The organism is Granulicella paludicola, assembly GCF_025685545.1.
Lineage (GTDB): Bacteria > Acidobacteriota > Terriglobia > Terriglobales > Acidobacteriaceae > Granulicella > Granulicella paludicola.
Map to the genome: position 1 here is coordinate 1 of NZ_JAGSYC010000016.1, position 57,458 is coordinate 57,458.

Consider the following 57,458-nt stretch of genomic DNA (forward strand, 5'->3'; position numbering starts at 1 on the left):
GGGGTGTGGGGAGGCGGGAATCGCTACGCTCATCCCGCCTCCCCACACCCCTAATGGCGGTTATCTGAACACAGAGATAGCTGCGCTACACTAACACGCAAGATGGTTCAAAAGCTCGGGCAGGCCAGGCCCAAAGCCTTGTCACTGTCAATCAACCTCTTTCCGGATCGATGCCGATGTGATTGACGGGATTCTACTCTCGTCAATTTTAGCTATAAGGCCTTGATTGTCGTCGTATAAAAGGGCTTTATTGTTGGCATCTGCGCGAGCGATAGCATTCATTTCATAAGCATCCAGGTATCCGATAATTTGGAAACTTGCGAACGATGGCTTCCGATGGCCGCAACGAATGGCCGCATGTCATTGACCGGTGTCCCGCCGTAGATGTCCATCGTGGTCTTGATGTCAGCGTGACGCATCATGTCCTTGAGTTGAGCCGGAGTTGCGGTGGTAGAGCCCTGCCATGACTTGTAGCTGTGGCGTAGGCTGTGCCAGCCGATCTTCGGCAGTCCTAGCAGAAGAGCCGTTGGCTTGATGTGCTTGTGGAGGATTGTGTCCCCGCGCATGGGTGTACCGGTTTTAGGTGAAGGGAAGCACCACTCGCTCGTGGAAGTCGTTTGATGAGCGAGAAGGGCTGTGACTACGGCACCTTCGATGGGTAGGATCGCACCGGAGGCGCTGGTCTTCACCTCTTTCAACTCACCGTGGGTATATGCTCGCGTGATCGTCAACGTGCGACCCTTAAAGTCGAAGTCCTCCCACTTCAATGGTAAGACCTCCTCGACACGAAGGCCAAGGCTTGCCGCTACCAGCACCATAAGAGAGTAAGGCTGCGGCAGTGCGGCGACCAGCTTATTGACCTGCGATATCGTAACGAGCACGATGGGCTTCTCCCGCTTCGTCACGCCCTTCACCCTGATCAGTTTCATAGGGTTTTCTCTCATGGGTAGCAGCCGCCAGAACATCGCCCGGTCGATGTTCTGCTTCATAAGCCTTCGAGCCCGTCCTTTGGACGCCGCAGCCAAAGGCTTGCCATCCTTACCCGATGCCCTCTTTATCTTGCGGATACTTCCACGTTGATACTGCTCACTCATGTTTGCTCTCCCTCTATGAATACGCCCTAAAAACAGTGATAAGCTGTTTCTGTGGGGTTTGCGGGGTTGAGCAAACCGCTAAGTTTTTGATTTCAAAGTTCTGCGGGAGTAGTTCAGTGGCAGAACGTCAGCTTCCCAAGCTGAATGTCGCCGGTTCGATCCCGGTCTCCCGCTCCAGACTTTGGCTGCAAAGCACAATGGCCGCTCTCGATGAGAGCGGCCATTGTGCTTTTGTAACTTGCAGAGACTATTTCTTGACCTCCGCGGTCTGTGTTTTCTGCTGTGATGGCAGCGTGTGGTTTTCAAGTGCCAAGGCTTCGGGCATGTACGTCAATGCCTTCTGCACCTGCGGATCCCACTCGGTGATGACCTGGTTGCCCAGCGTCTGGCCAAACTGCGACGTGAACATCTCTTTCTTGATCATCGCCTTCGTCCAGTCGAGGTTCTCGGCGAACTCCTTGTCCGTGAACTCGATTTTCTTATCCTTCAGGAAGGCTTTGAACTCCTGCTGCATCGCATCGTCCACCGGCATGTCCTTGGTGATCGTGTGCGAGGAGAGGTAGTGCTTGGAGAAATCGAAGAACGCGTAGTGCTGCAGTGTCACATCCTGGAAGTGATCGCTCTTCAGCTCAGGCAGCTTCTCATCGGGAGTGATGCCGCCGCCGCCGTATACTGTGCGACCGGAGTCGGTGGTCTTCACTTCCTTATTCGTAGCATTTGCTGGAGCCGCATCGTTGCGCACATAGTAGTAGTCATACAGCGAAACACCGTCGTAATTACGTTGTATGAGGCGGCCCGAGGGTGTGTAGTAGTGGAAGGTCGTCAGCGCGAGACCGCTGTTTTCGCTGATCGGAAAAACCGTCTGCACGAGTCCCTTGCCGAAGGTCGTCTCGCCGACGATCAGAGCGCGGTCATGGTCCTGCAGCGCACCGGAGATGATCTCCGCTGCCGAAGCGGTATTGCGGTTCACCATGATCACGATCGGATACTTCGCATCCGAACCGCTCGGTGCGCGGTAGACCTGGTCAGGGAAGGCGCGTCCATGCTGCGAGACGACGACCTGCCCCTTCTGCATGAACTTGTCGCAGACGTTGACAGCCTCGTTCAGCAGGCCGCCGGGATTACCGCGGAGATCGATGATCAACCCGGTCAGGCTCGGCCCGAACTTGTCGAGCGCCTCCTGTACCTCGTGCGAGGTCGTCTCCATCTCGTTCGTGATGTGTATGTAGCCGACGCCGGGCTTGATCATGAAGGCCACGTCAACCGAGTACTGCGGAATCTCATCGCGAACCAGGTCGAAGACCAGCGGCTTGGCGGAGCCTTCGCGGCCCATCGTCACGCTGACATGCGTTCCGCGGGGTCCCTTCAGCACGGTCGCGACTGCGAGCGAATCCATGCCCTTGGTGTCCTTGCCGTCGACGGAGAGAATGACGTCGCCCGGACGGATGCCTGCGCGGTAGGAGGGAGTTCCTTCCATCGGGGCCAGTACGACGATCTTGTCGCCCTGGGGCTGAATGCGCATGCCCACGCCAAAGTATTTGCCGCGCTGGTCTTCGCGCATCTGCGCATACGATTTCGGATCGTAGAAGTTCGAGTGAGGGTCCAGCACGTGCAACATGCCGGGGATCGCGCCGTCGTAGATGGCCTTGTCGACCTTGTCGCCGTCCAGTTTGTCCGCGTAGTTCTGCTCCACCAGCGCATACACGTCGGTGAACGACTTCATCGAATCACGCAGCGTCGACTCATCGGTCGCCGACTGGGCCGCCACCCGGCCGCCCAGCAGGGAGCCGGTCAGGCCGCAGGCTGCCAGGAAGAGCGTCGCTGAAAACAGCGCGCGGCGGGTGTTGGAGGAGGATTGCGTAGCCGGAGAGGAGGAGACAGGTGAGGCCATAGGATTCGGAGAACCTCTGAGCTTTCAACCGGGAGTAGGCAAGAATTTGCCCAAATCGCTCCCGTGAGCTGATTTGACGAAGTATACCATCGCAGGGTGAGCGACCGCTCCGGCCCAAACATCCGTGCTATCAGTCTCCAAACCCTGCTTCCCACACCCCACGATGATCCGTCTCACGGTTAGAATACTCATTAGTCAGCAAGTGGCTCCCTGAGCCGTGAGCCGGCGTACCTCTGCCCAGCAATCTCTGTAGCGCAAGGCCGTAAAGGCAGCAGAGCCATAAAGGATCGGATGACCGAGAAGCACACACGCACCAGCCTCACAGGCCCCCAGGCCTCGCAGACCCCGGCAGTCGCACTGCAAACACCCGGCCTCACCGCGCGTATGGTCGCTGTCACTGCGACGCTCGCTTCCATGGCGATTCTGCTGCTTGTTCCTGCCACGGCAGGAGCGCAGACCCCGGCCCAGCCGCGTTATCCGGTTCCGGGCGCAGGCTTTCCCTCGGCTCCCCAGCTGCAACTGCCGCAGATGCCGCAGCGCCCGGCCATCACAGCCAATGGCACGGTCATCGAAGACGTCATCGCCCGCATCAACGACCAGATCATCACGCGCAGCGAATATGAGCGCGCCCGCCTGCAGATGCTGCAGGACGCCGAGCAGCAGAAGGCCGATGAGTCCGCACTGCAGGACCACCTGAAGGATCTGCTGCGCGACATGATCGACTCCGACCTGCTCATCTCCAAGGGCAAAGAGCTCGGCATCAGCTGCGATGCGGAAACCGTCCGCCAGCTCGACGACATCCGCAAGCAGAACCACCTGCCGGATATGGAAGCTCTCGAAAAGGCCGCGGCCCAGCAGGGGGTTTCTTTTGAAGACTTCAAGCAGAACATCCGCAACCAGTGCATCCGCCAATCCGTTGTGCGTGAAGAGGTAGGTCGCCGTCTGCAGCCCACGCATGCTCAGGAAGAGGCTTACTACCAGGCGCACGCCAAGGAGTTCGAGGTTCCGGAGCAGATCCACCTCAGCGAAATTCTGATCCCCACGCCGGAGAACGCGACCGATGCACAGATCGCTCAGGCCCAAGCGAAGGCCGATGAGGTTGTCGCCAAGCTCAAGGCTGGCGCAAACTTCGCCGACCTCGCCAAGGTCTCTTCGGGTGGTCCCACGGCTTCGGCTGGTGGCGACCTCGGCGACTTCAAGCGCGGGGCTCTCGGCAGCCAGCTTCTTGAAGACGCGACCTTCCCGCTTGCAGTCGGAGCGAATACGGCCCCGATCCGTACCCGCCAGGGCTTTGTCGTCCTCAAGGTCGACGCGCACCAGGCCGCAGGCGTTCCGCCCATGGCTCAAGTCGAAGACCAGCTGCAGCAGGCCATCTATATGGACCAGCTTCAGCCTGCGTTACGCGCGTATCTGACTAAGGCCCGCGGTGAAGCCTACATGGAGATCGCTCCCGGCTTCGTCGATACGGGTTCGGCCACGAAGACCAACAATTCGAACTTCGCCTACACGGCTTACTCCGCACCCGCTGTGAAGAAGAAGATCCAGAATAAGCAGCGTGCGGAGCAGGAGCGCGCAGCGAAGGCGCAGGCAGCTCTGGCAGCGGCTCGCGCTCGCGTTGCTGAAAAGCAGCAGGCCAAGGCTGAAGCCGACAAGGAGAAACTCTCCGGCGGCAAGCGTGATGTCTCCGGCAAGCAGCCGAAGCGGAAGCGAATTCCTCGCGAGAAGATTCGCTACGGTCAAGCTCCTCGGAACTCACTGCCGACGGCAACCACCGTTACGGCGACCGAAGCAGGCGCTCCGCTGGCTGGTCAAGCAGCGGGCGTAGCGATGGCTCCTACGGAGTCCATCACCTCGATCACCACCGGAACGGGTGCAGAGCCCGAGTCCACCAGCGATAACGCTGATGCGTTGGCTCCGGTCGAGGGCCAGACGAAGAAGACACGCTTCTCCGGTACGCAGACCAAGGCCGAAGTCGATCGCGCCAATGCCAAGCTCTCCAAGGCAGAGACGAAGGCGACCATTCGTCCCGTCGCTGCAACGCACGAGGCCACGGCAGACGAGAAGGCCCGCTCTGGCCCGCTAGGTCTGAACGGCGATCAGGTCAAGAAGGTCAAGAAGAAGAAGGTCAAAGACGCTCCGAAGTCCCGTCTGCAGGCGCAGCCCGAGAAGCCAGTAGAAAAGGCTGCTCCGATCGCGCCGACCGTCAACCCGCTCGTCACCGGCGGATCGACGACCTCGGCACCGAAGAAGGATGCGCCGAGCTCGGACAACACGACGCTGCCCTCTGCTGCCCCCACGGCTCCTGGCGCCTCACCTGCCGGGCAGCCGATTCCGGCAGCCACCTCGGCCGAACCCAACCAGCCCGCAACGACGCCGGCTCCCCACTAGAGCACGGGAAGGAACAAAGCAGGCAAAGAGGATAGAGCGAACCATGCTCTATCCTCTTTGCTTTGCCGTGTTGTTTCCGAGAATCCCGTCCATCCTCTAGACTTTGCACTAATGAAAGATTTCTTCATCGCCGACGCCGCCAGCTTCGAAGGTCAAAGCATCACGACCTTCTTTCTTTTGTCCTCCATCAGTTCGCGCGAGGGCAAAACCGGCAAGCCCTATCTTGCGCTCACACTTACCGATAAATCCGGTCAGATCGATGGCCGCATGTGGGACGACTTCGCTAAATTGATCGAGACCTGCACCGCAGGCTGCTATATCAAAGTCCAGGGCAAGCTCGACAGGTACAACAGCAAGCACCAGTTCATCGTCACGCAGATGCGTCCCGCGCTTGCCAATGAGATTGACACCGCCGATTTCGTCCCCACCAGCATCTACGACATTCCTACGATGGCCGCCGAACTTCGCGGCTACGTCGCGGCCTTCAAGAACTTGCACTTGCAACGGCTGGTTCTCAGCTTTCTCGATGACCCGAAGCTGGGCCCAGCGTTTCTCGAAGCCCCAGCCGCTAAGCGGCTTCATCATGCCTGGATCGGTGGTTTGCTCGAGCACGTCCTCTGCCTGGTCCGTGTACTGCTTTCCGTGGCTCCGTTTTATCCCGAAGCCGACCCGGACCTCCTCGTGGCCGGCGCCATCTTGCATGACATGGGTAAGGTGCGCGAACTTAGCTGGGGCTCCAGCTTCGATTACACCCTCGAAGGGCAGCTGATCGGCCACATCTCCATCGGTCAGGGACTGCTTTACGAGAAGATTGCGCAGCTCGACGCCGAAGCAGCCGCGAAACTTGCAGCAGAAGTTCCTGCCGATTCACCTCTTTTCGCCAGCACTGGAGTCGTGCCCGCAGGTGCAGACACCGAACCTTTTCCGCCGCGCCTTCGCCTGCTGCTTGAGCATATGATCCTCTCGCACCACGGCAAGCTGGAGTTCGGCAGCCCCAAGCTCCCGATGACCCCTGAGGCCATGCTACTTTCCGCCATGGACGACCTCGAAGCCAAGTTCCAGACCCTGCGTAACGAGTTTGCTGCGTCAAAAGCCGCCAATCGCTCGTCCGCAGACGTTACTGAGTGGGTCCGCTCCATGGAGCGGCCTCTCTTCAACTCGCAGAACTGGCTCAAAGAAGAAGAGAAACCCTAGTCGGATCAGATCGGTTGCAAAGAAAATTGGCGCGACACCACGGTCCTTGCATCTAAGAACCGTAGTCAGTCATGCCTTCGTATAAACCCCAGCAGTTGCCGCCCACCGCTTCTCGCCCGCCGTCTTCGGAGGCAATCCCTGTTGGGTTCGATCCGCGCGATCGTGTTGCCGACTCGATTCCAGCGTATATCTCCTATATCGATGATCAGCTTCGCTACATCTATATCAATCGCCCCTACGAAGTAACCTTCAACCTCCCGCATGATCGCATCGTTGGTCGTCCCGTAGCCGAAGTCGTAGGACCAGAGGCCTTTCGTACGATCGGACCGAATCTTCTTGCCGCTCTAGCGGGTGAGACTCGTCGTCTCGAGCCACGCGTTGGCCCTCCTGAGGATGAGCGCATTCTCAGCGTCGACCATATTCCTGACCGCGACGCTTCGGGACGAGTTCGCGGCGTTATCGTCTACGGCCATGACATCACCGAAATTCGCCGTGCCGAACAAGCGCTCCTGAAGAGTGAAGAGCATCTGCGCCTTGCCCTTGAAGCAACCCGAAGCGTCGGATTCTGGGACTGGGACGTCGTCAACGACCTTGTCTACGCAGGCGAACCCTTTGCACGGTTCTACGGTGTTGCTCCGGAGGTCGCGGAGAAGGGTCTTAAGGTCGGCGAGTTCATCCGCATGATCCACCCGGATGACGTCGAGCGCGTCGGCAACGAGATTCAGCGCACTCTTGCCGGCCATGCTGAGTTCAGCTCCGAATACCGAATCATGCAGCACGACGGCTACTTTGTCTGGGTGCTCGCCGTCGGTCGCTGTACCTATGACGAGCTTGGAAAACCGATCCGCTTTCCGGGGGTGACTGTCGACATCACCGATCGCAAGCGCCGCGAAGAGGCTTTGCTTCAGAGTGAGAAGCTTGCTGCCGTCGGTCGACTCGCTAACTCCATCGCGCACGAGATCAACAATCCTCTCGAAGCCGTTACGAACCTGATTTATCTCGCACGAGAGCACGCCGCGGTGCCCGTGGTGCAGCAATATCTTGAAGCTGCAGACGCGGAGCTGCGTCGCGTCTCCGCCATCGCCAACCAAACGCTGCGCTTCCATAAACAGTCATCGCAGCCGCAGGCCATCACTGCGCGTGAGCTCTTCTCCACTGTGCTTGCGCTCTTCGAAGGCAGGCTTAGAAACTCCGGTATCGTTATCGAGACGAGCTACCGCGCCCAGCAGGCCATCGTCTGCTTTGAAGGAGACGTGAGACAGGTGCTGAACAACCTCATGGGCAATGCCATCGACGCGATGGACTTCGGTGGCCATCTCATCATCCGCAGCCATGACGCCGTTGACTGGGCCACCGACCGCAAGGGAATCGTGCTTACCATTGCAGACGATGGTTGCGGCATGTCGATGGAGGTCGTCCGAAATCTCTTCGAACCCTTCTTCACCACGAAAGGTATTGAAGGAACTGGCCTCGGTATGTGGGTCAGCAAAGAGGTCGTAGATCGCCACAAAGGAACTTTGCGCGTTCGCAGCAGCCAACGTCCTGACTACTGCGGCTCCGTCTTCCGACTCTTTCTGCCGCACCAGGAATAGGTCTATGTTTTGCACTCGTCCAGGCGGCGCGCCGCACTGATGAGCGCAATATGCGTAAGCGCCTGCGGGAAGTTTCCGAGCGCACGTTGGAGTTTTGGGTCATACTCTTCTGGCAGAAGACCCAAATCGTTCTGCAAACCTAGAAGCCGCTCGAATAGTTTCTCCGCATCTTCGCGTCGGCCTATTTCTACGAGGCACTCCACCAGCCAGAAGGAACACGCCAGGAAGCATGAGTCCTGCGTCTTTTCCGTCACCGTCGAAAAGCGCATCACTAGCCCATCATTCATCAGCATCTTTTCGATCATCTCGATCGTTCCCACGATACGCGGGTCCTTGAACGGCAGAAATCCAAACATCGGCATCAGCAGGCACGACGCATCGACTGTGTCGGCTCCATAGCTCTGCACAAAGCAGTTCAACGACTGATCGAAGGCCTCCTCGCACACCTCTTTGAAGATCGCATCACGCACCTCGCGCCATGGCTGCGGATCTCCCGGCAGCCCTTGCTCTTCAATCGCCTTCGCCGTGCGATCCATACCCACCCAGGCCATTACCTTGCTGTAGGTAAAGTCTTTCTCATCGTTGCGCTGCTCCCATATGTTGGAGCTCGGTTCCTGCCACACCTTAGCCAGGTGGCGCGCGAGCTCCAACCGCATGCGCTGCACATTCTCGTCGTCTTCGATGCCTGCACCCTTGATGCAATACAGTGCATCCGCGACCTCGCCAAACACATCCAGTTGGGCCTGCTCACTGGCCGCATTTCCTACGCGCACCGGCAGCGAATTCTCATAACCTGCAAGCCATGGCAGCTCGAACTCCGGCAGGTGCCGGTCTCCGCGGATGCCGTACATAATCTGTAGCTGTTCCGGATCGCTGCCCACCGAGCGCAGCAGCCACTGCTGCCAGTTCTGCGCCTCGAAGTTATGGCCCATGGAGACCAGCGATTCCAGCGTGAGTGCCCCATCGCGCAGCCAGCAATAACGGTAGTCCCAGTTGCGGCCTGCTCCAATCACCTCTGGCAAAGAGGTTGTCACCGCCGCAACGATTCCGCCGCTCGGGCGGTACGTCAGGGCCTTCAGGGTCATCAGCGACCGGTCCACGTCTTTCTTCCACTTGCCTTTATAGAGGCTCTTACTGTTCCACCACGTCCAGAATTTCTCCGTCTCGTCGAACGCCCTGCGAATATCGATACGTTTCGGTTCCTCTTCTTCTACCGCGCAGTGCGTCAGTCCGAAACAATATTGTTGTCCTGCGCTCACCGTGAACTTCGCAAAGGCGCTTTCATCGCGGCGCTCGATCGGCAACTCGACTCCGTCCGGCTGCTCGGTTCGCAAGTACATCTTTGCGGGTCCTGCGTAGGCGTACCAAGCTCCGCTTTCCGTCAGGCCCGTCCACGGCATCGTGCGTCCATAGTCGAATCGCGGTCGCAGCTCCATCTGCATCTCCACGCTGCCTTCAAGACCTTTCACCATCCGCACCAGGTCGGAGTACTTCCTTGGCTGCGGCATCTCCTCGCTGTGCAGCTTGCCGATGGGCATAAAGTCGACCACCAGCACTACCCCCGTCGAAGTCTCAAACTTCGTCTCCAGGATCATGGTGCTGCCGAGATAGCTTCGGCTCACCTTGGGCTCTTTCTCTACTGGAGAAATCTGCCAGTGTCCGTTCTTCTCTGTGCCCAGCAGAGAAGAGAAACATGCCGGGGAGGAGAAGTCTGGCCAGCATAACCAGTCAATCGATCCGTCGTTCCCCACCAGCGCTGCTGTCTGGCAGTCGCCAATCATTCCGTAGTCTTCGATCTTCAATGCCATGGTCCTTTGGATGCCATTTCGCCGTTCGCTGTTCCTTCTGAAGCGCTTCTCCCCCGTAAACCTCGATAGCCCCGCTCCCATGTTTGCTTAGGAAATGCGGCCCCAAGATACCTCGATATAATGGAAGTTCATGCTTCGTTTCTCTACAGCCGGCGAAAGCCACGGCGAATCTCTCGTAGCCCTCGTAAGCGGCCTGCCCGCAGGCGTCCCCGTCGATCAGACCTTCCTCGACCACGAACTCTGGCGTCGCCAGCAGGGCTATGGCCGAGGCGGCCGTATGCGCATCGAAAAGGACACCGCGCACATCCTCTCCGGCGTTCGCCACGGTAAGACCATCGGCTCGCCGATTGCGATGACGCTCGCCAACCGCGACTGGAAGAACTGGGAAGAGATCCTGCCCGTCGAGTCCGGCGACCCTGAAAAGCATAAGGCTGTTGCCTCGCCACGTCCCGGCCACGCCGATCTCGCGGGCGCGCTGAAATACAATTTCCCCGATGCCCGATACATTCTCGAGCGCGCTTCCGCGCGTGAGTCTGCCGCTCGCGTAGCCTGCGGAGCGATTGCCAAGATGCTGCTGCGTTCGCTGGGCATCGAGGTCGCCAGCCACGTCACCTGCGTCGGCACCGCCGAGCTCTCCCGCGAGGTCACCTTCGCGGAGATCGCGGCCCTCGCCCAGCGTGAAGAAGTTTTGCTCGCGTGCGTCGATCCTGAATCGGAAGCCCGCATGAAGGCCGAGGTCGACATCGCCCTCCGCACCGGTGACACCATCGGCGGCGTCTTCGAGGTCGTCGTCCATAGCCTGCCTCCCGGCGTGGGTACGCACGTCAACTGGGACGAGCGCCTCGATGGTCTCCTCGCACAGGCGGTCATGAGTCTCCAGGCCGTGAAGGCCGTCGAACTCGGCCGAGGTGTGACTGCGGCCCGCACTGCTGGCTCCAAGGTCCACGATGCGATTGCGTACGAAGGCACTGGTGAAGGCTTCACCAAATTCAGCCGCGAGGCCAACAATGCGGGCGGTCTCGAAGGCGGCATCTCGAATGGCGAAGACCTCGTCGTTCGTGGCTATTTGAAGCCCATCAGCACGCTGCGACGTCCGCTGGCTTCGGTTTCGTTTGAAACGCGAGAGGTCACCAAGGCAGCCTACGAGCGCTCCGATGTTTGCGTTGTACCGGCTGCGGGTGTGGCTGCGGAGGCAATGGTCGCCCTTACTGTGGCGCGGTGCGTCATCGAAAAATTTGGCGGCGACAGCCTCCACGAGCTTGAGCGCAATTACAAGGGGTATTGCGAGCAGATAAAATCTTTCTAGAACGATGCCGACCGAAACCAAACCCGATACCGTCGAACAGAAACGCGCCGCTCGTAAAAAGACCAGCGAGGCCGTCCGCAAGTCTGCGAAGAAGCTGCACGAGGTCGTGAAGTATCCCGACCCTGTCCTCGCCCGCGAAGGCGACACCGTTATGGAGTTCGGTCCTGAACTCGCTCAGTTCGTCGAAGAGATGTTCGACAGCATGTACGCCGCGCAGGGCATCGGTCTCGCCGCGCCGCAGATCGCGGTCTCCAAGCGCATCACCGTCATCGACACTTCCTTCAACGAGAACCCCGAAGATAAGATCGCCCTCATAAACCCCGTCATCATCGAGCGCAAGGGCACCCTCTACGAAGAAGAAGGCTGTCTCTCGCTGCCTGATATCAACGAGAAGGTGAAACGCTCCGCCTGGGTCAAGGTTCGCGCTCAGGACGTCCACGGCGAGTTCTTCGAGGTCGAAGGCGAGGAGCTTCTCTCCCGCGCTCTGCAGCATGAGATCGATCACCTGCACGGCGTTCTCTTCATCGACCACCTCAGCCGTCTGAAACGCGACCTCATCCTACGCCGCATCAAGAAGATGCAGAAGAACGGCGAGTGGTAGCTCTTCTTCGTCGCGAAACGCGGCCCGCTTTGCGTCTGCGGCATTTGCGGTCGCCCTTGCTCCTCACTAACCACTTCTCACTGTCTTTATGAAACTCGTCTTCTGCGGCACCCCGGACTTCGCCGTTCCATCCCTCCAGGCCGTCGTCGACGCTGGCCACGAGGTGGCGCTCGTGCTGACGCAGCCCGACCGACCCGCCGGCCGCAAGATGGAGCTCCAGGTTCCCGCAGTCAAACAGCTGGCGTTCTCACTGGGCATTCCCGTCGAGCAGCCCGCCAAGCTCAAGACTAACGCCGAACTCCGCGCCAAGCTGGAAGCGATCGCCCCTGACGCCATCATCGTCGTCGCCTATGGTCGCATCATCCCTGACTGGATGCTTGCTCTCCCGCGCTTCGGCAACATCAACGTCCACGGCTCGCTCCTGCCGAAGTATCGCGGAGCCGCCCCGATCCAATGGGCCGTCGCGAATGGCGAAACCGAAACCGGCATCACCACCATGCTGCTCAATGCCGGCCTCGACACCGGCGACACTCTGCTGATGCACAGCATTCCCGTAGGTCCGGACACAACATCCCCACAGCTTTATCCACAGCTTGCCCACATCGGTGCAAAGCTGTTGGTGGACACCCTTGCAGGCCTCAGCGCAGGCACCCTCCACCCTACTCCGCAGGACCATGCCAAAGCCACTCTCGCCCCCATCCTTACTCGCGACGACGGCCGCCTGAGCCCTGCGGCAAACGGCGCACAGCAGGCCTATAACCGCTGGCGAGGCTTCCATCCGTGGCCGGGCTGCTGGGCCAGCCTGCGCGGCAAGCGCTTTCTTATCCATGCTTTGCGTCCGATAGTGGAAGGCCCGTCTCTAGCCCCCGGCCAGCTCGACATTTCCACAGGTTCGCTCCTCGTGGGCATGCAAAACGGCACAATCCTCAGCCTCGACGAAGTTCAGCTCGAAGGCAAACCCCGACTCTCCGGCGCCCAGTTCGCCCGCGACTATCAACTGAAATCCGGAGAGCGCCTTGACTAACCCGCAGAATCCCGACGCCGCGAAGAAATCCACCATCACTATCTCGCCGGCCCGTGCCGCTGCCTTCGAGATTCTCGAACGCGTCGCGCTCACGGATGCACACTCCGACGACCTGCTTCACTCCTCGCGCCTCACCGACCTCTCGCAGGCCGACCGCAATCTGGCAACGACCCTCGTCCTCGGTGTCCTTCGCTGGCAGATCGCCCTAGACGCGCTCATCCAGCCGCTGCTCTCGCGCCCCGACATTGAGCTGCAGTCCGCCATCTCCACGGCGATCCGTCTCGGGGCCTTCCAACTCCGCTACCTTGATCGCATCCCTGCGCACGCTGCCCTCAGCGAATCCGTTGAGCTTGTCCGGCATGCCGGCGCTCCGCACGCGTCAGGCATGGTCAATGCCATCCTTCGCAAGCTCACCCGCAGCGAACCACCCCGCATCCCGCTCGTAGAAACAACCAACGCTCTCGCCGTGCGCCTCTCGCACCCCACCTGGCTCGTCACCCGCTGGCAGAAGAACTATGGCCGCAACGCGGCTGTCGCCATCTGCGAGTACGACCAGCAGCCGCCCGAGCAGGGAGCTCTTTTCCCTCAGACCGAAGGCGAGACAGAAAATCAGCTCCCGCGCATGGACGACGGTTCGCGCCTCGTAGCCGAACTCGCCGCCGCTTCCCACCCGGCCCCGCAGCGCATCTGGGACGCCTGCGCCGCTCCCGGTGGCAAGACGCTCATTCTCGCTCATCGTCATCCGCAGGCCGATCTGCTCGCCACCGACATCAGCCCCCGTCGCCTCCGAGCTCTCGAAGCTCGCCTCAAGCCGACGGCCCCGCAGGTTCGCACCGCCGTCGGCGACGCCGTGAACCTTCAGGCAGATGAAGCCGCCTTCGATCTGATCCTCTGCGACGTTCCCTGCAGCGGCACCGGCACCCTCGGCCGCAATCCCGAGCTAAAGCTGCGCCTGCAACCCGCCGATCTATCCCGACAGGCCGTTCGTCAGCGGGAGATCCTGCACACAGCTCTTTCGGGCCTCGCCCCTGGCGGACGGCTGCTGTATTCCACCTGTTCATTGGAGCCGGAAGAAAACGAACAGGTCATCGCCGCCGCTCTCGCCCGCGCGCCCAAGGGCATCCAGCAGGCTCCGCTTGACCCCATCCTCGCAAGCCTGAATCTCCCAGCGCAGAACCTTCTCCGAGACGGCTGCCTACGTACCCTGCCCGGTAATGGCTTTCGAGGCGACGGCTTCTTCGCCGCCCTCTTCATCCGCGAATAAATCTGAATATTGTCATCCTGAGCGGAGCGAAGGACCTGCTCTTCGCCCCCAGTTCAGAGGTGTCATCTCGACCGGAGGCGGTTTCATCGCCGAACCGGAGATACCTGCTTCTCGCACTGTCCCATGCTGCTTTAAGGAACCTGGAGACTAAGCGGCCCAGTTGGCACTACAGCCTTCTTCACTATCACCGCAGGTTTCACCGGCCCGGTCGTCCCGGTTTTCCCCGTGGCCCCGACAGCGCCACCCGGTTTGGCCACCACCGCAGGCGCCGACACTGTGGTTCCCCCCAGCGACACCCGCACCGAATCCCCCTTGCTCACCCGGAACCCTTCGCCGGGAGCCTGCGCCGTCACCACCGGTCCATCGCCCACGCCAGCTACCACCAGCCCCAACGCACTCGCAGCGCGAATCGCCCCAGCCGACGTCATCCCCAAAAACGAAGGCAGTACAAACCCACCAGCCGCCGGTGTCTCAGCCGAGCTGAGCAGTAGGTTCACTCGTGGCTGATCCATACCTCCATTGGGCGGCGGCGTCTGCGCGAGCACCATATCGTCCGAGCCCGGCGCTTCGATATGCGCCAGCGTCCCCAGATCCAGCTCGTCGCGCCGCACATCCACCGCGGCGTCGCGCATCGTCTCACCGACAACATCGGGAATCGTCACCTGCTGGGGCCCTAGGCTCTCCGTTACGCGCACCAGCCAGCCATGTCGCACCACGGTATCCGCCGCCGGAGCCTGTGACAGAATGCGTCCCGCCGGGATCGTCGTCGAGTAGTACTTGTTCTCGATCATCAGGTCGACGCCGCTTTCGAGCGCGCCCTGGCTTGCCTCCTGCACTGTCTTGCCCATCAGCTGCGGAACCGTCACCTCGCGCACATGCAGCGCAAAGCGCAGCGTGATGCCTGCGGCCACCAACATCACCGCCACCATCGCCAGCGCCGTCAGCAGCCACTCGCGATGCCGCCGAACCCACTGCACCGTGCGCAGTGGCAGCAACATCAATCCGAGCAGAAACTGCGCAAGCCTGTACATCATCGTCGGTTGTCCGTAGCCGGCTCCGGATGGATCAGCACCCGCGACACCTGCGGGTGGTCCAGCCTGAACTCGCTCTCAAAGTTGGTGATGATCTCGTGCACGGCCTCCATCGGAAGCTCGTCTGGAAGCGTGCAATGGCAGTTTACCTGCACGCTGTTCGCCGCGCCGCCATGCCCGCGCGTTACGGTGATCTCATGCACATCCATGATCTCTGGAAAGTGGCTGGCCGTCTGCTTCAGCTGCTGCTCAAGGTTCTTGCTCGCTTCCATCGAAGCTGCCGTAGCAATCGTTGCAGGCTCGCTTTCAATGTGCGTCAGCAGCGTCGCAATCCGAGGCACCTCCGCGCGAATCGCCGTCTCCAGCTGCGTCGCAATCTCATGCGCCTCACGCAGCGATAGCGTCTCCGGCACCTCAAGATGTTGTTCCACATGCAGTCCACCGTTGTACTCCTGCACGCTCACATCGTGGATCGCCAAATTCGAACGCGAGGCCACCGCCCGAATCCTGTCGAAGACGCTCTCGCCCAGCGTTGCCGTCGGCACCGTATGCACCACCACGTCAGCGCCTGGCAGCCGCTTCTGTACGGCTTCCGTCGCCGCAAACACAATCTGCTCTGACCGCTGAAACGTCAGGCTGCGCGGCAGCTGCAGCGTGAGGTCCACAAACGTGTCCGGACCTGAACGCCGCACACGCATCCGCTCTACGCCAAGCACACCTTCGGTCGCCGTTAGCTCCTGCTTTAGATCATTCTGGATCTGCGCACGCATCTCCGGCGGCGTCGCATCCAGCAGCGTATCCATCGTCCTTCGCCCCAGCTCCCAGGTCACGCGCAGAATGATAGCGGCCACCACCAGCGCCGCGACCGGATCGGCGTACTCCATCGCTGGAATATGGAACCTCTCTCCCACGAACGTCGCCAGCAATCCCACCAACACCGCAGCCGACGACCATATGTCCGTCCCGAAGTGCAGCGCGTCCGCTTCCAGCGCATCGCTGTTGTACTGCTTCGCTATCTTGTGCAAACCACGGGACCGCGAGAAGTCCACCGCAATCGACAGCAGCAGCACGAGAAAAGGCCATACCGACCACTTCAATTCGAGATGCTCATGATGCAGAATCCGCAGCACGGCCTCGCGCCCGATCCACACGCACGAACCGATCATCAATACCGCTTCAAATGCAGCCGAAAGGCTTTCCAGCTTGCCGTGGCCGTAATTATGCTCGCTATCCGGCGGCTTGTCGCTCACGCGGATCGCCATTAGCGTGACACCTGCCGCAATCAGATCGATGCCCGAGTGCGCCGCCTCGCTCAACATACCCAGCGAACCGGTCAGCACACCCGTCATCAGCTTTAGCAGCGTGATGCCGAACGCAGCTCCGAGCGAACTCATCGCCGCCGCCCGCTTCGCTGCTCCGCCGTGATCGGTTGTCATCAAGCCCGCCATCCGACTGAGCATATCAGCCGTGATCTTCTGTGGCTTTAGCCCACAGTTATATCTTTGTCGTTTCGAAGCGCACCGAAGGAATCTGTTTCCTGCAGTCCGTTGGGCCTACCGCTTCACTCCGCGATACAGTCCCGCCGCCTTCATAAAATACCCATCCCACCGGGGCTCCACAAATCCCGCATCGCTCATCATCGGAAGCATCTGCGCCGCTCGCGGAAACCTCGCAATCGAAGCTGGCAAGTAGCTATACGCCGCACGCTGTCCCGAGATCACGCCACCAATCAGTGGCAGACCGTGGTGCAGATAGAGGTTATAGAAAGCGCCGCTCAGCCCATCCGGTTGGTTGCACTCCAGGATGCCGATCTGCCCGGCCGGCTTCAGCACCCGCGCAATCTCCTTCAAGCCGTCCGCGTAATTCGTCAGATTTCTGAACCCGAACGCCGCCGTCACCAGGTCGAAGCTCGCATCGGGGTAGGGAAGTCGCATCGCATCCCCCTCGACCCATTGCGCATTCGCCTCTGCATACTTCACACGAGCGCGACCTAGCATCTCCGCTGAAAAATCCAGACCGGTCACAGCCTCGCCCTGCACGGGACGCAGCTTCATCAGTGCCGCCGTCATATCGCCCGTGCCACAGCATAGATCGAGTATCTTCGCCTCGGGCTTTGCAAGTACGTCCTTGAAGCTGCTAGCCGTGCGCGACCACCATCGACGGTCCAGCCCCATCGACAATAGATGATTCAGCAGGTCATAGCTCGGCGCTATCGCATTGAACATGCCGCGAACGTTGGCTGCCGCAGCCGCCTCGGAAACCTCGTCAGCGGTGCGTGCACCGGTGGTGATGGGAGGAGTTTTCAACATCAGGCTACGCCTTCTTTTGCAACCATCGCCATCATGCGTTGAGCTGTATACGTTAGTTCATCAACGGTCACATCTTTCACAACGACCGCGTCCCCAATACCTTTAGGCAGGATGAAGCTGCGCGCGCCGCTGCGGTTCTTCTTATCCTTGGCTGTCAGTGCGACGAGTTCCGCGGGGTCTGCCTCGAAACGTTTGAGCGGGCCGTACGTCTTGATGACGCGCTCCATGCGATCGTGCTCGGCTTCCGTCACCAGACCTCGGCGCTTGGCGATCGCCACGGCCGCGAGCATCCCCCAGGCAACAGCCTCACCATGCAGCAGAGTTTTGTATCCCGTCGCTGCTTCAATCGCGTGGCCCAGCGTGTGTCCCAGGTTCAGGATCATCCGCAGCCCGCCTTCGCGCTCATCTGCGTGCACGACATCGGCCTTCATCTGCACGCTGTCGGCAACAACCTTCGCCAGCGCAGCCTTCGCGCCTGCCAGCACTGCGTCACTCTGCGCATCCATCAAGTCGAACAGCGCACGGTCGCGAATGATGCCTGCCTTCACTGACTCCTGCAACCCTGCTCTCAGCTCCGCGGCAGGCAGTGTCTCCAACGTGTCGATGTCCGCAAATACAGCCAGCGGATGATAGAAAGCTCCAGCAAGGTTCTTCCCTGCGGCCAGGTTCACGCCGGTCTTGCCACCCACGCTGCTGTCCACCTGTGCCAGTAGCGTCGTCGGCACCTGCACGTAGCGAATCCCGCGCATATACGTCGCCGCAAGATACCCGGTCATGTCGCCGATCACTCCGCCGCCAAACGCAATCAGCACCGAGTCGCGATCTGCGCCGCCTTCTGCCAGCTCTTCAAGCAGTCGCTCGATAGTCGAGAGCCGCTTATGCTGCTCCCCTGCAGGAACACTCAACACGGTCGGAGCGACAGGCAGACCGCTCGTGAGCTGCTGTCCCCAGATCCTCCAGATCTCGGGCGACGTCACCACGAAGACCTTCTGCCTGCCAGCCTTAAGGCCGCCGCCCAGCAGCGCGTCTACGCGCGCGCCTACCTGCGCCACCAGGCCTGTGCCGATCTCGACGAAGTAGTTCGCCGTCGGCGTGGTTACTGCAATCTTTTTTGTCTCGCTCATCCTCTTCAGGATACCGCGCTATCGCCCCCCCGCGCTGCTACCAGTGACGCAACAATCGTCACCCCAAGCACGCCAGCAATCACCGCTAGCGATACCCCCGGGCCAATCTCAATCCAGTCCTGCGCCAGCATCTTCGCGGCCGCAAACAGCAGCACCACGCCCATGCCATAGTGCAGAAACTTCAGCTTTGATAGCGCCAGCGCCAGCAGCACGTACAAGCTGCGTAGGCTCATCACTGCCATGATGTTCGAGGTATACGCGAGGAACGGGACGCGGGTAATACTCAGCACCGCTGGTATCGAATCGAGTGCAAACACCACATCCGTCAGTTCCACAGCGATCAGCGCCAGCAGCAGCATGGTCGCCATCTTTTGACCCTCCTCGATCACAAAGAAGTGATCGGTGGTCATGCTGATAGGCCGCCACTTTGTTAGCCACCCAATCCACGCCGGCGTCTCCTCTTCGCTGTCATGCGAAGGGATCATCATCCGTATCGCCGCATAGCCTAGGATCGCGGCAAATACATACTCGATCCAGTGAAAGCGTGCCAGCAGACCTACGCCGGCAGCGATAAATAACCCTCGCATGACCATCGCGCCGGTCACGCCCCAGAACAGAACCTTCGGCTGCCGATTCTCCGGAACGCGAAACAGCCGGAACAACAGCAGAAACACAAACAGGTTGTCGATCGAGAGGGACTGCTCCAGCACATACGAAGCCAGGTATTGTGTGGCTCCATTTGAACCGTACGGCCTCACCAGCAACCCAGCGAGCCCCACCGCAACCAGCGCCCATAAGGAGACAGCCCAGATCGCCTTACGCCGCGTATCCCGCACCAGCCGCGACAATCCGAACTCCAGCGCGAGCAGAACCGCCAGCGCCACATGAAACCAGATCCAGTACGAGAGTGGAGTCACTCTATCGAGCTCCTCTCGTCCTCAGTGCGTGTTGACCAGCTTCACCAGATCCAGAAACAAATCTGCCGAGACCTGCAGGCTCTGCGCGCTCAGCTTGTCCATCGTGTCCTGCACGGTGTGGTGGTACGCCTCAGGATTGCTCGGCGTCCCATACTCGTAGTCGATGACATCGAGCACCGGCACGCCACGCTGCTTGAACGGCAGATGATCGTCCTCAATCGCCTGCCCCTGCGAGGAGATGTAGTTCGAGTGGCCAGTGTCCTTCGCGGCCTTCGTCAACAAATCTTCCAGCCACGGCGTCGAGTTGTTCTCGCGGTCGATTTTCATCTGCTTCCAGCCGATCATGTCCGCCAGAATGAACGCTTTGATCTTCGGGAGCGTGCCATCGCCGCTCCACTTCGCTGCCAGATGCCGTGTGCCGTATAGCGAATCCGAAGCGCTCCAGTTCGCAATCGCCTCTTCGCCGTCAGTAAACACCAGCCACACGGAGTACCCCGTCGGCGGATGTTCGCGATAATACTGTCCCAGCGCGATCAGCAGAGCGCTGGTGCACGCGCCATCGTTGGCGCCCACAAAGTTGATGTCTTTCAACGGAAAGTTCGTCTCGTAGTGGCTCGCGAGCACGATCACGCCGTCCTTCTTCGCCGGTCCTGCACTCGGAAACTTCACGATCAGGTTCCGCATGGTGAACGGCCCTGCCGGTGTGCTGCGCGCCACAAACTCGTCGACGACAAAGTTCCCCTTTGCCGCTTCTGGTTTGAAGTGGTCCTTGATGAACTTCTCCGCGGCCATGTGTCCTTCGGAGCCCACATATCGCTTCGGTGCTGCGTCCACATACTCCTGCGTCAGCTTCAACACCGCTTGCCCGGAGATGCCATTGCTCCTCGCCTGCGCCCCGCAAACTCCGGTCGTCGAAACCGCTGCCAGCACCCATGTCGCTACACCAAACGCACCAAACCTCATCAAGCCCCCTCAGTTGTTAAGCAGCCTTCGCTTTATTGCGGTTGCGTCGATCTGGATGCACAAAGAACGCCACGCCCACACCCACGAAGTACAGCACCAGCATCGGCGATGCGAAGACGCACATGCCGATCGGGCTCGGGTCCGGGCAAAGAATCGCGGCCAGCAGAAAGATCGCCAGCACTGCGTAGCGAAAATGCTTGAGCAAAAACTTTGCATCGACGATACCGAACAGCGCCAGGAAGAAGATCACCACCGGCAATTCGAACGTCACACCCAGCCCGAGAATTACCGCCAGAAAGAAGCCGGTGTAATCGTCGATCGTAATCATGTGCGTGAAGTTCTTGCCGATGTCCTGCACCAGAAACTTCATCGCTCCCGGCAGCACATACCTGTACCCAAACCAAGCGCCGCTTAGGAACAGCACCACCGTCGTGCCCATAAACGGGAACACATACTTCTTCTCGTGCGAGTACATGCCCGGCGAGATAAACAGCCACACCTGGTACAGAATGAAGGGGCTCGCAATGATCGCGCCGCATACTGCCGACGTTTTGATCAGGAAGTTCATCGCATCCGTCGGATGCGTCATCGTCATCTTCAGCCCGATGTCCACCAGTGGCTTCTGGATCGCGTACAGCAGTTTCACGTGGAACGCGTACGCCACGATCATGCCTGCAAACAGGTAGCCCACACTCCAGAACAGCCGCTTGCGCAGCTCCTCCAGGTGTTCCATCAAGCTCATGCCCGGCAGCTCTGCCCGGTCCTGCACCGCATTTCGAGTGCGTTCCGCCAGCTCAGTCGCCATGGGTCGTCTCCGCAGTCTCCGCCATCAGCGGCTCTTCTTTTTTCTCGGCCGCAGGAATCGAATCCAGCAGCCCGCCTAGCGCCCCGCCACCGGAAGCTCCACGGCTTCGTGCCGCAGGCAGGCCCGTTGACGGAGGCATAATTTTCAGCTCGCCAGCCTCGGCAATGGGTAGCGGAGCCACGTGTTCCACCGTCGTCTCCAGGACCTCCACCGGAGCAGGTTCTTCGGAAGCTACTCCCGTGCTCGTCGCGGCAGGCTCTTCTACCGTTGGCGGTATCTCCAAAGCAGGAGCCGCTGGGGCTGCCGCCTCCATCGCCTCGATCTTCTTCAGCCGGTCGGCCTGCTCGCTCTGTCGCAGCTCGTCTTCCATCTGCATTTTGAACTCGTTGGAGGCACGCCGAAACTCTCCCACCCACTTGCCCAGCTCGCGCGCCAGCACCGGCAGCTTCTTCGGGCCGAACAGCAGCAGCGCCAGAACGAACAAAAACACACTGTCTTGAAAACTGGGCATAGTTCCTGTCTATAGTTCCTTATCCAAGGTACGAGTCTCACTGGACTTCGGTTTTCTTCCGGTCTCTATCTAACACTAGATGATAAGGCCTCGCCCGCCGCGCCGCATCCTGTTCCAACGATTCAACTTTTGTCGGCTAACCCGTGCCCTCGTTCCTGCGTCTACCCAGCAAAGCAGCCTAGCAGGTATTCGAAGCTTCCCCCTTCGCCAACTCTGCGAAAATATTAGAGGACAGCACCAGCCGAAGGCCTTGACGCATCGGTATGGCCCTGGAGATATCGAAAGCTATGCCGTTCCACCTCATTCGCACCCGAGCCACCCTTACCTCCTGCGCTTCATGGCTGCTTGTCGCCGCCCTTGCCGCTGGTACCATCGCCATCTTCGCCACCACAGGCTGCGGAAACTTCTTTGTCCCGCCCACCACCAGCACGGGAACCACCGGCAGTACCGGTACAACGGGCACCACCGGTACGACTGGCACCACCACCAACGATTACGCCTTTTTCACCAATAGCTCGGGTGGAAGCACCCTTCTCAATGGCTATACGGTCTCCAGCGGAAGCCTGACCGCCACTACCAGCTCACCCTACTCGCTCGGCATCGTGCCGCAGGCCATGGCCATCAACCCGGCCAACACCTTCCTGTATATCGCCAGCGATCCCTCGCTTAGCACAGGCTCCATCTACGGCTTCTCTCTCAGCACCACCGGCACCCCCAGCATCCTCAACAGTGGAGCAGCGCTGGCCGTCGAGAACTCCGCCGCCATCACGATCTCGGCCGATGGCAAGTACCTCTTTTCGCTCAACTCGCTCAGCCAGACGCTTGAGCAGTACAGCATTAACACCTCCACAGGCTTCCTCACCTCCGTCGGCAACTACCCCATCTACCAAGCCTCCGATGGCGGCGCGATCGTACCGTCGACCCTGCGTTTTGCTCCCAGCGGAGACTTTCTAGTCGCTACGCTAGGCACCGGGGGAGCGAACTCCTATGGCTACAGCACCTCCACTGGGGCTCTGACCTTCGCCACGGTCATCAACCCTGGCAGCACCTCGGTAGGCATCTACGACGTCGCCATCGATACCAACAACTACGTCTACACCGCAGGATCCAACTCCACGGCTTCGCCCGGCCTCAAGGTTTTCTCCGGCAATGCTTCCGGCGTTCTCACTCTTGTCGGCTCCTACAACACCGGAACCAGCGGCAACGCGGCGCACTCTGTTGTGGTCAATTCAGCGGCCACCTACGTTTACACCGGCAACTTCACCGACGGCACCATCTCTGCCTACGCCATCGGCTCAGGAGGTGCGCTCACCGCAGTCAGTGGGTCGCCCTTTAATGCTCCCGCGGGAGTGATGGCACTTGCTCGCGACAACAGCGGCAGCTATATCCTGGCCGAAGGTTACAGCTCGAGCTCGGGTATCGAGGCCTACTCCATCGGTTCGGGGGGCGCCCTGACAACCACCGCTACAGCCGCCAGCGGCACCAGCAGCATTTACCCCGTGAACATAGTGGCTTCTCATTAGCCAGTTGCAGGCCCGTAACTCGCAAACTGCTATTCTGAGGCTGTGACTGCCAGAGCGGTCAAAGGAGTTTTGTATGTCAGAAGAACCGGTACGGATTACAGTGAAGCCGAATGGCCCGCTGCGCGTGGAAGGCCACATCGTGTTGAAGGACGCCGATGGCAACGAGTGGGACCTGACAGGGAAGCCGGCGATCAGCCTTTGCCGCTGCGGGCTCAGTGCGAAGCGTCCGTTCTGCGACGGAGCTCATGGACGCGAAGGCTGGCTCTGTAACACCAGCCCCGCGGGAAACCTCACCTAAAACTCAGTCACGCGAGAGAAACGCCTCCAAACCGTCGGTTTGGAGGCGTTTGTTTTTGTTGGATGGCTTGGCGAGGAAGCCCTGTCTCTGAAGGGAATACGATAAGTTGCATAGAAAGCAGTTATAGCTAGCAGCAGAAGGAGTGTGAATGCGCGGTTGGTCTTTGGCAGCGGGTTTGATTCTGGCGGTGGGGGCGGGTGGGCCAGTGGTGGCCCAGCAGGGGCGGATGGCGGATGCGCTAAAGGATTATCACGGGCCGGAGTATGAGCGGACCGAGGTGATGATTCCGGTGCGCGATGGCGTGACGCTGCACACGGTGATCCTGCGGCCGGTGGGGAGCGACAAGTCCGGACCGGCACTGCCCTTCCTGATGACGCGGACTCCGTATGGAGTGAACGGGGCGTCGCCGATCTCGGTGAAGCTGGGGAAGAAGGAGCTTGCGGAGAGCGGCTACATCTATGTGGAACAGGACATCCGCGGACGGTATACGTCGGGCGGGCAGTTTGTGATGAACCGGCCAATCGTGGACCACAAGACGAAGAACGATGTGGACGAGACGACGGACACGCGCGACACGATCGACTGGCTGCTGAAGAATGTGCCGAATAACAACGGTCGCGTCGGGGTGCTGGGCGTGAGCTATCCCGGGTTCCTGGCGATGATGGCGGGGATTGACGCGCATCCGGCGGTGAAGGCGATCAGCCCGCAGGCCCCGATGACGGACATCTGGCTGGGCGACGACTTCTTCCACAACGGAGCGTTCCGCGAGACGTACGGCTTTGACTATGTGCAGCAGCTGGAGGCGCAGAAGACAGATGTGCGTGCGGACTCGAAGGAGGACCAGTATGAGTTCTTCCTGAACCATGTGAACTTCGAGGGAGCGGCCACGGCGGCGGGCATGACGCAGCTGCCGACGGCGAAGGTGTTCCTGTCGCAGCCGAGCTATGTGAAGTTCTGGCAGGACATGGCGGTGGAGACGCACCTGCACAAGCCTGAGGTCCCGACGCTGGAGGTGGGCGGCTACTGGGACCAGGAGGATATGTGGGGAACGCAGGCGGAGTACGCCGCGCTGCGACCGAACGAGCCGAAGGCGGAAGAAGGCTCGGTGAAGGGCGCGCACAAGGTCTACATGGTGCTGGGACCGTGGAACCACGGTGGCTGGTCGCGTGGGCCTGGGGACGAACTGGGCGGGAAGTTCGGCACGGTACAGTTCGGCGGCGAGAAGACCGGCGACTATTATCGGTCGAGGATCGAGGCACCGTTCTTCGAGTTCTACCTGAAGGACAAGCCGGGTTTCGACCTGGCGGATACGGCGAGCTTCCGCACCGGCGAGAACAAGTGGCACCGGTATGCGGTATGGCCTCCGAAGGACGGGTTCAAGCACGAGAGCCTGTACCTGGATGCGAACGGCACGTTGAGCCTGGAGAAGCCGAAGACCGAAGCGGAGACGGCGACGTATGTGGCCGATCCGGCGAACCCGGTGCCGTATCGTCATCGGCCGGTGCAGTCGACGTATGGCGATGGATCGACGTGGCGGACGTGGCTGGTAGAGGACCAGAGTTTCGTAAGCGGTCGCAAGGACCTCGCAAACTTCTCGACGCCGGTGCTGGACAAGCCGATCACGGTGACGGGCGACGTGGTGGCGGACCTGATGGCTTCGACGACAGGCACCGACAGTGACTGGATTGTGAAGCTGGTGGATGTGTATCCGGCGGCGGACGGAAAGCCGAGCTATGAGCTGATGGTGGCAGAGGAGATCCTGCGCGGACGGTACCGCAAGAGCTTTACGAATCCTGAGCCGGTGAAGCCGGGTGAGGTGGCCGAGTACAAGTGGAGCCTGCATGGCGTGGACCACACGTTTCTGCCGGGACACAAGGTGATGGTGGAGGTGCAGTCGAGCTGGTTCCCGCTGTACGACCGGAATCCGCAGACGTATGTGGACAACATCATGAAGGCTCCGAAGGAGGCGTACAAGGCGGAGACGGTCACGATCTTTGGGGGAAGCCGGGTGGATTTGCCGGTGGAGGACAGGGAATAGGGAGTACAGGGAATAGGGAGTAGGGAAGAGAAAGGCGGTCTTTGTGGCTGGGAGGTTTCCGGTGGCGAGGGCCGCTTTTGTTTGTGGGGGATAGATTCCGCGAACCCACTTCCGAAAGTCCGGACTTGTGGCACCCGGTTCTCAGAGGTTCTGACATGGGGCACCCGGAGGCGGGATGGCGGCGTATGGATAAGGCCTTGATTTTCATCGCTTAGCGATGGATGCGATTTCATCAAGGAATTGGAGTTGCAATAGAAACTTTTGGTTGAGTTGTTCGTATTCTTGGTAGACCGCCCAGAGATTGTTGCCGAAGTTCGTGAGTCCTCCAACGGCGCACAGGGTGAATGGAAAGATACGAGAGAGTGTGAGAACGATGGGAACAGTGTGGATGCGGACGACGGCGATGGCAGTGGTGGCAGCAGTAGCGGTGGCGGCTCCGGTATACCTGGTTGCGCAGGCTGCTCCTCATGCATCGGGCACGGTGAAGGCTGCGACGGGCACGGGACTCACGCTGACGTCGGCTGCGGGTCAGGACTACACGGTCACGATCTCGGGCGATACGAAGGTGCTGGTGGTGGCTCCAGGAGCGGCTCCGAAGGATGCGACGCCAGGAACGGCTGCGGATGTGGCGATGGGCGATAAGGCGATCGTGATCGGCACGGCGGGCGATGCGGGTACGGACCTGAAGGCGACGAAGGTGTACCTGATGAAGTCGGCTGCGATTGCGCAGAGCCATGCGGCGAGTGAAGCGGCGTGGGCGCAGGGTTTGGGCGGCATTGTGAAGAGTGTGGATGTGGCCGGGAACAAGGTGGTGCTGTCGAGCGGCATGAAGACGATCACGGTGGTGACGACGCCGTCGACGATCGTGCGTCACTATGCGGGCGACTCGGTGAACTTTGCCGATGCGAAGACGGCGCAGCTTGCGGATGTGAAGCCGGGTGATCAGCTGCGCGTGCGTGGCACCAAGGCGATGGACGGGCTGACGATCACGGCGGACGAGATGGTGGCGGGAACGTTCCATAACTTCTCGGGGCTGATCACGGCGGTCGATGCGTCGGCGGGCACGGTCTCTTTGAAGGATCTGGCAACGAAAAAGATGGTGACGGTTTCGATTACGCCGAGCAGCAACGTGAAGCGGATCTCCACGCAGATGGCGACGATGATTGCTGCGCGGATGAAGGCTCCGGCTGGAGGTGGCGCTCCCGCAGGTGGCGGCGCTCCGGGTGCAGGTGGAGCAGAGGGTGGCCAGCGCGCTCGTGGCGGCGCGGCGGACCTGTCGCAGATGCTGGGACGGCTACCGGCGGAGACTGTGGCGGGTCTGAAGACGGGCGAGGCTGTGATGATCGTGGCGAGCGCGGGTACGGACGGTGCGAAGAACTCTGTGGTGACGCTAGTGGTCGGTGTCGAGCCGTTGCTGACGGCATCGCCTAGCGGCGAGATGACGCTGTCGCCGTGGAGCATTGGCGGCGGTATGGAAGGCGGCGAAGGTGGCGGCGGCCGGTAGGTCGCAGCGATCTTTCTGGCTTCAGGTTGATTTGAGATTGAGTTTGTAGAGTGTGAAGACCTCGCTGCACGTTCTGTGAAGAGCTACGTGAGAGGCCGAGGGGAAGTTCTGCACTGAACGAGATACGGATTTGTACGAGGAGATGGAATGCTTTTGCGCAAGCAGATGATGAGTGGATGGGTGTTCGCGACGGCGGCTTCGATGCTGTTGATGCAGCATGGGGCGTCGGCACAGACGGCAGCACCTGCGACGGTAGCAACGCAGGCACCGGCAGCTGCAGCGGCAGGAGTGACGCGGGTGCATGGCACCGTGGTCGATCCTGACGGCGAACTGATCCCGGGCGCGAAGGTGACGCTGACTCCGACGAAGGGCTCGGCGGCGAAGGAAGTGACCTCGGGCAGCGATGGCACGTACAGCATGCCGGTAGCTCCGGGTACGTACACGCTGGTGGTGACGATGCCGGGGTTTGCGACGTACTCGGCACTGAACGTGAAGGTGCTGGGCGTGGCGGCACAGACGTTCGATGTAAAGATGCAGGTGGGCACGGACGTGACGATCAACGTGGACGACACGGCTGCGCAGCTGAGTGTGGACCCGGATAACAATGCGAGTGCGACGGTGCTGACAGGCGCTGCGCTGGATGCGCTGTCGGATGATCCGGACGATCTGCAGAGCGAGCTGGAAGCGCTGGCGGGACCGGCGGCGGGACCGAACGGAGCGCAGTTTTATATCGATGGCTTTACGGGTGGGCAGCTGCCGCCGAAGCAGTCGATCCGCGAGATTCGTATCAACCAGAATCCGTTCTCGGCGCAGTATGACAAGCCGGGCTTTGGACGCGTGGAGATCTTTACGAAGCCGGGTTCGGACCAGTACCACGGCAGCGCGCAGTTCAATATCAACGATAAGGTGTTCAACACGGGCAGCCCGATCGTGCAGTCAAACGTGCCGCAACCGAACTATTACACGGTCCTGCTGAACGGACAGATAAGTGGGCCACTGACCAAGACGTCGTCGTTCACCTTCGGCGGCCAGTACCGCAACATTCACAACAACACGATCATCGATCCGCAGTCGTTGTATCAGCTGATCAGCAGCCCGGGCGTGGCGTGTGCGCCGGGTGGTTCGGCCGCGACCTGCCAGGTGTTGACGAGCTTCCCGAATTTTGTGGCGTCTGTTTCTACGCCGCAGACCCGCTATGACCTCAGCCCCCGCGTCGACTTTGCAATCGGAACGAAGAACACGGTGACGGCGCGGTACCGCTATGTTCAGGCGACTTCGAACAACCAGGGCATCGGCGGAAACGCCCTGGCAGCGAATGCTTACACCGGAACGAGCGGCCAGCAGGAGGTGCAGTTGAGCCTGAATACGACGGTGTCGCAGAAGGTGATCAACGAGATTCACTTCGAGTGGGAACAGAGCACTTCGAGCGATACGCCGTTGAATACGACACCGCAGCTGTCGGTTTCGGGTGGGTTCACCACGGGCGGCGATTCGACGACGGGCAACACGAGCGACACGCAGAATCACTTCGAGTATCAGGATTACACCTCGATCGCGCTGGCGCACAACTTCATCCGCATGGGCGGGCGCGTGCGCACGACGAGCGACACGAACACGACGAACGCGAACTCGAACGGCAGCTTTGCATTCCTTAGCAACAGCACATCGACGGCGCTGCAGAACTACATCAACGGCACGCCGAGCCAGTTCAGCATTGTGACCTACGCGCACCCGACGGTGCAGGCGACGACGGTGGATGCCGGCTTGTATGCAGAGGATGACTGGAAGCCGCGACCGAACCTGACGATAAGCTACGGCATGCGTTACGAGCTGCAGAACTTTATCAGCGATAAGTCGGATTTTGCTCCGCGTGTTGCCGTGGCGTATGGCGTGGGCAAGAAGAAGAGCGGTGGACCCCTAGTGGTTGCTCGTGCGGGTTATGGTCTGTTCTACGATCGCCTGACATTGGCGAGCCAGTTGAATACTGTGCAGGAAAACGGAGTGAACCAGATTCCGTCGACGGTGACGAACCCAGTGCTATCGGCGACCTGCTCGGCGACGGTGGCAGGGAACCAGACGGGTTGCGGAGCGAGCGCGACGACTGGCCATGTGCAGACGCAAGCTGTGCAGACGCAGGCTGACTTTGGTCGCGGCTACCGCTCGCCGTACCAGGAGCAGGTGAACCTGGGTGCGGATATTTCGCCGTTCAAGAATGCGACGGTATCGTTCAACTACCAGCATGTGGTGGGTATCCATCAGCTGGTGAACGCGAACCTGAATGCGCAGGCAGATTCCATCAATCCCAGCGCGCCGATCAACAACACCTACCTGACGGAGGGCTACTTCCGGCAGAACCAGTTCATTACGAACTTCAACTATCGTGGATCGGCGAGGTGGTCGCTTTCGAGCTTCTACGTGATCAACTTCGATACGAAGTCGGACACGGCGGGTGTGAGCAGTTCGGTAACGGACCCGTACAACATTGCGACGGATTACGGCCGTGCGAGCTTCGATATAAAGAATCAGCTCTTCCTGTTTGGAAGCTTCAACTTCCCGCACCTGATCACGGTTTCACCGCTGGTGTCGGCGCGTTCGGGGCAGCCGGTAAACATTACGACGGGTTCGGATAACTTTGGCTACCTTACGAACAACACTCGCCCGATCTTTGCGACGACTGGAACCGCAGGAGCGAAGACGTTCGGAGGTTGCGGCACGTTTGTCGATCCGGGCGACGCTCCGGGTGTCCACTACACGCAGATTCCCACGAATTATTGCACGGGCCCTGCGGCCTTTACAGCGAACTTCCGCATCAGCAAGACGATCGGCTTCGGCAAAAAGGCCGGGGCTCCTGCGAACCGCAACCAGGGCGGTGGCGATGGCGGACCTCCGCAGGGCGGCGGCAATCGCGGCGGCGGCGGTGGTGGACCTCGTGGCGGCGGCGGTGGTGGCGGCTTCGGCGGCGGCCCCGGTGGCGGCGGCGGTCGTGGCGGTGGAGCGACCAGCGGCAAGAAATACAACGTGGTGTTCGCTGCGCAGTTCCAGAACATCTTCAACGTTGCCGACCGCGCGACACCGAATGGCACGTTGAGCTCGCCGACGTTTGGCTCTCTCACGGCGCTTGCTGGCCAGCAGTTCACGTCGAACGATGCAGTACGGCGTGTGCAGCTTTCGGCCTCGTTCAACTTTTAGAGGCAGCGAGTAGGGATCAGGGAATAGGGAGTAAAAGGACAAGAGGCGTGACCGCATTGGTCACGCCTCTTGTTTTTGGGTCTAATGGTAGGTGTAAAGGCGGGCTATGAACGGACAGCAGGGTAACAAGATGGCGGGGCGGGAACTGGATGCGAAGGGCGCAGTTGCGGGTGGAGTAAAGTCGCCGCTGCTGGGGAGTTTTGCGCGTACGACGCTGCTGGTGTTGCTGGTGCTGTTCGTGCTGGGTGCGGTAGTGGCGTGGCGGACGAGTGGAGCGATGGCGGACCTGCCGTTTCTGCAGCAGGGTAAGGGGCTGCAGACTCGGAAGACGCTGGTGGATGAGACGCCCTGGAAGACGGCGCAGGCACTGTCGGCGCAGGCTGTCTCGCAGGAGGAGCTGGCATTTGCACGGCAGGCGGAACACCTCGCGGATCACGAGGTGGATCAGGCGTTTGCGACGGCTCTACGTGAGGCGACGCTGAAGCAGAAGACGCTGAAGGGGGAGGCACTCGATCTGCAGCAGAAGGTGGCGCAACTGACGACTCTCGTGGCGCAGGACCAGGCGGCGCTTTTGACGGTTGCGAAGGGTGGCGAGGATGAGGATATTGCCAAGGCGCAGCTGGGGCTCGATCAGGACCAGCTAAGCGATGCGAAGGGCGATCTGGCGCGAGCGAGTGGCGATCAGCGCGATGCGATTCAGCAGGAGCTGACGCAGCGCGATGCCGAGGTGAAGAAGTTCGAGGCTTCGGGTGGAGTGGGCGAGGTGGCGGTGATTGCGGTGTCGAGATACCGCACGCTGGCCGGGTTGATCGGGGCATGGCAGCGGCAGGGCAAGCGGTACAAGCTGGTGCTCGAAGCGAAGGCGGCGGCACAGAGCGATGCGGCGAAGCTGACGGTGCAGCACAATGCGCTGGAGGCGGCGGCGGGCAAGGGAACGGGCGATGCACAGGGCGCGGACAAGCTGGCGGGGCTGAAGCGGCTCTCGCTGCAGCGGGAGCTGATGTCGATGTATGACGACCGCATTGCGACCGAAGGGCAGCTGGCGGATGTGTACGACCGTTGGGCGACGCAGATCCTGCTGCAGCATGCGATCGTGCGACATCTGCTGGTGGTGCAGACGATCTATGTGTTGGTGATTCTGATGGTGGGGATCCTGTTGAGTGCAGTGGCGAGGCGGATTGCGGAGCGGGAGACGACTGACCGTCGCAGGGCGCGGACGTTGAGCTGGATCGCGCGGCTGACGGTGCAGGCATTGATGCTGGTGAGCATCCTGATGGTGGTGTTCGGATCGCCGGGGCAGCTTTCGACGGTGATTGGATTGGTGACGGCAGGACTCACCGTGGCGTTGCAGGACTTCATCCTGGCGTTTGTGGGATGGTTTGTGCTGATGGGGCAGAGCGGCATCGGCGTAGGGGACGCGGTAGAGATCGATGGCGTGCAGGGCGAGGTGGTCGAGATCGGTGTGTTCCGCACGACGCTGCTGGAGACGGGCAACTGGGCTTCGTCGGGACATCCGACAGGGCGGCGCGTGGCGTTCAACAACAAGTATGCGATCAGCGGGCGCTACTTCAACTTCACGACCTCGGGACAGTGGATGTGGGACGAGTTCACGCTGTCGGTGCCTGCGGGGCAGGATGTTGCGGCGACGATGAGCCGCGTGCAGAAGGTGATGACGACCGCGACCGAGAGCGATACGCGGACGGCCGAGGCCGAGTGGAAGCAGGCGACGGGGCAGAGGGGTCTCAGCCAGTTTTCGGCGGAGCCTGCGGTGAATGTGCGGCCTGCGGGTGGCGGCGCGGAGCTGGTGGTGCGGTATGTGACGCGCGCGGCGGGGCGGTCGGAGCGGCGAAGCATGCTGCTGGAGACAGTGCTGGATTCGTTGCAGGTGCCGGAGCCAGCAAAGTAGAGGCTAGAGCATTTTCCCTGTTACTGGGTTTCTAGAGAAAGCCGTGCAGTGGCGTTTTCATTGGGAGAAAACGCCCATAAGAGTGTTGGCCCGGCTATACTCACAGGGAAAATGCTCTAGTCGTTCTGCTCGATTTCGAAGAGGGTGCGCTGGGGCTTGTGGATGCCGCGGAGCTCGGCGACGACGACGGTCTTGGCATTGAGGAACTCGCGCATGCCCTGCGAAGAGAGTTCGCGGCCGTAGCCAGAGTTCTTGATGCCACCGAAGGGGAGTCGCGGATCGCTGGCGACCTGGGCGTTGAAGAAGATGCTGCCGCACTGGAGGTCGGAGGCAAAGCGCTGCTGCTCGGTGAGGTCGTTGGTCCAGACACTGGCACCGAGGCCGAAGGGTGTGTCGTTGGCGAGGGTGATGGCTTCTTCGATGGAGGCGACGCGGAAGAGGAGTGCGAGTGGGCCGAAGGTTTCCTGCTTGGCGATGTCGCTGGTGAGTGGCACGTTGGCGATGACGGTGGGCTGGATGTAGTTGCCAGAGGCCAACGGGTCAGGGAGGTGCAGGCGCTTGCCGCCGGTGAGGAGTTCACCGCCTGCAGCGAGGGCGGCGTCGATCTGGGCGAGGAGGGTGTCGAGGATTTTGGGTGTGGCGAGTGGACCGATCTGCGTGGCGGCGACGGTAGGGTCGCCGACGCGCTGGGCCGCCATGGCTTCAACGAAGCGGCGTGTGAAGGGCTCGTAGACGCTGTCGTGGATAAGGAAGCGCTTGGCGGCGATGCAAGACTGGCCATTGTTCATGCAGCGGGCGCGAACGGCGGTGTCGACGGCGGCGATGACGTCGGCGGAACGCATGACGATAAAGGGATCGGAGCCGCCGAGTTCGAGGACGGTCTTCTTGAGGAACCAACCTGCTTGCGCGGCGACGGAGCGGCCTGCGGCTTCGGAGCCGGTAAGCGTAATGGCGGCGATGCGTTTGTCGGCGATGACGGTTTCGACCTGCTCGGTTTCGAGGAGCAGCGTCTGGAAGCTGCCACGGGGGAAGCCTGCGCGACGGATGAGGGTTTCGATGGCGAGCGCGCACTGCGGGACGTTGAGTGCGTGCTTGAGCAGGCTGACGTTGCCAGCCATGAGGGCAGGTGCGGCGAAGCGAAAGACCTGCCAGAGGGGGAAGTTCCACGGCATGATGGCGAGGACGATGCCGAGGGGATCGTAGCGGACGTAGGACTCTTCGTGCTCGGTTTTGACGTGCTCGGGGGCGAGGATGGCTGGGGCGTGCTCGGCATAGTAGCGGCAGCAGGCGGCGCACTTGGCGATCTCTTCGCGGGAGGCGGAGAGGGTCTTGCCCATCTCGGCGGTCATCGTAGCGGCGAGCTCTTCGGTCTCGGATTCGAGGAGGAGCGCTAGGCGACGCATCCAGAAGATGCGCTGGTCGAGACGGAGCTGCGGGTAGGTGCGGGCGGCGTCGGCAGCAAGGGTGAGGCGCTGGTCGAGTTGCTCGGGGGTGAGAGCTGCGAAGGTGCGAAGAAGCTGGCCGGTAGCGGGGTTGATCGACTGAATCATAGGAGGCAGAGAACAGGAGACAGTGAGCAGTGAGTTGGGTTGAGGCTATTCGTTCGCGAGCTGAGCGAGGGTGAGAGCGAGTATACGTGTACCAAGGGCGATGGATTCTGGTGTGGAGTACTCGTCGGGGCGATGGGAGACGCCGTTGCGGCAGGGGATGAAGAGCATGGCGATGGGAGCGAGGCGGGCCATGAAGGTGCTGTCGTGGTAGGCGCGCGAGACCATCTTGAGGTACGGGACGTGCTCGGAGTCGCAGATGGAGGCGAGGGTGTTGACGATGTGCTCGCCGCTGATGGCGGGCGTGTCGGCGTTGATGCGCTCTTCGGTGATGCGAACGCCGCGGCGGGACTGGAGGTCGGCGATGTCGGCGCGGACGGCGGACATGGTGTGCTCGCGGCGCTCGGGGTCGGTGTCGCGGATGTCGAGCATGAGGGTGACGCGCGAGGGGACGGAGTTCACGTTGCCGGGATGCACTTGAACGGAGCCGACGGTGGCGACGGAGTCCACGCCGGAGAGGCCTTCTGCTTTGGCGGCAGCGTTGGCGGCGAGGGTGTGGCGTTCGATGGAGAGGATGAGTTCCGAGGCGGCGGTGAGAGCATCGCGGCGGTCGGGCATGAGCAGAGCGCCGGCGTGGCCGCCGAAGCCTTCGAGGGTGAAGCGATAGCTGGCGGGAGCGGCGATGTTGGTGACGATGCCGAGAGGGATTCCTGCGCGTTCGAGGAGGGGGCCTTGCTCAATGTGGAGCTCGACCCAGGCGTGGTAATAGCCGATGGGGAGCGTGACCTCGGTGAGTGGGCCGGTGAAGCCTGCGGCGGTGCGAACGTCGTGCAGGGTGAGGCCGGTGGTGGCCGTGGGATCACTTTCAGGCAGGCGATCGGGCAGGGTGTCGGTGGTGGTGGGATCGAGGACGCCGCCGAGCAGGCGAGAGCCTAAACAGCCGATGCCGAAGCGGGTGGGCTCCTCGCTGGTGAGCATCAGGAGCTCAAGGGTACGCTTGGGCGTGAAGCCGGCCTGTTTGAGGGCGCGCATAGCTTCGAGGCCGCCGAGGACGCCGACGGTGCCGTCGTACATGCCGGCGTGAGGGATGGCGTCGGTGTGGGAGCCGGTGCCGACCACGCCGAGGTCGGGGTCGGCACCCTGCCAGCGGATGTAGGTGTTGCCGACGGGATCGACGCGGGTGGTAAAGCCAGCTTCATGCGCGAGCTCGAGCAGCCAGGCGCGGGCTTCGAGATCGCGTGGGGTGAAGACGATGCGCGTGACGGCCTGCGTGGGCGCTGGGAGTAAGGTGTCCGTGGTGGGCGGGCAGTCGGTGAGCGTGGCGAGGTGATGGAGCTCGCTGAGGAGGCGGTCGGCGTTGATGATGAGGGTCATGATGTTTGTGCCGGAGTGCGCAAGATGCAGATTCCTCCGCTGCGCTGCGGAATGACAAGTGAAAAAGGACCGCGAGCGTTATAGAAGCGAGTAGCGATTGAAGTCTTTGTAAATGAGATATTTTGCGGGCTTCTTGCCGATGGCTCCGAACCACTGCGGACAGTAGGGCGCCATCCAGATGAAGTCGCCTGCGGTGGTGGGGTACCACTGGTCGCCGAGGCGGTAGATGCCGCCGCCTTCGAGCATGAGGAGGCCGTGCTCCATGTAGTGGACCTCGACCTGCGAGAGAGCCGCGCCGGGGGCGTAGGTCATGGTGTTGCAGGCGAAGTCGAAGGCCATGGAGGCGGGCAGCAAGGAGCGGACGATCAGGTCCGGGTCGCCGCCGAGTGGGGCGGCAGGCAGGTCCTGCTCGCGGCCGATGAGGAATTCGGGGTTGGGTTCGGATTCGAGGGGGAGGAATGGTTTGTCGATGACAGCGATGCGCGCGGCGGTGACGGCGGTGAGGGTGTGCGTGTGCTCGGAGGGGATGTAGGCGTAGCCGCCGGGAGCGAGTTTGTGCAGCTTGCGGCTGCCTTCGATCGACAGGGTCAGCTTGCCTTCGAGGACGTAGAGCAGGCGCTGCGTGGGGCCTTCGGTAAGCGTGCCGCCGGGTTCAAGCTCGACGGTCATCTGCGTGAAGGCGGCTCCTGCGGCGGGAGCTACGTGAACGATGGCGACGCCGTTGGTGAGGCCGGGGAGCGGCGTGCGGATGAAGGTATCCGGGGTGAGGAGAAAGTGGTCGCGCTTGATAGAACTGCGTGTCTGACCGAGGTTGTGCATAGGCATAGGCAGAGTGTAGAGGATAGACCGATCGTTGCGCGATTATGCAGGAACGTAGGTCAACCGTATGATGCCCTCCGGCATGAGATCGCTGGCCGTAAGGCGGAGCGGAGGCCGGGGGCCTGCGAAGAAGGGCGCGCTACCGCCAAGTACGACGGGCCGGATGTAGAGCCGATACTCGTCAATGAGACCGGCATCGGTCAGGCTCTGCGCCAGATTGGGTCCGCCGGACAAAATTTCACCGGACAGTTCTTGCTTTAATTTGTCTACGGCTGGCGCAAAGTCATCCGCGATGAGCGTGGCGTTCGCGCCGACGGATTTTAGTGAACGTGAGACGACCCACTTCGGCTTGCTCCGCCACATAGCAGCGAATTCATGCTCGTTGATATCCCAGTCTGACTGGTCCTCCTCCCAGTAGCGCATGATCGTGTACATATTGGTGCCGTAGAGCAAGCCCGCCGAGCTACGCGTCCACTCGAGAAAGTGACGATACATTTCCGGTCCGGGCGGCCCGAGATTCACATGATCGACGTAGCCGTCGAGAGACTGGCTCAATCCGTAGACAAGTTTAGCCATGCTGCGAATCTCCTTCACTCTTTCGACAAAATCATAGCTTGTGTGGGTGCAGATGAAGCAGCAGGTTTAGCAGCGTGGCGAGGGCGGCCTCGACGTCTTCTTCGCGGACGGTCTCGTGGGGGTGGTGGGAGAGACCGCCGGGGGAGTGGATGAAGAGCATGGTCGTGGGGACCGCCGAGGCGAGGATCATGGCGTCGTGGCCTGCGCCGGAGAACATCTGTTTGGCATCGTGGCCGGTGCGCTCGGCGGCGTTGTGCAGGGCCTGCGTGAGCGGGGCGTCCATGGGGACGGCCTTCTGCTCGGACTTGAGTGAGGCTTTGACGGTGACGCCGCGTTGATGTGCTGCGGCTTCGGCCTTGGTGAGCAGGTGGGCGACGGCGGCGTGGCGGGACTCGTCCTTCGGGTGGCGGACGTCGAGCGTGGCGTGGACGGTGCCAGGGACGACGTTCATCGCTCCGGGAAGGACTTCGAGGCGTCCGACTGTGGCGACGAGCTGTTGATAGTTCGCGGCGTAGCGCTCAACTTCGACGACCCATTGCGCGGCGGCGGCGAGGGCGTCGCGGCGCAGAGGCATGGGGGTAGTGCCGGCGTGGTTGGCCTGGCCGGTGAAGGTGAGATGAAGGCGCGACTGGCCGACGATGGTTTCAACGACGGCGAGGGAGGCGTTGTCGGCTTCGAGGACGGGACCCTGCTCGATGTGGACCTCTATGGCGGCGAAGGTGTTGGCGGGCAGGGGGCAAGTGAGGGAAATGTTGGCGGGATCGAGACCGAAGCTGGTGATGGCTTCGGCGAGGGTGATACCCGCGGTGTCGGTGCGGGCGAGGTCTTCAGGAGTGAGCCTGCCGGTCGCGGCGAGTGAGGAGAGGAATGGAAAGGCGAAGCGGACGCCTTCTTCCTCGCTGAAGGCGATGAGTTCGATGTGGAAGGGGAGCGGGGTCTGGTGGAGTTCCTCGATGGCGGCGAGGGCGACGAGGATGCCGAGTGGGCCATCGAAGGCTCCGGCGTTGGGTACGGTGTCGATGTGCGAGAAGAGGACGAGGGTCGGGGCGTCTTCCTCCGCGCACCGACGCGTGGCGTGGAGGGAGCCGGTGTCGTCGGTGCGGGATGCGAGGCCTGCCTGGCGGAACCACCAGTGCAGCAGGGTGTGGGCGTCACGCGTGGCGGGCGATAGGAAGAGGCGCGTGGTTTCGCCGGGGACATCGGTGATGCGCGCGAGTTCGCGGCAGCGGTCGATGATCTTTGCGGCGCGGGTTGGGGAGTCAGTTTGCATGCTAGGTGCGAACGATGGTGGCTTCGATGGTGCCATGGGGTTCGTCGGTAGGGACGAAGATGTGGTTGGGGTTGTCGCGGTCGAAGCGCTTGAGGTCGATGAGCAGATTGTGCTTGTTGGGCATGAGCATGTAGACGCTGTCGATGAGATCGGTGTGGGCGAGCGCGGTTTCGCCCATGGCGTAGAGGGTCTGCTGCACGGAGAGCGAATCGTGCTTGGCGAAGGTGGCGAGCATGGCTTCGCGGAGATGCGTGCGGACCTTGTTGAAGTCGATGCCTGCTGCAATGCCCGAGGCGGTGTAGGTCCAGTCGGCTCTGACGACGGTGCCAAAGAGGCGGTCGGTGGTTTCCGGCAGCGTGGTGAGGGAGTCCTTGATGTAGCCGACGAAGCCGGACTGGGCTGTCTTGAGAACGAAGAGGCCATCGAGGCCGGAGATGATCTGGAATGGGCCGTTTTGCTGGCGGGAGACGCGGGTGGTCTGCACTTCGTTGGAGCCGTGCATGAAGGCGGTGGGGTAGGGTTGGCCGTCGACGGTGAGGCGCTTCCAGAGGTGCGACTGCACGATGCATTCGGCTTCGGAGACCTGCGGGTTGCGCGTGAGGATGTAGTCGATGAGTTCCTGGGCGTAGCCTTCGATGCTGGTGGCCTTGCTTTCGTGCGCGACGAAGTAGACGGTGTTCTTCATCGTGTCGGTGGGTAGGATCTGGGAGTTATCGCCGAGGGTGTGGGCTGTTTCGAAGTCGCCAGAGAGCAGGAGCTGCACGGTCCACTCTTCGAGGTCGTGATGCTGCTCATGCTTGGTGAGGCGCATCACGCGGACGCGGGACTTTCCGTAACGGTTGGCAGCGAGCTTTGCAGGCATTTAGCTTCCTCGGTAGGTGGTGTAGCCGTTGGCCGTGAGCAGCAGGGGGACGTGATAGTGCTGGGCGGGATCGGTGACGGTGAAGGCGATCTCGACATAGGGGTAGAGGCCGGTGACATGCTGTGCAGCGTAGTAGCTGGCGGTGTCGAAGCGGATCTTGTAGGTGGCGGCTTCGAGGGGATGTTCGCCGAGCAGAGTTTTGCAGCGACCGTCGGTGTCGGTGGTGCCGGTGCCGAGAGGTTGCCAGGACTTTTCGTGAAGGATGGAGAGGCGTAGGGCTATGTCGGCTGCGGGACGACCGATGGCGGTGTCGAGGATGTGTGTGGAAAGTCCCATAAGAGCTTTATCTTATGCCGGGTGAGGTTCGGGGTTGAAATAGTTCGAACGGTGTTGGCGAGGTTGAGAGCTTCGGGGTTCTTCGACTGCGCGCTCTGCGCTCCGCTCAGAATGACGATGTATGGGTCAGGTGGTGGAGGCGAGCCACTTTCGAAGACGGAGCTGGGTGATCTGGCGTTGCTGTTCGGCGGCTTCGCGGAGTTCAGTGGCGGGATCGTTGTGGAGGCGCTGGTGGAGGATGGCGAGCATCTCTGCTGCGGTTTTGCCGGTGGCGCAGACGATGAAGATGCGGCCAAACTTTTCGTCGTAGGCGCGATTGGCGGCGGCGAGCTGGAACTGGATGTCGGCGGTGAGCTGCGCGGAGGATTGCTCGGTTGCAGACATTGCGAGGGACTCGGCGGTAGCTGACTTGGCTTTGTGTTCGCCGATGCGCGGGTGGGAGTCGAAGGCTTGTTGCCAGTCGGATGCGGAAAGCGATTGCCAGACGCGGTCGGCGGTGCAGGTGAGGTCGAAGGGGGTATCGAAGGGACGCAGGGCGGCCATGCCTTCTGCCCAGGCTTGCGAGCCATTGCAGGGGAGGATGGCTGCGGCGGCTTCAGCGGGAGGGAGTTGATTGAAGTGTTCGAGGGTGGTCATAGGGTGCTGGTGGTTCGGAATGCAGATTCCTCCGCTGCGCTGCGGAATGACAAAGATCGAGACTGGTTGTTATGAGAGACAGGATAGCAAGTACTCGCGGCCGCGGGGTGTGACGGCGAACACATCGATGTCTTCGGTTCGCGTGAAGACAGGTTCGCCGCGCAGCCAGGTGCCGCGCACGGAGCCGAGAAGTTGTTCGCCCATGTACGGCGAAAGCTTGTGGCGGTAGTGAAGGACATTGGGAGTGACGGTGAAGGTGGCGTCGGGGTCGAAGGCGACGAGGTTGGCGTACTTGCCGACTTCAATGGAGCCGACCTTTGCGCTTATTCCTACAAGCGTGGCTGGGGCGGCAGAAAACCACTGGGCGAGTTGCGAGAGGGTGCAGCCACGGGAGATAGCCTCGGTCCAGAAAACTGGCAGTGCGGTGGAGAGCGAGGCGATGCCGCCCCAGGCTTCGTCGAAGCGGCCGGGTTCTTCGCCGAGCTGGGTTGCGGTGAGCCGCTTGAGTTCAGGCGGGCAGGGTGAGTGGTCGGTGGCGACGAGGTCGATGGTGCCAGCGATCAGTGCCTGCCAGAGGAGTTCGCGGTTGGATTCGCTGCGGATGGGGGGAGCGCACTTGTAGAGCACGCCGTTGTCGGGAATGGTTTCGGCGGCGAGGTGGAGATAGTGCGGGCAGGTTTCGACGGTGAGGGGCAGGCCTTCACGCTTGGCCGCGGCGATCATGGGCAGGGCCTGCGCGGTGGAGAGATGAACGATGTGCAGACGGAAGCGGTACTGGCGGCACAGGTCGATCAGCATGGCGATGGCATCGAGCTCAGCCTGATCGGGGCGTGAGGCGAGCCAGGTGTCATGACGACGCCAGTCTGCGCCGGTCGCATTGAGATGGCGGACGGCGGCTTCGATGGGTGGGTCGAGCTCGGCGTGGACGAGTAGAGGCAGGCCGGTCGCCGCGATGTGGGGCAGAGCGCGTTCGAGGTTGGCGCGGTCGATGGAGGTAAAGCCGTCGCAGCCGGGGTAGACGAGGAAGCTTTTGTAGCCGGGGACGCCGGCGCGGGCCAGGGGCTCGAGATGCTGCTGATTGCCGTCGACGCAGCCGCCCCAGAGAGCGTAGTCGATGAGAGCTTTGCCCGGGGCGGCCTCGCGCTTGATCTCGAGTGAGGAGACGCTGGTGGTTTCGGGCAGGCAGTTGAGCGGCATGTCGACGACGGTGGTGAAGCCTCCTGCGGCGGCGGCGCGGGTGGCGGTGACGAAGCCTTCCCATTCGGTGCGGCCCGGCTCGTTGATGTGGGTGTGGGCGTCGATGAGGCCGGGGAGCAAGGCGAGGTTGCCGAGGTCTTCGGTGGGAAGGTGCGAGAAACGCGAGTCGGTGTGCGCGTTGGGATGCACGGCTGTGATGATCTCGTCTTCGATGACGATGGTGGCATCCAGTTCGCCTTGCGGGGTGATGACGCGGCGTGAGCGGATCGCGTGGAGCCGGGTAGCGTTAGCCATGAGGTGATTAGAGCAAGGAAACGGCGAATAGGAAACTTCGTCGGCGGTAGAATGGTTTTATGGCAGCGAACCCAGAGTTTATGAAGCAGGCGATTGCGCTTGCGACGGAGAACGTGACGAGTGGCCGCGGCGGGCCGTTTGGAGCAGTGGTTGTGCGCGATGGCAAGGTGATTGCGGCGGCGGCAAACCAGGTGACGGCCACACATGATCCGACGGCGCACGCTGAGATTACGGCGATCCGTGCGGCCTGCAAGACACTTGAATCTTTCAGCCTCGAAGGGTGCGAGGTCTACACGAGCTGCGAACCTTGCCCGATGTGCCTGGCGGCGATCTACTGGGCTCGTTGTAAGGCGATCTATTACGGCTGCAATGCGAAGGACGCAGCGAAGGCTGGCTTCGACGATGCATTTCTCTATGACGAGATGAAGAAGCCGATGGAAGAGCGTTCGCTGCCGATAGAGAATGTGTGCGCCGAGGAGGCATGGGCGGCGTTTGCGGCGTGGATCGATGCCACGCAGAAGGTTCCTTATTAGGCAGTTGGTGGCGGTCACTCCGGGGCTGAAGCCCCTAAACATTTTTCAGGCGGAGGATGGAGCGACTGAAGTCGCTCCCTAACAAAGCCGGGATGATTCGAGGATTTTTATGGCAGAGGGTAAGACGCTACAAGTAGGGTTGCTTGGGTTTGGAACGGTGGGCGGTTCGTTTGCAGAGGTGCTGGCGGCAAGTCCCGATGCGGGCGTCGTGATTACGCGTGTGTTCAACCGTGATGTGGAGCGCAAGAAGAGCAGCCCGCGAGCGACGTTTGTCCCGGTGAGTGCTATGTGGACCGAGAACGTGAATGACGTGTTAACCGCGAGCGACGTTGATGTGGTGGTCGAGCTGATGGGCGGACTTGATCCGATCGAAGGCTGGCTGACTACCGCACTGAACGCAGGCAAGCATGTAGTGACGGCGAACAAGCAACTTATTGCGTATCGCGGAGCTTCGCTGTTTGCGCTGGCTGCGAGCAAGGGCGTGCAGCTGCTTTATGGTGCTGCTGTGGCTGGCGGCGTGCCCGTGATTCCAGGCATTGCGCAGGGGTTGAGCGGCGATGCGATCACGGCGATCAGCGGCATCGTGAATGGAACGTGCAACTTCATCCTGAGCTCGATGGAGAGCGGCGCAGATTATGGCGAGGTGTTGAAGAAGGCTCAGGACGCGGGTTATGCGGAGGCGAACCCGTCGGCGGATGTCGATGGCTTCGATGCGCGCGCGAAGCTGTGTGTGCTTGCGCGACTGGCGCTGCACGCTGAGATCGATCCGGAGAAGGTGCCGGCACAGACGATCTCGACGATCTCGGCTGTGGACTTTGCCTATGCGAAGGAACTGGGTTGCACGGTGCGGCAGGTGGCTACGGCAAAGCTTACTGGCGATGGTGTGAGCGCACGCGTGGGGCCGATGCTGGTTCCGAAGGAGTCGCCGATTGCGTGGTCGCACGGCACGCAGAACATGGTGGTGACGAGCGGCCGGTTCGGTGGCGATGTGGTGTTCAGCGGGCACGGAGCGGGTGGGCATCCTACGGCTGTCGCCGTGATGAGCGACGTGCGGGCGATCGCCGAGGGCAGCTCGCAGGTGCGGCTCGCGGCGAAGACGATGGCCGTATCCGGTGATGTGCAGGCGCCGTTTTATATTCGCTTTGTCGTGAATGATCAGCCGGGGATTGTGGCGGCGATTGCGGGAGCGCTGGCGAAGTTTGGGCTTAACATCGACTCGATTCTGCAGCACCACGGTCATGCCGCGGAGCGACTGCCATTTGTAGTGACGACGGAGCCGTGCAGCAGCTTGACGCTGGCAGAGGCGATGGCGGAGATGGCGAAGATGCCATTTATGGTCGAAACACCGCTGTGTCTGCAGATGCTTGTGGTGAGCGACAAAGATACGGATTAATCTGAGGGAAGATCGGATGGAGAGAGCGGCGTGGGCAAGATGCCCGCGCCTTTCTTGCGTCTTTCATCTAACCAAAACGAAGAAGCCTGCATCCATCTACCTGACATAGTGAACACAATTCGTCACGAAAGACGGACTTACAAATGCTTATCCTTCTGATTATTCTCATTCTGGTTTTTGGCTTTGGCGGATACCGCATGGGCCCCGGCCTCGGTTACTACGGCGGCGGCGGCCTCAGCCTCATTCTCATCATCGTCCTGGTTCTGCTACTGCTCAAAGTTATTTAGCAACTCTGCCGTTCTTGCACTGATGGCCACGAAACGAGTACGTTTCGTGGCCATCGGTCTTTTGTACTCGGAGCAATGAGACGGTTATGCCTGCGTAAGGGTGACGAAGAGTTCGGAGCGCAGTTTCCAGCCTGACGGCGTGCGGCGCCAAATGGCGGAGTAGGTCCCTGAGTAAGAGATGGTGCCATCGGGCAGTGTCGCCGTCCAGTGGCCTTGCTCCGAAGCGAGTGGATGTGAGCTCGAGACCTCAATAATGTCAGGTGTGCGGACGTAGCGGAGTCGGGACGGGTCTGCAAATTGAGACCGATAGGCATCGAGGTAGGCATCTCTCGTCGGGATCAGCGTGCCATCTCCGACGATAACGACAAAGTCTGTATCGAGCGATTCCGCAACAATGTTCGCGCTGCGTTCGGCGATGCCACGGTTCGAACGTTCACGAGCTGTACGGATAAGGGATTCAGAGGTCGGCAATGTAGGGCCCAATCTTCGATGAGATGCCTAAACGCCGCCTGCTGGTTGCAGACGACGTTTAGGCGGCGAACTAATACTTCGGCAAGGACGTGTCGATCCGGTCTGCCCAAGCTGTAATGCCTCCGGCGAGGTTCTTTACGTTGGTAAAGCCTGCCGCCTTCAATGCGAGTGAGGCCTTCTGGCTGCGCGCTCCGGACTTGCACTGTAAAACGATCTCGGCATCTTTGGCGACAGGAATCTCGCTGATGCGCGCTTCGAGCGAGCCGAGCGGAATCTGCGGAACGCCGAGGTTGACGATGGCATACTCGTGCGGCTCGCGGACATCGAGCACGAAGGGTTGTGTGCCTGCGTCGCGGCGTGCCTTTAGCTCTTCGACTGACATCTGCGGGATGCCGTCGACGATGTTCGCTGAGGCGTCGACTTTACCGTGACTGGAGACCTCGAGCGGGCCGACTGCGGCCGGAGGAGCGATGCCGCAGAACTGGTCGTAGTCGATGAGTTCCTTGATCTCGTGCGTGCCGCAGACGGGGCAATCGGGGTTCTTACGCAGCTTGAGGGTGCGGAAGTTCATGCCGAGAGCGTCGACCAACAAGAGGCGACCGATCAACGGTTCTCCGATTCCCAAGATGAGCTTGATGACTTCGGTAGCCTGTATGACGCCGACGAGGCCGGGGAGGATGCCGAGGACGCCGCCTTCCGCACAGGAGGGGACGAGGCCCGGCGGCGGCGGTTCGGGGTAGAGGCAGCGATAGCAGGGACCTTCCTCGGTGGCGAAGACGCTGGCCTGACCTTCGAAGCGGAAGATGCTGCCGTAAGCGTTAGGCTTGCCGGTGAGTACGCAGGCGTCGTTGACGAGGTAACGAGTCTGGAAGTTGTCGGTGCCGTCGGCGATGACGTCGTATTCCTTAAAGATCTCAAGCGCGTTGGCTGAAGTGAGCATGGTGTTGTGCTTCACGACGTTCACGTTCTTGTTGAGGCCCTTGAGCATGATCTCTGCGGAATCGACCTTGAGCTTGCCCACGGTGGACTGCGAGTGGATGATCTGGCGCTGCAGGTTGGATTCATCGACGACATCGAAATCGACGAGACCGATGGTGCCGACGCCCGCTGCGGTGAGATACAGTGCGAGCGGAGCGCCCAGGCCTCCGGTCCCGACGCAAAGAACCTTGGCGGCCTTCAGCTTCTGCTGACCTTCCATGCCGACTTCGGGCAGGATGAGGTGGCGGGAGTAACGGGCAATCTCTTCGTTGGAGAGCGTGGGGAGGGCTGCGGGATGATCGAGAGTGGCTGGCATAAGTTATCTTTCAGTGTAACTTCCGGAGCCGGAAGGTTGGCGGATTTGCATCCGGACAGATTGGATGTTCCAGAGTGACTGGCGATGCGAGGGATGTCAGGTTTGATTTAGTGAGATTCGAGCCAGACGATGGTGTGTACCTGCTCCATGGGTATCTGCAACAGTGCCGGAGCTTTGGAGCTTCTTATAAGCAGATACGAGCTGGTGCGGTAATAGAGCGAGACGACATCGGAGGCCTGCGACTCTTCTCCAGCTATGTGCGTACCGCCCAGTAGCGGAGACAACGACGAGTCCTTGTAGTACAGCCGGACTTGCACCGGATGGCCGCCGCCGACGCTCTGCGGCACCAGCGGATACAGATATATAGCGTAGGAGAGCACGAGGGTGACGAATCCGGAATACACCGTCATCAAAACGAAGAGCGCGGTAAACGATCTTCGCGATTTCGTCTGAACTCCTCGCCACTTCCAGAGACCCTGCCCGGCGACGCTTCCGAAAAGAATGGTGAAGAGACCACAGAGAAAGATGAGATTGAGGCCCATCGTTGCGTGAAATCCCGCGGATCCGCTTGCGCGGAGAAACAGCAGAAGCTCTCCCCAGGTGGCGGCCACGGACAGACAGAAGCCGAATGCGGCGATGGCGATGGCGCGCTTGGGGTTCTTGAAGCCAGCCACCGCCTCTTTCGTGACCGAACCCGCCAGCCGCGGCCAGAGCCACAGCCCGGTGCAGAGCAGCAGCCATACAGGCAGGCCAGCCAGAATGTTCTGGAACTGAAAGGCATCGACGACTGGGCCGTTCAGCCGCGCTGTATGCACCAGGATCACGGTGAAGCCGATGGCGTAAGCTAGGCCCGCCAGCTTCACCCAGTCGGCGATCTGTGTCATCAGGGAGTGGGCCGTTACTGCTGGGGCCGCAGGTGCAGTGACAGGCAAGGTGGCTGGCGGAGCGCTCAAGGGATGTCTCCTGGGGCAGGGAATGGACATCGGGGGCCGGGGTGTCGTGTTCGTCGCCAGCATATCGGCTGAGCAGGGACTGGGCAAGTGTTTTGGCTGGATGGTAGATTCTGACGGAGCCTAAATCGAGGTCCAGGAGAGTGCTTTGCGAGTTCATGTTCTTACGTTGGTTGCATTGGCGGGATGTATCTCCGCGGGTGGACAGATGGCTGCGCCACGGCCGCCGATGGGCTGGAACAGCTGGAACCATTTTGCCGAGCATGTGACGGATGCGGATGTACGGTCTGCTGCCGATGCGCTGGTGAGCACGGGCATGAAGGACGCCGGGTATATCTACGTGAATATGGATGACACCTGGCAGGGCAAGCGCGATTCGCAGGGAGTGCTGCATCCGAACGAGCGCTTTCCTGATATGAAGGCGCTGGGGGACTATGTTCACTCCAAGGGGCTGAAGTTCGGGATCTATTCGTCGCCGGGAGCGAAGACCTGCGGCGGCTATGCAGGGAGCCTGGGGCATGAGGAGCAGGACGCGAAGATGTATGCCGAGTGGGGCGTCGATTACTTGAAGTATGATTTGTGCTCGATGCAGGACCAGATGGCCGATCTGCGCGAGGCACATCCTGAGTCGCCGATGGCGGAGTACGAGATGATGATCGGCGCGTTCAAGAAGATGGGGGACGCGTTGAAGGCCACGGGCAGGCCGATCGTCTATAGCCTTTGTCAGTATGGGATGGATGAGCCGTGGCGCTTCGGGCCGGGCGTGGGTGGCTCGATGTGGCGCACGACCGACGACATCAACGACACCTACCAGCGCATGATGACGATTGCGTATGGACAGGCGGGACTGGGCAAATATGCCGGGCCGGGGCATTGGAACGACCCGGACATGCTGGAGGTCGGCAACGGTGGTATGAACGCGGATGAATACCGCACGCATATGAGCCTGTGGGCGGTGATGGGGGCTCCGCTGATTGCGGGGAATGATCTCAGCAAGATGTCGGATGTGACGAAGAGCATCCTGATGAACCGCGAGGTGATCGCGATCGATCAGGACGCGCTTGGCAAGGGCGGCGACCGCACACTGCAACTCGGCGACTTCAGCGTGTGGGAGCGTCCGCTGAGCGGCAAGCGGCTGGCGATTGCGCTGGTGAACGTGTCGGTTTCGGGACGCGACATCCCGGTGAACCTGGCGCAGATCGGCGTACCGAAGGGCGCGAAGATCCACGACGTCTGGGGGAACAAAGAGCTTCGTCCCGTTCAAGGTGTGCTGAACGAGCGCTTCCCAGGACATGGGGTGATACTGCTGATTGTGTCGGAGTAGAGATGCGGCTAAGAGGGTCGCCGCGGGTCGCATGGCGACCGCCTCTTGCCTAGAGGCAACAACAGGGACAACAGAAAGCGCTGCCGCCGGCGATAGAAGGGATGATGGTGAGTTCGTCGTTCGCGGTGGTCGCGGTTGCCTCGCCTGCGGGCAGGTAGCGGACGTCTTCGTCGTTCAGGTAGACGTTGACGAAGGAGCGCAGCTTGCCTTCCGGCGTGAAGAGATGCTGCTGCATGGCGGGGAATGCGGTGGTCAGCGCGGTCAGCGCGTCGGTAACGGTGGCGGCTTCGACCGAAACAGTGGCCTGCTTATCGGTAAAGGCGCGCAGCGGTGTGGGAATGTGAATCTGCATAGAACTATTATCTCCGATCCAGAGCTTTGGATGAGCGGAGCCGCGTGGTTGACGCAAAATGGCCCGGCAAATGCCGGGCCATTTTGTAATGCGGGTTGGATGGATTGAGTTAGAACTCCAGACGAAGAGACCCTTGCAGAACGCGGGCCGATTGGTCAGCGCCGTTAGGAGTTATGGTACCCGGAATGGCACCAAACTCCTGCGGATTGGCCACCAGGCTCATGTTGTTCTGGAAGCTTGGTGGCGCGAAGTTGGGATGGTTGAGAGCGTTGAAGGCGTCCGCCCGGAACTTCAGGTTGAGCTTGTCTGGAACAACGGTGAAGGTTTTTCCAAGACCGAGGTCAAGAAGGAAGAACCCGGGACCACGGAGGTTATTGCGTGCTCCGAATTGGAAGCCTACAGGGGCGACATAGTCATTGAAGGCTTTGGAGCTGTCTTTGAACGCCGTGACCACGCCGCTTGATTGCTTCGTGACCTTGGCTTTCATATCGCCGATGTTGCCGACGAGTATGGCGGGGTCTTCGTTGGAGTAGCTCATGAGGAAGGCCAGCGAGTTGGCCATATAAGGCAAACCGGTGTGCCAGGTGGGTACGCCGCTGATCTCCCAACCTCCGATAGCCTCGTTTGCCCACCACGGAATCTTGGCGGCAAAGTCGCGACCGCGACCGAAGGGCAGTTGGTAGAGGAATGTGCCATTGACGTAGTTGGTCACGTCAAAGTCAGAGTTCCCGCGGCAGATACGAGGGCGGAGGATATCGCAGAGGAAGCCGTATCCGCCGTAAGCGTAGGAGTTGGCTTTTTGCGAGACGTTGTCGATCGAATGGGACCAGGTGTAGTTGATATCGAACTGCAGTCCGTGACCGGCGTTCTTATGGATGGTGGTGAGCAGGCCATTGTAGTCGGAGAAGCCGCCGTCTGTGAAGAAGGTGTTCTCCGAGAACTGCGAAGCCATGCCGACGTTAGCGGGCAGCAGGCCGAACTGAGACATTAATTCGACGGTATCTGCGACGTCGCCACGTGCCGGGTAAGGCGCGAAGTTGGCCGCGATGTAACCGGTGTTCGTGACGCCGGTTCCGTTGGGATTGAGCACATTCTCGAAGAAAGGCTGTGCTGGAGCTGTGGTGGGGTCAGCGGTTGGGTGCTGGCGCAACCATGTAGTGAGGTTCGCCATGGCCTGGCTCAGCATCTGGCCGGAGGCCTTATCCGGGAAATCGATCAACTGCTCTGCATCCGCCTGACCCAGAAGGCGGCGTCCAAGGCGGTTGACGTAGCTCATCTTGAGGATGAAGCCGCCTTTGAACTGCTGCTCGATGCCGAAGTTGAACATCATGTTGTAGGGGGTTGGCAGGTTGCGGTCGACGGTAATGTTGAATGCGCCGCCTTGCGCGAGTCCGCAGGGGCCGCTCGCGCCGCCAGCGACACCGTTGCAGTTGGGGTCTCCAGGCCCAATGAACGGAGCGTAGGGCTTGGTGATGGCCGGCGCGGTGGGTCCTCCAGGGGCGGGATTGGAGAGTGAAGTGAAGCGTGGATTGTTGAGCAGGGAGAGGTACGCGGAGGATTGCGTTGCCGTTCCCGGGAGACCGAAGTTGACCGAACCCGAGCTCTGGAACAGGTAGGAGTAGCTCGCCTGCTCCTGTAGCAGCGCGTTGATGATGGTTTCGTCGTAGACCAGACCGGCGCCGCCATTGATAACCAGCTTGCGGTCTGCGGTGGGCGTCCAGGCAAAGGCCACGCGGGGAGCGAAGTCCTTGTTGTCTGGGGCGTAGTAGTTCGGTCCGTTGTTCTTCTTTCCACCCAGAGCGTAGGTGATGTACGGGACAGGGGCCGTGCCGCCGGGCAGTGAGTTCGCACCTCCGACGCCAGCTGCGCTCTGTGCGATGCGGGCGTTCATGAAGTCCTTGAAGCTTTCGCTCTGGACAGACTCGATGCCATGGATCTCATAAGGCACCGTGAAGTTCTGGTAACGCAGGCCGTAGGTAAGGGTGAAGGTTGGTGTGACCTTCCAGGTGTCCGAAAAGTAGAACTCGGTGGTGTAGTACTTGAAGGTAGTCTGGAGACCGCTGCCCGCAGGTTGAACGGCGGCGGCGTTATTGTAGTTCCAGGTTTCACTGGCGCTGCCAAAGCGACCGAGCGCGTACACAAAGGCCGAGTCATAGATCGTGGCGCTGGTCTGAGTGACATCCAGATCGTTGGGGCGGAAGTTCCAGTTGCTGGAACCGTTCGCAGGCAGTCCCAGTACGCCACCACCGAGGCCGATGTTGGAGCCGGTGAAATCGCTAAGCGTGGTGTAGTGGGGGGACGGGTACTTAAAGTCTCCACCAATCGAAAGAGTGTGCTTGCCTTTCTGCCAGGCGAAGTCATCACGAACGATGGGTATGGGGAAGTACTCCTTCGAGCCGCCTGGATTGGCGTAGATGTTGTCCAGGAAGGTTCCACCGGTGGGGTCACCGTCATAGGAGAATTCATTCGGGCTGGTCGGCGCATAGGCGACGGTATTGCTGATATTCGCCACCGTCGCACCCCAGATGAGCGAGTTCGACTTGTTCGAGCCAATGGCCCAGTTCCAACCGACGACCCAGGCATGGCTGGTGTCAAGTGCGGGATACGTTTCAGGATCGTTCCCGAACTGGGGAAGGGCAGAAACATGATTGATCTTGTTGTAGGTGACGCGGCCGAAGAACGACTGCTTCGACGTCAGCTTCAGATCCAACCGGCCTACATAGTTATTTTCCTTGTACGGTGTGGGGGAGTTGAAGCGGTAGCCAGCTGTATTCGCCAGATCGCCAACGGTCGTATCGTTTGGAGTGGGGTAGCGAGCGCCAGTGACGCTGAGCAGGGCCTGGTCGAAACCCTTATTCTGCGGGTCGAAGCCAGCCACCTGAGCGGCAGTGATGCTGTCTTTTGTGGCGCTGCTGATATTCGTGAAGTAGGTGATGTTTTGATTCTGGAAGGAGGTAGTGGGAACGGTGCGCACTGCCTGAGCTGCTACCGTATCGCGGCGGCCGTTATAGTCAAAAAAGAAGAAGAGCCGGTCTTTGCCGCTGAAGAGATGCGGGATGGTGACAGGACCGCCAAAGTTGCCGCCAAACTGGTTGCGGATGAGCGGCGAACGTCCGATGCCATCAAAGTTGTTGAACCACTCGTTGGCTTCGAGGTCGGTATCGCGGTGGTACTCGTTGATGTTGCCGTGGAACTTGTTGGTGCCGCTCTTGGTGACGAGGCTGAACTGGGCGCCACCGCCAGCGTTGTCACCCGAAGTCATACCGGCGACTGTGCCGCGAAATTCCTGCACAGAGTCGACCGGTGCATTGCCTGTGATGATGCCGAACGTACCGAATGCCTGATCTGTAACGTCTAGACCGTCTAGGGTGATGCCATTCTGATCGGTACGTCCGCCTGTCGCGTTACCATCCTGGGTCATGCCGGGCTCGGTAGTGAAGAGGGCAGCCGGTGAGTCGCGGAAGCTGACGGGCAGTTCATTGAGGTCCTGCACCTGGACGCTGTTGCCGATGGTGGCGTCCGTAGTGTTCAGGGTGACGTCCTGATTGGCGGCGGAGACTGAGACGGTGGTCTCGACCGAGCCGGCCGGTAGAGCCACATTCTGCGTACGGGTTGTGGAGACGTTCAGGTAAAGCCCCGTCAGCTCAACGGTGGTAAAGCCGGAGTGGCTGACCGTCTCCTTGTATCCAGGACCGGGCGCAACGTTCGTAAACGTATAAGAGCCGGAGCTGTTACTGACGGCCTTGTACACCTTGCCGGTTGCAGTGCTTGTCAGCACGACGTTGGCACCGCTGATGACGGCACCGGTGGAGTCAGTTACCGTTCCGGTCATTCCCGACGCTGATTCCTGAGCGGTAAGGATGGTGGGGGCGAACAGAAGGGTGGCAGATAAAGCTGCAGATACACATGTGCCTACGAGTTTTCGTGTCAACGAGAATCTCCTGGTTTGTGGATAAGTTATAGAAGCTTTAGTAATGGATACGTCGGTGTCCGACAGATGAAGATTTGTAGTGGGGTGAGCAATTCACAGGCCAAAATAGCTCATGCCGCAGAATGAAAGGGTTACGCGATATGATTTTGCATTTCGCTATGCCTTTTTGCATTTTCTCTATGGAAAACAGAATAGTTTTTGCGCAAATGAGCGTGAATTCTTGTAGATTCTGCATAGAAAGCATAGAGCTGTCTTTGCCAGTCTCAAATAGTTGGCAAAGACAGCTCTATGTTTCGATCTGATTGGCGTACTCGTAGGGTGGGTACGCTATTACACAACTAGCTGTTTAGGCGATCTCGAGGGCTTGGGTAGCGAAGGCCTTGTCCTCTTCGGTTGTGCCGGTCAGGAGGAAGCTGTTTGTAATCTGGGCGGTGCCTGTGGTTTTGTCGCCGTCGACCGAGGTGATGACGTAGGCGCAGCCGAACCAGTGGGCTTCGGCGAAGTCGGTGGGGGACCACTGCGCCGGGTGGTCGGGGTGCGAGTGGTAGAAGCCGACGATGTCGAGACCTAGCTTGCGGCCTTCGCGCTGCGCGGCGATCAATTCCTGCGGCGCAATGTGGTATCGGTTGTGTGCCGAGTCGGTGCGGGTGTTGCCTGCGCGCAGCAGGTGCGAGACGGTGAGGTTTTGCTCGTCCGCGGTACCGAGCATGATGCCGCAGCACTCGTTGGGGTAGGTCTCCTCGCCGTGGGCGCGGAGCTGGTCGTAGAGGGCCTGGGTGATGGTGAGGGACACTAGCGGCCTCCGAGCTTCTGGTGCAGGGTGATGTCGGCGGCGATGGGGTCGGCCCAGAATCGTTCGCTGAGGTACTTGTCGGCGGAGTCGCAAAGGATGGTCACGACTGTTGCTTCGCGGCCTGCGGCTGCTTCGGCTTCGGCTACATCAAGCGCGGCAACTGCGGCGGCGGCGGCAGAGACACCCACGAGGATGCCTTGGTTGCGGCCAAGCCACTTGGCCATGGCGTAAGCCCGCTCTGTGGCCATGTCTATGTTCCAGTCGGCGAGCTTGTCGTCGTAGATGGGAGGCACGATGGCCGTGGCCATATGCTTAAGTCCTTCGAGGCCGTTGAAGGGCGAGTCCGGCTGCATGGAGATGCACTTGATGTTCGGGTTGAGCTCGCGCAGGCGGCGCGTGGTGCCCATGAAGGTGCCGGAGGTGCCGAGGGCGGAGACGAAGTGCGTGACGGTGCCTTCGGTCTGCTGCCAGATCTCGTTGCCCGTGGTGTTGTAGTGGGCGCGCCAGTTGTTGTCGTTGCCGTACTGGTCGGCGTAGAAGAACTTCTCCGGGTGCTCGGCGGCGACCTGGCGGGCCATGCGGATCGCACCGTCAGAGCCGTCGGCGGGGTCCGTGAAGATCACTTCGGCACCGTAGGCCGAGAGGATGCGCTTGCGCTCGACCGAGACGTTTGAGGGCATGCAGAGCTGCACAGGGAAGCTAAGTGCCGCGCCGAGCATCGCGTAGGCGATACCGGTGTTGCCGGAGGTGGCGTCGAGCAGGGCCTTGCTGCCTTTGCCCGCGCTGCCGGGGCCGAGAGTGCCAGCGGCCATGGCGGACTTGACGATGTTGGAGGCCGCGCGGTCTTTCACGCTGCCTCCGGGGTTCATCCACTCGGCTTTGCCGTAGATCTTCACACCCGGCAGGTGGGCGGAGAGGCGTTCGAGGCGGACGAGAGGCGTGTTGCCGATGCGGTCGAGGAGGGTGGTTCCGAGCTGCAGTGTTGCTTGTGCTGTCACTGTGGTCATGGCTGGTTGGCTCTTGGCGGAATCACTAGCTTTTAGCTGTGATGCCCATTTTTTCAAGGTGCTGCGAGAGGTGATCGACGTAGTCCGTCGCGAGAGACTTGAGCGTGACCGGGTTTTCCGCACCGATTTTACAAGCGGTGTCGAGCTTGGACTCGGGTAGGTGCGCGATCACATGGGCGAGCAGCTGGTTGTAGGAGTGCCAGAGAGAGGTGAGCATCTGCCACGAGGCGCTCTGAAAGTGCTGGGTGCGCACATTGCCGTTCTGATCGTAGCCGGGGAAGTTGAGCGACGGCTGAAGGGAGGCGCGCACAAAACGCTGATGGTTGTTGGAGGCCGAATCGATCAGGTGGCCAACCAGCTGCTTGCGAGACCAGCCACCGGAGAGCAGCGGCTGTGAGCTTTCGTGTTCATCGACCTGAGCGAATATGGGGCCGGCGGCGTCGATGAGGGTCAGGAGGCGATGGCTAAGTGCTTTCGTCTGGCTGCTCATGGTGGAGGGTCCTCGCTAATGAGTTATAGGTCGATTGAAGCCGCACGGCGGTATGTGCGACAGTGGAGTTAGTTTAACCTGAGTGTACGGGGCAAATGCCCTGAAACGTTTTCCCCATGCGGGGCAGAGAGTTTGAGACAGTATGACCAAGATCAGGAAGATTCCGACGTTCGATGAGGTACTGGCTGCGCTGGGCAGTGAAAGATTCGATGTCAGCCCTGCCACGGAAGGTGCAAACCGTTCTGCGGGTGCGTATCGAGTGAGCAAAGGCCAGTGCGCGGCAGAAATTGCTCCAAGCAAAGAGGCAGGCAAGCCGGCGCGGCTGATGTCTCAGGGCGGATGGCTGCTGGGGGGCGAGATCGCCCATGTGCTCGACCGCGGCTACCAGAAGTTCCTGAAGACCAGCAAGCTGGAGATACCTGCCACGGCAGATCATCTTCGGGCGATCCACCAGTTCGACGAGGATTTGATGGCGGCTACGGGCGGACAGGTCCTGTACAACCAGGCGATGGGCACCACCAGCGATAGCTATCTCTATGACCGTGTGAAGGGCAGAGAGTAACTGCTCGCTATCGTCTGCGTAAACTGCTGCGCTGGAACTCGCGATAGGCCTCGCTTTTGCCGATGCCGCGGTTCTTCGCAACCTGCTTGAGCGCATCTTTTTCGGAGAGATTTTGAGTTTTGATCAGGGCCTGAACCTCGTCTGCGAGGCTCAGGCCCTTTTCGCTGGTCTCGGTGGTGAGGATGCCATCGATCAGGAGGACCATCTCGCCGCGGACGCTGGGGCGGGCAGATAAGGTGGCCAGGAGTTCGGCAGCGGTGCCGCGCAGGAACTCTTCATGAAGCTTCGTCAGTTCGCGCGCGAGAGTGATGCGCTGCAATGGGCCGAAGGTGGCGACGATGTCCTCGAGCGCTCCGAGGATGCGATGCGGCGTCTCGTAGAAGATGTGGGTCGCTTTCTCTTGTCGCGAGCGTAGGGCTTCGAGTGTGCTGCGGCGCTGGCCTTCTTTCGAGGGCAGGAAACCGTGGAAGGTGAAGCTTTCGGAGGGCAGGCCACTGGCGATCAGAGCGCTCAAGGCGGCGTTCGCGCCGGGGATGGGGTAGACCGTGATGCCGGCCGCGATAGCGTCGGTGGCGATGGTGGCGCCTGGATCAGCGATGCCTGGCATGCCCGCGTCAGAGACGATGGCGATGCGGCCGCCTGTTCTGAGGGTCTCGATCAGCTCGCTGGAGCGGGACTGCTCGTTGTGCAGGTGGTAGCTGACGGTGGGTGTGCTGATGCCGAAGTGCGAGAGCAGCTTGGCGGTCTGGCGGGTGTCCTCGCAGGCGATCCGATCTACTGAGCGCAGCACTCGCAACGCGCGCAGGGTGATGTCCTCGAGGTTGCCGATGGGCGTGGCGACGAGGTAGAGGCCGGGGGCCAGCGGGATGTCAGGAGTGTCGTTCTCGGGCACCATAAGGAACCTAGGACTGCTGTTGCGGCGGCGTCGGACGCAGGAGTTTTACCTGCTGCACGGCGCGGGGCAAAGATTGCGGCGTGATGATGCCGATCATGCGATCGTTTTCAATGACGGGGATGAACTCTGTGGAACCTGCAATCGAGGCGCGACGAAGAGCTTCGGTGAGCTTTTCATCCGGCGAGGTAAGAGCGAGGTTGCGGCTCATCGCGCCTTGCAGGTAACTGTCGCCGTCGACCAGCAGGCGCTCGGCGATCGTCTGGCGCGCGATGGAGCCGACCAGCCGGTTGCCGCGCACGACAGGGAAGATGTCATGCAGGCTGTGTACGGCGTTGTCGAGCGCGTGACGCAGGGTGTCGGAGCTGGAGAGGAGGGTGTATTCCGTCAGCATCACCTCGCGCACCAGGATGGCGTCGTGGTCGTTACCTGTCTGCGCATGACGGGCGGTGACCTGCGTATAGAGCAGCACGAAGAGGCCGAGCACCGAGATCCAATAGATCACCGGAAAAGCGATGCCGAGGATCATCATCGCCGCTGCGATGAGGTAGCCGGGGCTGATGGCCGGGCGCCTGCGGCCAACGGTCTTCTGGGCGGTCCCTTGCGCTGCATCGGATGAGCCCGACCGCAGAATGCGGCGGGTGGGCACGGATGGCAGAAGGCTGACAAACCCTAAAAGCAGCTGCGTCCAGAACGTGCTGCGCAGAATATGGTGCAGGTCGATCCATGGCTGCGCGAAGAATGTTACATGGGGATCGAAGGCGAGGCTGAAGACCAGGATGATGCCGCCCATGATGAAGTTGGCGACGGGACCGCTGATCGTCACCCACCGCGTTCCGTTGCGTCCGGCGTTCAGCGTGGCGACGTCCCCTGAACTGAAGGCCATGACGCCGCCGATGGGCAGCAAGAAGACCGCGCGCAGGTGAAGACCGTTATAGGCAGCGGCGGTGGCGCGGGCCACCTCGCGCACCAGGACGGCGAAGCAGAGAGCCAGCCAGAGAGCAAAGCCCCGGGTGAGGCCGTGTGTGAAGGCGACCGAGAGCGTCAGCGCGAGCACGAGCAGCAGAGGGAATGAGATATGCACTCGCACATCGACACCGAGAAAGCTGCCGATTGGCAGAGAAGAACGAAGCATGTGGTTATTGTAGCGATGTAGAGAGCAAAGACCGGCATCGGAGGCTGATACCTTCAAGAGTGATGAGAGTCATTGCGGGAGAGTTTCGGTCGCGCGTTTTGCAGGCCCCCAGGGGCATGTCCACGCGACCAACGAGCGATAAGCTGCGGGAGACGCTGTTCAACGTACTTGGACCGCGCGTGGAAGGCTCGCGCTTTGTGGATTTCTATGCGGGCTCGGGAGCTGTGGGAGTCGAGGCTCTAAGTCGCGGAGCGGAGTTCTGCTGGTTTGCAGAGAAGGCTCCGGCGGCACTGGCAGCCATCAAGGCGAATCTTCAGATGCTGAAGATATCCAGTGGATACGCTGTGGAGAACCGGGGCGTAAAGCGGCTGCTCGAGGAGCTGCTCACCAAGGGAATGACGGCCCAGATCGTGTTCCTCGACCCTCCCTACGAAGAAGTCGAAGAGTATCGTCACACGCTGAGCACGCTGGGACGGAACGCCAGCATCCTGCTGGCAGATGACGCAGTCATCGTGGCTGAGCACGCGAAGAAGCAGCCGCTTGAGGCCAGATATGGCGCATTGGAGCGGTATCGTGTGCTTGAACAAGGCGATGCTGCTTTGAGCTTTTACTCCGTTGGAGAATAGAGAAAGAAGCTAGGCCGGGTGAGCGGCCAGGAACTGCTTATAAAGGGTGTCGAGACCTTTCATGTATGCATCGACGAGGATGAGTTGACCTTGCAGAACCTCGATTTTTTCTATGACAGCCTTCGCATCTTCCTTTGATGGCGGAGATCCGTCATCCGGGTCATTGACGAAGTGGCCAATGGCGACCATTGAGTCACGCCCTGCCTGCTCCTCGCTGGCAGTGAGGA

50 protein-coding genes and 1 tRNA gene (1 of these 51 running past the window's edge) are annotated in these 57,458 nt (G+C 60.8%); 20 read left to right on the forward strand and 31 right to left on the reverse strand.

The window, feature by feature from the left end:
• Positions 1-278: 278 nt before the first annotated feature.
• Positions 279-929: a tyrosine-type recombinase/integrase gene (locus OHL14_RS01120; protein ID WP_263377464.1), complete on the reverse strand. Its 651-nt coding sequence runs from the start codon at positions 927-929 to the stop codon at positions 279-281.
• 267 nt (positions 930-1,196) lie between these two features.
• Between OHL14_RS01120 and OHL14_RS01125 the strand changes: the two genes are divergently transcribed.
• Positions 1,197-1,271, forward strand: a tRNA-Gly gene (locus OHL14_RS01125).
• A 70-nt stretch (positions 1,272-1,341) separates the two neighbouring features.
• Here OHL14_RS01125 and OHL14_RS01130 read toward each other — a convergent pair.
• Positions 1,342-2,985, reverse strand: a complete 1,644-nt coding sequence (locus OHL14_RS01130) for a S41 family peptidase (RefSeq protein ID WP_263377465.1) — start codon at positions 2,983-2,985, stop codon at positions 1,342-1,344.
• Between the two features lie 291 nt (positions 2,986-3,276).
• Here OHL14_RS01130 and OHL14_RS01135 point away from each other — a divergent pair, with 291 nt between their 5' ends.
• The 3 genes from OHL14_RS01135 (at position 3,277) to OHL14_RS01145 (ending at position 8,159) form a co-directional block, all read left to right on the forward strand.
• The gene (locus OHL14_RS01135) at positions 3,277-5,373 is read left to right on the forward strand and encodes a peptidylprolyl isomerase (RefSeq protein WP_263377466.1); all 2,097 of its coding nucleotides are present in this window, start codon (positions 3,277-3,279) and stop codon (positions 5,371-5,373) included.
• 111 nt (positions 5,374-5,484) lie between these two features.
• On the forward strand, positions 5,485-6,567 hold the full coding sequence (locus OHL14_RS01140; RefSeq protein WP_263377467.1) for a 3'-5' exoribonuclease YhaM family protein: 1,083 nt from the start codon (positions 5,485-5,487) through the stop codon (positions 6,565-6,567).
• Between the two features lie 71 nt (positions 6,568-6,638).
• Positions 6,639-8,159, forward strand: a complete 1,521-nt coding sequence (locus OHL14_RS01145; RefSeq protein WP_263377468.1) for a PAS domain-containing protein — start codon at positions 6,639-6,641, stop codon at positions 8,157-8,159.
• A gap of 2 nt (positions 8,160-8,161) precedes the next feature.
• Here OHL14_RS01145 and OHL14_RS01150 read toward each other — a convergent pair whose 3' ends face one another.
• Positions 8,162-10,048 (reverse strand): glycoside hydrolase family 15 protein, encoded by a 1,887-nt coding sequence (locus OHL14_RS01150; RefSeq protein WP_263377469.1) that lies wholly within the window; start codon positions 10,046-10,048, stop codon positions 8,162-8,164.
• Positions 10,049-10,097: 49 nt separating this feature from the next.
• Between OHL14_RS01150 and aroC the strand changes: the two genes are divergently transcribed.
• The 4 genes from aroC to OHL14_RS01170 all read left to right on the forward strand — a co-directional run bounded on the left by aroC (position 10,098) and on the right by OHL14_RS01170 (position 14,162).
• Complete coding sequence (gene aroC / locus OHL14_RS01155) at positions 10,098-11,273, forward strand: chorismate synthase (protein ID WP_263377470.1); 1,176 nt, start codon at positions 10,098-10,100, stop codon at positions 11,271-11,273.
• 4 nt (positions 11,274-11,277) lie between these two features.
• Positions 11,278-11,874 carry a peptide deformylase gene (gene def, locus OHL14_RS01160; RefSeq protein ID WP_263377471.1) on the forward strand — a complete coding sequence of 199 codons (597 nt, stop codon included), beginning with the start codon at positions 11,278-11,280 and terminating at the stop codon, positions 11,872-11,874.
• 88 nt (positions 11,875-11,962) lie between these two features.
• Positions 11,963-12,898: a methionyl-tRNA formyltransferase gene (fmt, locus tag OHL14_RS01165; RefSeq protein ID WP_263377472.1), complete on the forward strand. Its 936-nt coding sequence runs from the start codon at positions 11,963-11,965 to the stop codon at positions 12,896-12,898.
• Positions 12,891-14,162: a transcription antitermination factor NusB gene (locus OHL14_RS01170; RefSeq protein ID WP_263377473.1), complete on the forward strand. Its 1,272-nt coding sequence runs from the start codon at positions 12,891-12,893 to the stop codon at positions 14,160-14,162. Before fmt ends, OHL14_RS01170 begins: the two co-directional genes overlap by 8 nt.
• 131 nt (positions 14,163-14,293) lie before the next feature.
• On the opposite strand, the gene OHL14_RS01175 is transcribed toward OHL14_RS01170, so the two are convergent.
• The 8 genes from OHL14_RS01175 to OHL14_RS01210 all read right to left on the reverse strand — a co-directional run bounded on the left by OHL14_RS01175 (position 14,294) and on the right by OHL14_RS01210 (position 21,822).
• Positions 14,294-15,196, reverse strand: a complete 903-nt coding sequence (locus tag OHL14_RS01175; RefSeq protein WP_263377474.1) for a PASTA domain-containing protein — start codon at positions 15,194-15,196, stop codon at positions 14,294-14,296.
• Complete coding sequence (locus OHL14_RS01180) at positions 15,193-16,629, reverse strand: cation-efflux pump (RefSeq protein ID WP_263377475.1); 1,437 nt, start codon at positions 16,627-16,629, stop codon at positions 15,193-15,195. Before OHL14_RS01180 ends, OHL14_RS01175 begins: the two co-directional genes overlap by 4 nt.
• A gap of 117 nt (positions 16,630-16,746) precedes the next feature.
• Positions 16,747-17,502, reverse strand: coding sequence for a bifunctional demethylmenaquinone methyltransferase/2-methoxy-6-polyprenyl-1,4-benzoquinol methylase UbiE (gene ubiE, locus OHL14_RS01185; RefSeq protein WP_263377476.1), 756 nt, complete (start codon positions 17,500-17,502; stop codon positions 16,747-16,749).
• On the reverse strand, positions 17,502-18,626 hold the full coding sequence (aroB, locus tag OHL14_RS01190) for a 3-dehydroquinate synthase (RefSeq protein WP_263377477.1): 1,125 nt from the start codon (positions 18,624-18,626) through the stop codon (positions 17,502-17,504). The genes ubiE and aroB overlap by 1 nt, the downstream gene beginning before the upstream one ends.
• 5 nt (positions 18,627-18,631) lie before the next feature.
• On the reverse strand, positions 18,632-19,543 hold the full coding sequence (locus tag OHL14_RS01195; protein ID WP_263377478.1) for a TerC/Alx family metal homeostasis membrane protein: 912 nt from the start codon (positions 19,541-19,543) through the stop codon (positions 18,632-18,634).
• Positions 19,544-19,564: 21 nt separating this feature from the next.
• The gene (locus OHL14_RS01200; protein WP_263377479.1) at positions 19,565-20,506 is read right to left on the reverse strand and encodes a M28 family peptidase; all 942 of its coding nucleotides are present in this window, start codon (positions 20,504-20,506) and stop codon (positions 19,565-19,567) included.
• Between the two features lie 16 nt (positions 20,507-20,522).
• A complete protein-coding gene (tatC, locus tag OHL14_RS01205) occupies positions 20,523-21,311 on the reverse strand; it encodes a twin-arginine translocase subunit TatC (RefSeq protein WP_263377480.1) in 789 nt (262 codons plus the stop codon).
• Complete coding sequence (locus OHL14_RS01210; protein ID WP_263377481.1) at positions 21,301-21,822, reverse strand: Sec-independent protein translocase subunit TatA/TatB; 522 nt, start codon at positions 21,820-21,822, stop codon at positions 21,301-21,303. Before OHL14_RS01210 ends, tatC begins: the two co-directional genes overlap by 11 nt.
• A 287-nt stretch (positions 21,823-22,109) precedes the next feature.
• Between OHL14_RS01210 and OHL14_RS01215 the strand changes: the two genes are divergently transcribed.
• The 6 genes from OHL14_RS01215 to OHL14_RS01240 all read left to right on the forward strand — a co-directional run bounded on the left by OHL14_RS01215 (position 22,110) and on the right by OHL14_RS01240 (position 32,280).
• On the forward strand, positions 22,110-23,345 hold the full coding sequence (locus OHL14_RS01215) for a beta-propeller fold lactonase family protein (protein ID WP_263377482.1): 1,236 nt from the start codon (positions 22,110-22,112) through the stop codon (positions 23,343-23,345).
• Between the two features lie 73 nt (positions 23,346-23,418).
• A complete protein-coding gene (locus tag OHL14_RS01220; RefSeq protein ID WP_263377483.1) occupies positions 23,419-23,643 on the forward strand; it encodes a CDGSH iron-sulfur domain-containing protein in 225 nt (74 codons plus the stop codon).
• 148 nt (positions 23,644-23,791) lie between these two features.
• A complete protein-coding gene (locus OHL14_RS01225; protein WP_263377484.1) occupies positions 23,792-25,681 on the forward strand; it encodes a CocE/NonD family hydrolase in 1,890 nt (629 codons plus the stop codon).
• 373 nt (positions 25,682-26,054) lie between these two features.
• Positions 26,055-27,185: a hypothetical protein gene (locus tag OHL14_RS01230; RefSeq protein WP_263377485.1), complete on the forward strand. Its 1,131-nt coding sequence runs from the start codon at positions 26,055-26,057 to the stop codon at positions 27,183-27,185.
• 147 nt (positions 27,186-27,332) lie between these two features.
• On the forward strand, positions 27,333-30,374 hold the full coding sequence (locus tag OHL14_RS01235) for a TonB-dependent receptor (protein ID WP_263377486.1): 3,042 nt from the start codon (positions 27,333-27,335) through the stop codon (positions 30,372-30,374).
• Positions 30,375-30,480: 106 nt separating this feature from the next.
• Positions 30,481-32,280, forward strand: a complete 1,800-nt coding sequence (locus OHL14_RS01240) for a mechanosensitive ion channel domain-containing protein (protein WP_263377487.1) — start codon at positions 30,481-30,483, stop codon at positions 32,278-32,280.
• 116 nt (positions 32,281-32,396) lie between these two features.
• Here OHL14_RS01240 and OHL14_RS01245 read toward each other — a convergent pair whose 3' ends face one another.
• From OHL14_RS01245 to allB, 9 genes are all read right to left on the reverse strand, one after another.
• A complete protein-coding gene (locus OHL14_RS01245; protein WP_263377488.1) occupies positions 32,397-33,830 on the reverse strand; it encodes an NAD-dependent succinate-semialdehyde dehydrogenase in 1,434 nt (477 codons plus the stop codon).
• 45 nt (positions 33,831-33,875) lie between these two features.
• Complete coding sequence (locus tag OHL14_RS01250; protein ID WP_263377489.1) at positions 33,876-35,201, reverse strand: M20 family metallo-hydrolase; 1,326 nt, start codon at positions 35,199-35,201, stop codon at positions 33,876-33,878.
• A gap of 78 nt (positions 35,202-35,279) precedes the next feature.
• Positions 35,280-36,026 (reverse strand): (S)-ureidoglycine aminohydrolase, encoded by a 747-nt coding sequence (gene allE / locus OHL14_RS01255; RefSeq protein WP_263377490.1) that lies wholly within the window; start codon positions 36,024-36,026, stop codon positions 35,280-35,282.
• Between the two features lie 36 nt (positions 36,027-36,062).
• Positions 36,063-36,596 carry a dihydrofolate reductase family protein gene (locus OHL14_RS01260; RefSeq protein WP_263377491.1) on the reverse strand — a complete coding sequence of 178 codons (534 nt, stop codon included), beginning with the start codon at positions 36,594-36,596 and terminating at the stop codon, positions 36,063-36,065.
• A 31-nt stretch (positions 36,597-36,627) separates the two neighbouring features.
• Positions 36,628-37,866: an allantoate amidohydrolase gene (locus tag OHL14_RS01265; RefSeq protein ID WP_263377492.1), complete on the reverse strand. Its 1,239-nt coding sequence runs from the start codon at positions 37,864-37,866 to the stop codon at positions 36,628-36,630.
• 1 nt (position 37,867) lies between these two features.
• Positions 37,868-38,728, reverse strand: a complete 861-nt coding sequence (pucL, locus tag OHL14_RS01270; protein ID WP_263377493.1) for a factor-independent urate hydroxylase — start codon at positions 38,726-38,728, stop codon at positions 37,868-37,870.
• Positions 38,729-39,064 carry a hydroxyisourate hydrolase gene (gene uraH / locus OHL14_RS01275; protein WP_263377494.1) on the reverse strand — a complete coding sequence of 112 codons (336 nt, stop codon included), beginning with the start codon at positions 39,062-39,064 and terminating at the stop codon, positions 38,729-38,731.
• Positions 39,065-39,190: 126 nt separating this feature from the next.
• The gene (gene uraD / locus OHL14_RS01280) at positions 39,191-39,700 is read right to left on the reverse strand and encodes a 2-oxo-4-hydroxy-4-carboxy-5-ureidoimidazoline decarboxylase (protein WP_263377495.1); all 510 of its coding nucleotides are present in this window, start codon (positions 39,698-39,700) and stop codon (positions 39,191-39,193) included.
• Between the two features lie 69 nt (positions 39,701-39,769).
• Positions 39,770-41,191: an allantoinase AllB gene (gene allB, locus OHL14_RS01285; protein WP_263377496.1), complete on the reverse strand. Its 1,422-nt coding sequence runs from the start codon at positions 41,189-41,191 to the stop codon at positions 39,770-39,772.
• A 59-nt stretch (positions 41,192-41,250) separates the two neighbouring features.
• Here allB and OHL14_RS01290 point away from each other — a divergent pair, with 59 nt between their 5' ends.
• The 3 genes from OHL14_RS01290 (at position 41,251) to OHL14_RS01300 (ending at position 43,404) form a co-directional block, all read left to right on the forward strand.
• Complete coding sequence (locus OHL14_RS01290) at positions 41,251-41,724, forward strand: nucleoside deaminase (protein ID WP_263377497.1); 474 nt, start codon at positions 41,251-41,253, stop codon at positions 41,722-41,724.
• A 109-nt stretch (positions 41,725-41,833) separates the two neighbouring features.
• Positions 41,834-43,117, forward strand: coding sequence for a homoserine dehydrogenase (locus OHL14_RS01295; protein ID WP_263377498.1), 1,284 nt, complete (start codon positions 41,834-41,836; stop codon positions 43,115-43,117).
• A gap of 143 nt (positions 43,118-43,260) precedes the next feature.
• The gene (locus OHL14_RS01300; RefSeq protein ID WP_263377499.1) at positions 43,261-43,404 is read left to right on the forward strand and encodes a DUF3309 family protein; all 144 of its coding nucleotides are present in this window, start codon (positions 43,261-43,263) and stop codon (positions 43,402-43,404) included.
• An 84-nt stretch (positions 43,405-43,488) separates the two neighbouring features.
• Here the strand turns inward: OHL14_RS01300 and OHL14_RS01305 are convergent, their stop codons facing one another.
• The 3 genes from OHL14_RS01305 to OHL14_RS01315 all read right to left on the reverse strand — a co-directional run bounded on the left by OHL14_RS01305 (position 43,489) and on the right by OHL14_RS01315 (position 46,122).
• Positions 43,489-43,875 carry a nuclear transport factor 2 family protein gene (locus OHL14_RS01305; protein WP_263377500.1) on the reverse strand — a complete coding sequence of 129 codons (387 nt, stop codon included), beginning with the start codon at positions 43,873-43,875 and terminating at the stop codon, positions 43,489-43,491.
• Positions 43,876-43,945: 70 nt separating this feature from the next.
• Positions 43,946-45,169, reverse strand: a complete 1,224-nt coding sequence (moeB, locus tag OHL14_RS01310) for a molybdopterin-synthase adenylyltransferase MoeB (RefSeq protein WP_263377501.1) — start codon at positions 45,167-45,169, stop codon at positions 43,946-43,948.
• A 107-nt stretch (positions 45,170-45,276) separates the two neighbouring features.
• Positions 45,277-46,122, reverse strand: coding sequence for a hypothetical protein (locus OHL14_RS01315; protein ID WP_263377502.1), 846 nt, complete (start codon positions 46,120-46,122; stop codon positions 45,277-45,279).
• 145 nt (positions 46,123-46,267) lie between these two features.
• Between OHL14_RS01315 and OHL14_RS01320 the strand changes: the two genes are divergently transcribed.
• A complete protein-coding gene (locus OHL14_RS01320; protein ID WP_263377503.1) occupies positions 46,268-47,443 on the forward strand; it encodes a glycoside hydrolase family 27 protein in 1,176 nt (391 codons plus the stop codon).
• A 49-nt stretch (positions 47,444-47,492) separates the two neighbouring features.
• On the opposite strand, the gene OHL14_RS01325 is transcribed toward OHL14_RS01320, so the two are convergent.
• The 5 genes from OHL14_RS01325 to OHL14_RS01345 form a co-directional block, all read right to left on the reverse strand.
• Complete coding sequence (locus tag OHL14_RS01325) at positions 47,493-47,795, reverse strand: MoaD/ThiS family protein (protein WP_263377504.1); 303 nt, start codon at positions 47,793-47,795, stop codon at positions 47,493-47,495.
• 109 nt (positions 47,796-47,904) lie between these two features.
• Entirely contained in the window at positions 47,905-51,726 is a 3,822-nt protein-coding gene (locus OHL14_RS01330; RefSeq protein WP_263377505.1) for a TonB-dependent receptor, read from the reverse strand.
• A gap of 346 nt (positions 51,727-52,072) precedes the next feature.
• Positions 52,073-52,519 (reverse strand): M67 family metallopeptidase, encoded by a 447-nt coding sequence (locus tag OHL14_RS01335; RefSeq protein ID WP_263377506.1) that lies wholly within the window; start codon positions 52,517-52,519, stop codon positions 52,073-52,075.
• Positions 52,519-53,526, reverse strand: a complete 1,008-nt coding sequence (locus OHL14_RS01340) for a PLP-dependent cysteine synthase family protein (RefSeq protein WP_263377507.1) — start codon at positions 53,524-53,526, stop codon at positions 52,519-52,521. Before OHL14_RS01340 ends, OHL14_RS01335 begins: the two co-directional genes overlap by 1 nt.
• 25 nt (positions 53,527-53,551) lie before the next feature.
• Positions 53,552-54,016, reverse strand: coding sequence for a DinB family protein (locus tag OHL14_RS01345; RefSeq protein ID WP_263377508.1), 465 nt, complete (start codon positions 54,014-54,016; stop codon positions 53,552-53,554).
• Between the two features lie 142 nt (positions 54,017-54,158).
• On the opposite strand from OHL14_RS01345, the gene OHL14_RS01350 reads away from it, so the two are divergent.
• Complete coding sequence (locus OHL14_RS01350) at positions 54,159-54,578, forward strand: hypothetical protein (protein WP_263377509.1); 420 nt, start codon at positions 54,159-54,161, stop codon at positions 54,576-54,578.
• Positions 54,579-54,585: 7 nt separating this feature from the next.
• Here OHL14_RS01350 and rsmI read toward each other — a convergent pair whose 3' ends face one another.
• Both rsmI and OHL14_RS01360 read right to left on the reverse strand, forming a co-directional pair.
• Positions 54,586-55,473, reverse strand: a complete 888-nt coding sequence (rsmI, locus tag OHL14_RS01355) for a 16S rRNA (cytidine(1402)-2'-O)-methyltransferase (RefSeq protein ID WP_263377510.1) — start codon at positions 55,471-55,473, stop codon at positions 54,586-54,588.
• Between the two features lie 7 nt (positions 55,474-55,480).
• A complete protein-coding gene (locus tag OHL14_RS01360) occupies positions 55,481-56,605 on the reverse strand; it encodes a CBS domain-containing protein (protein WP_263377511.1) in 1,125 nt (374 codons plus the stop codon).
• Between the two features lie 62 nt (positions 56,606-56,667).
• On the opposite strand from OHL14_RS01360, the gene rsmD reads away from it, so the two are divergent.
• Complete coding sequence (gene rsmD / locus OHL14_RS01365) at positions 56,668-57,231, forward strand: 16S rRNA (guanine(966)-N(2))-methyltransferase RsmD (protein ID WP_263377512.1); 564 nt, start codon at positions 56,668-56,670, stop codon at positions 57,229-57,231.
• Positions 57,232-57,240: 9 nt separating this feature from the next.
• Here the strand turns inward: rsmD and OHL14_RS01370 are convergent, their stop codons facing one another.
• A protein-coding gene (locus tag OHL14_RS01370; RefSeq protein WP_263377513.1) for a hypothetical protein crosses the window boundary here: on the reverse strand, positions 57,241-57,458 show its end. Its footprint extends 454 nt past the window's final position; the window shows 218 of its 672 coding nt (coding positions 455-672); its start codon lies beyond the right edge, outside the window; its stop codon occupies positions 57,241-57,243.

Bases quoted from the DNA above. Each gene is read 5' to 3' on its own strand.
- OHL14_RS01120 (WP_263377464.1), bottom strand. From the start codon at position 929: ATGAAACTGATCAGGGTGAAGGGCGTGACGAAGCGGGAGAAGCCCATC.
- OHL14_RS01130 (WP_263377465.1), bottom strand. From the start codon at position 2,985: ATGGCCTCACCTGTCTCCTCCTCTCCGGCTACGCAATCCTCCTCCAAC.
- OHL14_RS01135 (WP_263377466.1), top strand. From the start codon at position 3,277: ATGACCGAGAAGCACACACGCACCAGCCTCACAGGCCCCCAGGCCTCG.
- OHL14_RS01140 (WP_263377467.1), top strand. From the start codon at position 5,485: ATGAAAGATTTCTTCATCGCCGACGCCGCCAGCTTCGAAGGTCAAAGC.
- OHL14_RS01145 (WP_263377468.1), top strand. From the start codon at position 6,639: ATGCCTTCGTATAAACCCCAGCAGTTGCCGCCCACCGCTTCTCGCCCG.
- OHL14_RS01150 (WP_263377469.1), bottom strand. From the start codon at position 10,048: ATGGGAGCGGGGCTATCGAGGTTTACGGGGGAGAAGCGCTTCAGAAGG.
- aroC (WP_263377470.1), top strand. From the start codon at position 10,098: ATGCTTCGTTTCTCTACAGCCGGCGAAAGCCACGGCGAATCTCTCGTA.
- def (WP_263377471.1), top strand. From the start codon at position 11,278: ATGCCGACCGAAACCAAACCCGATACCGTCGAACAGAAACGCGCCGCT.
- fmt (WP_263377472.1), top strand. From the start codon at position 11,963: ATGAAACTCGTCTTCTGCGGCACCCCGGACTTCGCCGTTCCATCCCTC.
- OHL14_RS01175 (WP_263377474.1), bottom strand. From the start codon at position 15,196: ATGATGTACAGGCTTGCGCAGTTTCTGCTCGGATTGATGTTGCTGCCA.
- OHL14_RS01180 (WP_263377475.1), bottom strand. From the start codon at position 16,629: ATGACAACCGATCACGGCGGAGCAGCGAAGCGGGCGGCGGCGATGAGT.
- ubiE (WP_263377476.1), bottom strand. From the start codon at position 17,502: ATGTTGAAAACTCCTCCCATCACCACCGGTGCACGCACCGCTGACGAG.
- aroB (WP_263377477.1), bottom strand. From the start codon at position 18,626: ATGAGCGAGACAAAAAAGATTGCAGTAACCACGCCGACGGCGAACTAC.
- OHL14_RS01200 (WP_263377479.1), bottom strand. From the start codon at position 20,506: ATGAGGTTTGGTGCGTTTGGTGTAGCGACATGGGTGCTGGCAGCGGTT.
- tatC (WP_263377480.1), bottom strand. From the start codon at position 21,311: ATGGCGACTGAGCTGGCGGAACGCACTCGAAATGCGGTGCAGGACCGG.
- OHL14_RS01210 (WP_263377481.1), bottom strand. From the start codon at position 21,822: ATGCCCAGTTTTCAAGACAGTGTGTTTTTGTTCGTTCTGGCGCTGCTG.
- OHL14_RS01215 (WP_263377482.1), top strand. From the start codon at position 22,110: ATGCCGTTCCACCTCATTCGCACCCGAGCCACCCTTACCTCCTGCGCT.
- OHL14_RS01220 (WP_263377483.1), top strand. From the start codon at position 23,419: ATGTCAGAAGAACCGGTACGGATTACAGTGAAGCCGAATGGCCCGCTG.
- OHL14_RS01225 (WP_263377484.1), top strand. From the start codon at position 23,792: ATGCGCGGTTGGTCTTTGGCAGCGGGTTTGATTCTGGCGGTGGGGGCG.
- OHL14_RS01230 (WP_263377485.1), top strand. From the start codon at position 26,055: ATGGGAACAGTGTGGATGCGGACGACGGCGATGGCAGTGGTGGCAGCA.
- OHL14_RS01235 (WP_263377486.1), top strand. From the start codon at position 27,333: ATGCTTTTGCGCAAGCAGATGATGAGTGGATGGGTGTTCGCGACGGCG.
- OHL14_RS01240 (WP_263377487.1), top strand. From the start codon at position 30,481: ATGAACGGACAGCAGGGTAACAAGATGGCGGGGCGGGAACTGGATGCG.
- OHL14_RS01245 (WP_263377488.1), bottom strand. From the start codon at position 33,830: ATGATTCAGTCGATCAACCCCGCTACCGGCCAGCTTCTTCGCACCTTC.
- OHL14_RS01250 (WP_263377489.1), bottom strand. From the start codon at position 35,201: ATGACCCTCATCATCAACGCCGACCGCCTCCTCAGCGAGCTCCATCAC.
- allE (WP_263377490.1), bottom strand. From the start codon at position 36,026: ATGCCTATGCACAACCTCGGTCAGACACGCAGTTCTATCAAGCGCGAC.
- OHL14_RS01260 (WP_263377491.1), bottom strand. From the start codon at position 36,596: ATGGCTAAACTTGTCTACGGATTGAGCCAGTCTCTCGACGGCTACGTC.
- OHL14_RS01265 (WP_263377492.1), bottom strand. From the start codon at position 37,866: ATGCAAACTGACTCCCCAACCCGCGCCGCAAAGATCATCGACCGCTGC.
- pucL (WP_263377493.1), bottom strand. From the start codon at position 38,728: ATGCCTGCAAAGCTCGCTGCCAACCGTTACGGAAAGTCCCGCGTCCGC.
- uraH (WP_263377494.1), bottom strand. From the start codon at position 39,064: ATGGGACTTTCCACACACATCCTCGACACCGCCATCGGTCGTCCCGCA.
- uraD (WP_263377495.1), bottom strand. From the start codon at position 39,700: ATGACCACCCTCGAACACTTCAATCAACTCCCTCCCGCTGAAGCCGCC.
- allB (WP_263377496.1), bottom strand. From the start codon at position 41,191: ATGGCTAACGCTACCCGGCTCCACGCGATCCGCTCACGCCGCGTCATC.
- OHL14_RS01290 (WP_263377497.1), top strand. From the start codon at position 41,251: ATGGCAGCGAACCCAGAGTTTATGAAGCAGGCGATTGCGCTTGCGACG.
- OHL14_RS01295 (WP_263377498.1), top strand. From the start codon at position 41,834: ATGGCAGAGGGTAAGACGCTACAAGTAGGGTTGCTTGGGTTTGGAACG.
- OHL14_RS01300 (WP_263377499.1), top strand. From the start codon at position 43,261: ATGCTTATCCTTCTGATTATTCTCATTCTGGTTTTTGGCTTTGGCGGA.
- moeB (WP_263377501.1), bottom strand. From the start codon at position 45,169: ATGCCAGCCACTCTCGATCATCCCGCAGCCCTCCCCACGCTCTCCAAC.
- OHL14_RS01325 (WP_263377504.1), bottom strand. From the start codon at position 47,795: ATGCAGATTCACATTCCCACACCGCTGCGCGCCTTTACCGATAAGCAG.
- OHL14_RS01340 (WP_263377507.1), bottom strand. From the start codon at position 53,526: ATGACCACAGTGACAGCACAAGCAACACTGCAGCTCGGAACCACCCTC.
- OHL14_RS01345 (WP_263377508.1), bottom strand. From the start codon at position 54,016: ATGAGCAGCCAGACGAAAGCACTTAGCCATCGCCTCCTGACCCTCATC.
- OHL14_RS01350 (WP_263377509.1), top strand. From the start codon at position 54,159: ATGACCAAGATCAGGAAGATTCCGACGTTCGATGAGGTACTGGCTGCG.
- rsmI (WP_263377510.1), bottom strand. From the start codon at position 55,473: ATGGTGCCCGAGAACGACACTCCTGACATCCCGCTGGCCCCCGGCCTC.
- OHL14_RS01360 (WP_263377511.1), bottom strand. From the start codon at position 56,605: ATGCTTCGTTCTTCTCTGCCAATCGGCAGCTTTCTCGGTGTCGATGTG.
- rsmD (WP_263377512.1), top strand. From the start codon at position 56,668: ATGAGAGTCATTGCGGGAGAGTTTCGGTCGCGCGTTTTGCAGGCCCCC.